The 56,281-nt window shown below is 57.7% G+C and carries 54 protein-coding genes and 2 pseudogenes (1 of these 56 running past the window's edge); 24 read left to right on the forward strand and 32 right to left on the reverse strand.

Features of this window, described 5'->3' with window-relative positions; all coding sequences use genetic code 11:
- The first annotated feature begins 668 nt into the window (after positions 1–668).
- Together QIW53_RS04720 and QIW53_RS04725 are read left to right on the forward strand one after the other, a co-directional pair.
- Positions 669–1,916, forward strand: coding sequence for a ribonucleotide-diphosphate reductase subunit beta (locus QIW53_RS04720; RefSeq protein WP_192305765.1), 1,248 nt, complete (start codon positions 669–671; stop codon positions 1,914–1,916).
- A gap of 1,335 nt (positions 1,917–3,251) precedes the next feature.
- On the forward strand, positions 3,252–4,325 hold the full coding sequence (locus QIW53_RS04725; RefSeq protein ID WP_371048511.1) for a DNA cytosine methyltransferase: 1,074 nt from the start codon (positions 3,252–3,254) through the stop codon (positions 4,323–4,325).
- 90 nt (positions 4,326–4,415) lie between these two features.
- On the opposite strand, the gene QIW53_RS04730 is transcribed toward QIW53_RS04725, so the two are convergent.
- From QIW53_RS04730 to QIW53_RS04755, 6 genes are all read right to left on the reverse strand, one after another.
- Positions 4,416–4,658 (reverse strand): hypothetical protein, encoded by a 243-nt coding sequence (locus QIW53_RS04730; protein ID WP_371048512.1) that lies wholly within the window; start codon positions 4,656–4,658, stop codon positions 4,416–4,418.
- A 424-nt stretch (positions 4,659–5,082) separates the two neighbouring features.
- Complete coding sequence (locus QIW53_RS04735) at positions 5,083–5,685, reverse strand: protein NO VEIN domain-containing protein (protein WP_371048729.1); 603 nt, start codon at positions 5,683–5,685, stop codon at positions 5,083–5,085.
- 520 nt (positions 5,686–6,205) lie between these two features.
- Positions 6,206–7,891: a nuclease-related domain-containing DEAD/DEAH box helicase gene (locus tag QIW53_RS04740; RefSeq protein WP_371048513.1), complete on the reverse strand. Its 1,686-nt coding sequence runs from the start codon at positions 7,889–7,891 to the stop codon at positions 6,206–6,208.
- Between the two features lies 1 nt (position 7,892).
- On the reverse strand, positions 7,893–9,731 hold the full coding sequence (gene drmB, locus QIW53_RS04745; protein WP_371048514.1) for a DrmB family protein: 1,839 nt from the start codon (positions 9,729–9,731) through the stop codon (positions 7,893–7,895).
- Positions 9,728–12,841: a helicase-related protein gene (locus tag QIW53_RS04750; protein ID WP_371048515.1), complete on the reverse strand. Its 3,114-nt coding sequence runs from the start codon at positions 12,839–12,841 to the stop codon at positions 9,728–9,730. Before QIW53_RS04750 ends, drmB begins: the two co-directional genes overlap by 4 nt.
- On the reverse strand, positions 12,838–14,928 hold the full coding sequence (locus QIW53_RS04755) for a UvrD-helicase domain-containing protein (RefSeq protein ID WP_371048516.1): 2,091 nt from the start codon (positions 14,926–14,928) through the stop codon (positions 12,838–12,840). The genes QIW53_RS04750 and QIW53_RS04755 overlap by 4 nt, the downstream gene beginning before the upstream one ends.
- A 1,417-nt stretch (positions 14,929–16,345) precedes the next feature.
- Here QIW53_RS04755 and QIW53_RS04760 point away from each other — a divergent pair.
- Both QIW53_RS04760 and QIW53_RS04765 read left to right on the forward strand, forming a co-directional pair.
- Entirely contained in the window at positions 16,346–16,909 is a 564-nt protein-coding gene (locus tag QIW53_RS04760) for a BRO-N domain-containing protein (protein WP_371048517.1), read from the forward strand.
- A gap of 117 nt (positions 16,910–17,026) precedes the next feature.
- The gene (locus QIW53_RS04765) at positions 17,027–17,740 is read left to right on the forward strand and encodes an HNH endonuclease (RefSeq protein WP_371048518.1); all 714 of its coding nucleotides are present in this window, start codon (positions 17,027–17,029) and stop codon (positions 17,738–17,740) included.
- 23 nt (positions 17,741–17,763) lie between these two features.
- Here QIW53_RS04765 and QIW53_RS04770 read toward each other — a convergent pair whose 3' ends face one another.
- Positions 17,764–18,129, reverse strand: a complete 366-nt coding sequence (locus QIW53_RS04770; RefSeq protein ID WP_371048519.1) for a hypothetical protein — start codon at positions 18,127–18,129, stop codon at positions 17,764–17,766.
- A 304-nt stretch (positions 18,130–18,433) separates the two neighbouring features.
- Between QIW53_RS04770 and QIW53_RS04775 the strand changes: the two genes are divergently transcribed.
- The 4 genes from QIW53_RS04775 to QIW53_RS04790 all read left to right on the forward strand — a co-directional run bounded on the left by QIW53_RS04775 (position 18,434) and on the right by QIW53_RS04790 (position 20,507).
- Positions 18,434–19,630 carry a colicin E3/pyocin S6 family cytotoxin gene (locus tag QIW53_RS04775; RefSeq protein WP_371048520.1) on the forward strand — a complete coding sequence of 399 codons (1,197 nt, stop codon included), beginning with the start codon at positions 18,434–18,436 and terminating at the stop codon, positions 19,628–19,630.
- Between the two features lie 14 nt (positions 19,631–19,644).
- A complete protein-coding gene (locus QIW53_RS04780; protein ID WP_371048521.1) occupies positions 19,645–19,884 on the forward strand; it encodes a pyocin S6 family toxin immunity protein in 240 nt (79 codons plus the stop codon).
- A gap of 56 nt (positions 19,885–19,940) precedes the next feature.
- Positions 19,941–20,204: a pyocin S6 family toxin immunity protein gene (locus tag QIW53_RS04785; RefSeq protein ID WP_371048522.1), complete on the forward strand. Its 264-nt coding sequence runs from the start codon at positions 19,941–19,943 to the stop codon at positions 20,202–20,204.
- A gap of 75 nt (positions 20,205–20,279) precedes the next feature.
- Positions 20,280–20,507 carry a hypothetical protein gene (locus QIW53_RS04790; protein ID WP_371048523.1) on the forward strand — a complete coding sequence of 76 codons (228 nt, stop codon included), beginning with the start codon at positions 20,280–20,282 and terminating at the stop codon, positions 20,505–20,507.
- A 92-nt stretch (positions 20,508–20,599) separates the two neighbouring features.
- On the opposite strand, the gene QIW53_RS04795 is transcribed toward QIW53_RS04790, so the two are convergent.
- The 7 genes from QIW53_RS04795 to QIW53_RS04825 all read right to left on the reverse strand — a co-directional run bounded on the left by QIW53_RS04795 (position 20,600) and on the right by QIW53_RS04825 (position 28,399).
- Positions 20,600–22,231 (reverse strand): acyl-CoA synthetase, encoded by a 1,632-nt coding sequence (locus QIW53_RS04795; protein ID WP_371048524.1) that lies wholly within the window; start codon positions 22,229–22,231, stop codon positions 20,600–20,602.
- Positions 22,228–23,412, reverse strand: a complete 1,185-nt coding sequence (locus QIW53_RS04800) for an acetyl-CoA acetyltransferase (RefSeq protein WP_371048525.1) — start codon at positions 23,410–23,412, stop codon at positions 22,228–22,230. The genes QIW53_RS04795 and QIW53_RS04800 overlap by 4 nt, the downstream gene beginning before the upstream one ends.
- A gap of 49 nt (positions 23,413–23,461) precedes the next feature.
- Complete coding sequence (locus QIW53_RS04805) at positions 23,462–24,802, reverse strand: aminotransferase family protein (protein WP_371048526.1); 1,341 nt, start codon at positions 24,800–24,802, stop codon at positions 23,462–23,464.
- A 140-nt stretch (positions 24,803–24,942) separates the two neighbouring features.
- Entirely contained in the window at positions 24,943–25,701 is a 759-nt protein-coding gene (locus QIW53_RS04810; protein ID WP_371048527.1) for an amino acid ABC transporter ATP-binding protein, read from the reverse strand.
- Positions 25,698–26,417, reverse strand: coding sequence for an amino acid ABC transporter permease (locus QIW53_RS04815; RefSeq protein ID WP_201193335.1), 720 nt, complete (start codon positions 26,415–26,417; stop codon positions 25,698–25,700). The genes QIW53_RS04810 and QIW53_RS04815 overlap by 4 nt, the downstream gene beginning before the upstream one ends.
- A 17-nt stretch (positions 26,418–26,434) precedes the next feature.
- Positions 26,435–27,304: a transporter substrate-binding domain-containing protein gene (locus tag QIW53_RS04820; RefSeq protein WP_371048528.1), complete on the reverse strand. Its 870-nt coding sequence runs from the start codon at positions 27,302–27,304 to the stop codon at positions 26,435–26,437.
- Positions 27,305–27,607: 303 nt separating this feature from the next.
- Positions 27,608–28,399 carry a GntR family transcriptional regulator gene (locus tag QIW53_RS04825; protein WP_371048529.1) on the reverse strand — a complete coding sequence of 264 codons (792 nt, stop codon included), beginning with the start codon at positions 28,397–28,399 and terminating at the stop codon, positions 27,608–27,610.
- A gap of 120 nt (positions 28,400–28,519) precedes the next feature.
- On the opposite strand from QIW53_RS04825, the gene QIW53_RS04830 reads away from it, so the two are divergent.
- Positions 28,520–29,497, forward strand: a complete 978-nt coding sequence (locus QIW53_RS04830) for a hypothetical protein (RefSeq protein WP_371048530.1) — start codon at positions 28,520–28,522, stop codon at positions 29,495–29,497.
- A 6-nt stretch (positions 29,498–29,503) separates the two neighbouring features.
- Here QIW53_RS04830 and QIW53_RS04835 read toward each other — a convergent pair whose 3' ends face one another.
- Entirely contained in the window at positions 29,504–30,319 is an 816-nt protein-coding gene (locus tag QIW53_RS04835) for a sulfite exporter TauE/SafE family protein (RefSeq protein WP_371048531.1), read from the reverse strand.
- A 111-nt stretch (positions 30,320–30,430) separates the two neighbouring features.
- Here QIW53_RS04835 and QIW53_RS04840 point away from each other — a divergent pair, with 111 nt between their 5' ends.
- The 3 genes and pseudogenes from QIW53_RS04840 to QIW53_RS04850 form a co-directional block, all read left to right on the forward strand.
- Positions 30,431–31,198: an AraC family transcriptional regulator gene (locus tag QIW53_RS04840; protein WP_371048532.1), complete on the forward strand. Its 768-nt coding sequence runs from the start codon at positions 30,431–30,433 to the stop codon at positions 31,196–31,198.
- Between the two features lie 92 nt (positions 31,199–31,290).
- Positions 31,291–31,605, forward strand: coding sequence for an XRE family transcriptional regulator (locus tag QIW53_RS04845; protein ID WP_371048533.1), 315 nt, complete (start codon positions 31,291–31,293; stop codon positions 31,603–31,605).
- A gap of 21 nt (positions 31,606–31,626) precedes the next feature.
- Positions 31,627–31,863 (forward strand): annotated as a pseudogene (locus tag QIW53_RS04850) (helix-turn-helix domain-containing protein); the annotation flags it as partial.
- 24 nt (positions 31,864–31,887) lie between these two features.
- On the opposite strand, the gene QIW53_RS04855 reads toward QIW53_RS04850, so the two are convergent.
- Together QIW53_RS04855 and QIW53_RS04860 are read right to left on the reverse strand one after the other, a co-directional pair.
- Positions 31,888–33,264, reverse strand: a complete 1,377-nt coding sequence (locus QIW53_RS04855; protein WP_371048534.1) for an amidase family protein — start codon at positions 33,262–33,264, stop codon at positions 31,888–31,890.
- A gap of 281 nt (positions 33,265–33,545) precedes the next feature.
- The gene (locus QIW53_RS04860; protein ID WP_371048535.1) at positions 33,546–34,586 is read right to left on the reverse strand and encodes an MBL fold metallo-hydrolase; all 1,041 of its coding nucleotides are present in this window, start codon (positions 34,584–34,586) and stop codon (positions 33,546–33,548) included.
- Positions 34,587–34,793: 207 nt separating this feature from the next.
- Here QIW53_RS04860 and QIW53_RS04865 point away from each other — a divergent pair, with 207 nt between their 5' ends.
- Positions 34,794–35,402: a TetR/AcrR family transcriptional regulator gene (locus QIW53_RS04865; RefSeq protein WP_371048536.1), complete on the forward strand. Its 609-nt coding sequence runs from the start codon at positions 34,794–34,796 to the stop codon at positions 35,400–35,402.
- A gap of 83 nt (positions 35,403–35,485) precedes the next feature.
- Here QIW53_RS04865 and QIW53_RS04870 read toward each other — a convergent pair whose 3' ends face one another.
- Together QIW53_RS04870 and QIW53_RS04875 are read right to left on the reverse strand one after the other, a co-directional pair.
- Positions 35,486–35,797: a hypothetical protein gene (locus tag QIW53_RS04870; RefSeq protein ID WP_371048537.1), complete on the reverse strand. Its 312-nt coding sequence runs from the start codon at positions 35,795–35,797 to the stop codon at positions 35,486–35,488.
- 254 nt (positions 35,798–36,051) lie between these two features.
- A complete protein-coding gene (locus tag QIW53_RS04875; protein WP_371048538.1) occupies positions 36,052–36,993 on the reverse strand; it encodes a LysR family transcriptional regulator in 942 nt (313 codons plus the stop codon).
- A gap of 15 nt (positions 36,994–37,008) precedes the next feature.
- Between QIW53_RS04875 and QIW53_RS04880 the strand changes: the two genes are divergently transcribed.
- Positions 37,009–37,716, forward strand: a complete 708-nt coding sequence (locus QIW53_RS04880) for a CTP synthase C-terminal region-related (seleno)protein (protein ID WP_371048539.1) — start codon at positions 37,009–37,011, stop codon at positions 37,714–37,716.
- Entirely contained in the window at positions 37,713–38,036 is a 324-nt protein-coding gene (locus QIW53_RS04885) for an antibiotic biosynthesis monooxygenase family protein (RefSeq protein ID WP_192305716.1), read from the forward strand. The genes QIW53_RS04880 and QIW53_RS04885 overlap by 4 nt, the downstream gene beginning before the upstream one ends.
- Before the next feature lie 34 nt (positions 38,037–38,070).
- Here QIW53_RS04885 and QIW53_RS04890 read toward each other — a convergent pair whose 3' ends face one another.
- Positions 38,071–38,397: a DUF2025 family protein gene (locus QIW53_RS04890; protein ID WP_192305714.1), complete on the reverse strand. Its 327-nt coding sequence runs from the start codon at positions 38,395–38,397 to the stop codon at positions 38,071–38,073.
- A 219-nt stretch (positions 38,398–38,616) separates the two neighbouring features.
- On the opposite strand from QIW53_RS04890, the gene QIW53_RS04895 reads away from it, so the two are divergent.
- The 3 genes from QIW53_RS04895 (at position 38,617) to QIW53_RS04905 (ending at position 41,526) form a co-directional block, all read left to right on the forward strand.
- Positions 38,617–39,744, forward strand: a complete 1,128-nt coding sequence (locus QIW53_RS04895) for a glycerophosphodiester phosphodiesterase (RefSeq protein ID WP_371048540.1) — start codon at positions 38,617–38,619, stop codon at positions 39,742–39,744.
- 193 nt (positions 39,745–39,937) lie between these two features.
- Complete coding sequence (locus QIW53_RS04900; RefSeq protein ID WP_201193365.1) at positions 39,938–40,246, forward strand: PepSY domain-containing protein; 309 nt, start codon at positions 39,938–39,940, stop codon at positions 40,244–40,246.
- 257 nt (positions 40,247–40,503) lie between these two features.
- The gene (locus QIW53_RS04905; RefSeq protein ID WP_371048541.1) at positions 40,504–41,526 is read left to right on the forward strand and encodes a transporter; all 1,023 of its coding nucleotides are present in this window, start codon (positions 40,504–40,506) and stop codon (positions 41,524–41,526) included.
- Between the two features lie 135 nt (positions 41,527–41,661).
- On the opposite strand, the gene QIW53_RS04910 is transcribed toward QIW53_RS04905, so the two are convergent.
- Positions 41,662–42,084 (reverse strand): multidrug/biocide efflux PACE transporter, encoded by a 423-nt coding sequence (locus tag QIW53_RS04910; RefSeq protein WP_371048542.1) that lies wholly within the window; start codon positions 42,082–42,084, stop codon positions 41,662–41,664.
- Between the two features lie 89 nt (positions 42,085–42,173).
- On the opposite strand from QIW53_RS04910, the gene QIW53_RS04915 reads away from it, so the two are divergent.
- Positions 42,174–43,028, forward strand: coding sequence for a LysR family transcriptional regulator (locus QIW53_RS04915; RefSeq protein WP_371048543.1), 855 nt, complete (start codon positions 42,174–42,176; stop codon positions 43,026–43,028).
- A 26-nt stretch (positions 43,029–43,054) separates the two neighbouring features.
- Here QIW53_RS04915 and QIW53_RS04920 read toward each other — a convergent pair whose 3' ends face one another.
- From QIW53_RS04920 to QIW53_RS04930, 3 genes are read right to left on the reverse strand one after another with little or no spacing between them, the layout of a single operon-like run.
- A complete protein-coding gene (locus tag QIW53_RS04920) occupies positions 43,055–44,287 on the reverse strand; it encodes an RNA polymerase sigma factor (protein ID WP_371048544.1) in 1,233 nt (410 codons plus the stop codon).
- Positions 44,284–44,652, reverse strand: coding sequence for a YciI family protein (locus QIW53_RS04925; protein ID WP_201193377.1), 369 nt, complete (start codon positions 44,650–44,652; stop codon positions 44,284–44,286). Before QIW53_RS04925 ends, QIW53_RS04920 begins: the two co-directional genes overlap by 4 nt.
- A 55-nt stretch (positions 44,653–44,707) precedes the next feature.
- On the reverse strand, positions 44,708–45,133 hold the full coding sequence (locus QIW53_RS04930; RefSeq protein WP_192305694.1) for a YybH family protein: 426 nt from the start codon (positions 45,131–45,133) through the stop codon (positions 44,708–44,710).
- A 141-nt stretch (positions 45,134–45,274) separates the two neighbouring features.
- Between QIW53_RS04930 and QIW53_RS04935 the strand changes: the two genes are divergently transcribed.
- The gene (locus QIW53_RS04935; RefSeq protein ID WP_371048545.1) at positions 45,275–45,772 is read left to right on the forward strand and encodes a GNAT family N-acetyltransferase; all 498 of its coding nucleotides are present in this window, start codon (positions 45,275–45,277) and stop codon (positions 45,770–45,772) included.
- A 111-nt stretch (positions 45,773–45,883) separates the two neighbouring features.
- On the opposite strand, the gene QIW53_RS04940 is transcribed toward QIW53_RS04935, so the two are convergent.
- The 3 genes from QIW53_RS04940 to QIW53_RS04950 all read right to left on the reverse strand — a co-directional run bounded on the left by QIW53_RS04940 (position 45,884) and on the right by QIW53_RS04950 (position 47,685).
- Positions 45,884–46,372, reverse strand: coding sequence for a GNAT family N-acetyltransferase (locus QIW53_RS04940; protein WP_371048546.1), 489 nt, complete (start codon positions 46,370–46,372; stop codon positions 45,884–45,886).
- A 97-nt stretch (positions 46,373–46,469) separates the two neighbouring features.
- On the reverse strand, positions 46,470–46,955 hold the full coding sequence (locus tag QIW53_RS04945; RefSeq protein ID WP_192305688.1) for a GyrI-like domain-containing protein: 486 nt from the start codon (positions 46,953–46,955) through the stop codon (positions 46,470–46,472).
- Positions 46,956–47,022: 67 nt separating this feature from the next.
- Positions 47,023–47,685, reverse strand: coding sequence for a LysE family translocator (locus QIW53_RS04950; RefSeq protein WP_371048547.1), 663 nt, complete (start codon positions 47,683–47,685; stop codon positions 47,023–47,025).
- A gap of 138 nt (positions 47,686–47,823) precedes the next feature.
- Between QIW53_RS04950 and alaC the strand changes: the two genes are divergently transcribed.
- Positions 47,824–49,038 carry an alanine transaminase gene (gene alaC / locus QIW53_RS04955; protein WP_192305684.1) on the forward strand — a complete coding sequence of 405 codons (1,215 nt, stop codon included), beginning with the start codon at positions 47,824–47,826 and terminating at the stop codon, positions 49,036–49,038.
- A gap of 179 nt (positions 49,039–49,217) precedes the next feature.
- On the opposite strand, the gene QIW53_RS04960 is transcribed toward alaC, so the two are convergent.
- A complete protein-coding gene (locus tag QIW53_RS04960) occupies positions 49,218–50,570 on the reverse strand; it encodes a GntP family permease (protein ID WP_371048548.1) in 1,353 nt (450 codons plus the stop codon).
- A gap of 81 nt (positions 50,571–50,651) precedes the next feature.
- Positions 50,652–51,185, reverse strand: coding sequence for a gluconokinase (locus QIW53_RS04965; RefSeq protein WP_371048549.1), 534 nt, complete (start codon positions 51,183–51,185; stop codon positions 50,652–50,654).
- Positions 51,186–51,400: 215 nt separating this feature from the next.
- Here QIW53_RS04965 and QIW53_RS04970 point away from each other — a divergent pair, with 215 nt between their 5' ends.
- From QIW53_RS04970 to QIW53_RS04980, 3 genes are all read left to right on the forward strand, one after another.
- A complete protein-coding gene (locus QIW53_RS04970; protein ID WP_371048550.1) occupies positions 51,401–52,432 on the forward strand; it encodes a LacI family DNA-binding transcriptional regulator in 1,032 nt (343 codons plus the stop codon).
- A 44-nt stretch (positions 52,433–52,476) separates the two neighbouring features.
- The gene (locus QIW53_RS04975) at positions 52,477–53,109 is read left to right on the forward strand and encodes a glutathione S-transferase family protein (protein WP_371048551.1); all 633 of its coding nucleotides are present in this window, start codon (positions 52,477–52,479) and stop codon (positions 53,107–53,109) included.
- Between the two features lie 159 nt (positions 53,110–53,268).
- Entirely contained in the window at positions 53,269–53,847 is a 579-nt protein-coding gene (locus tag QIW53_RS04980) for a hypothetical protein (RefSeq protein ID WP_371048552.1), read from the forward strand.
- Positions 53,848–53,981: 134 nt separating this feature from the next.
- Here the strand turns inward: QIW53_RS04980 and QIW53_RS04985 are convergent, their stop codons facing one another.
- From QIW53_RS04985 to QIW53_RS04995, 3 genes and pseudogenes are all read right to left on the reverse strand, one after another.
- Positions 53,982–54,521 carry a methyl-accepting chemotaxis protein gene (locus tag QIW53_RS04985; RefSeq protein ID WP_371048730.1) on the reverse strand — a complete coding sequence of 180 codons (540 nt, stop codon included), beginning with the start codon at positions 54,519–54,521 and terminating at the stop codon, positions 53,982–53,984.
- 9 nt (positions 54,522–54,530) lie between these two features.
- Positions 54,531–55,301 (reverse strand): annotated as a pseudogene (locus tag QIW53_RS04990) (PAS domain-containing protein); the annotation flags it as partial.
- A 410-nt stretch (positions 55,302–55,711) separates the two neighbouring features.
- Positions 55,712–56,281 carry the 3' portion of a LysR family transcriptional regulator gene (locus QIW53_RS04995; protein ID WP_371048553.1) on the reverse strand. Its footprint extends 303 nt past the window's final position, so 570 of the gene's 873 nt are visible here — the last part of the coding sequence; the start codon falls outside the window, past its right edge — the gene reads right to left on this strand; the stop codon is at positions 55,712–55,714.

A 56,281-nucleotide genomic window follows, 5' to 3' on the forward strand; every position in this document is an offset into this window, starting at 1 on the left:
GCTGATCACGTCGGTGCTTCCAAGCTGGCTGCCGATGGCGCTGATCACGTCGGTGCTTCCAAGCTGGCTGCCGATGGCGCTGATCACGTCGGTGCTTCCAAGCTGGCTGCCGATGGTTCGGATCACGTGGGTGCCGCTCGCCTTAGCTGATCGTCCGGCATGACTTCACAGCCCGACTTCGGTCGGGCTTAGTTGTGTCCAGGCCGGTCAAAAACCGATCCAAAACACAAGATGTAGTAAAAAACCGGTTTTTTGCCTATTTTTTGAACAAAAAAAACCGACCGGAAAAATTAATCAAAAAAAATCTGCGCCCGCCATCTGCGGCCAAAGCCCTGTAAACCCTCGCTCCGACCGAAAAACCCTCCTGCTCGAGCGCTTCGTGCGCGGATTCGCCCCACCACGGCCGCAAAAATTTCCCTATAATGCCGCCTAAACCCGGCCTGCAATATTCCCTTACAGGGAGGACTGCCAGTCTGAAGCCCACGCCGAAGTCCTCAACGATTTCTGCGCCCGTCAGTGGCTCTCGGAACCCGGTAAAAATTCATGTTTATTTGCCTGCGTGTACCGCTGCAAAAAACGCTATCAACGCGGCCAACAAGGCCGTGTGAAAAAACAGACCATCCAATTTCACACGGGCACTCTGGCCCTCACGCAGGAGACGACACGTCATGCTGAGCTGGGACGAATTCGACAAAGAAGACACGGAAGTCGTGGCAAAGAGCGCTAACGCCGGCCACCCCACCGAAGCCAATATGGACCGTCTCGACAGCGCCGGCGGTGCCGCCGCCCTGGAAGCCCGCGCCGTAACGGCCACTGACTCGCCTGCCGTGGTCCGTGCCAAGACCGCCCTGGACAACCTCGACATCGCCGAAGGCCTGGCCGAACTCGAAGGCGCCTCCGCACGCGTCGCCGTCGACGAAAAAGCCATGATCAACTGCCGCGCCGACCTCAACCAGCTCGTGCCCTTCAAGTACGACTGGGCCTGGCAGAAATACCTGGACGGCTGCGCAAACCACTGGATGCCGCAAGAAGTCAACATGACCGCCGACATCGCCCTCTGGAAAAACCCGGAAGGCCTGACCGACGACGAACGCCGCATCGTCATGCGCAACCTCGGCTTCTTCTCCACCGCCGACTCCCTGGTCGCCAACAACCTGGTGCTGGCCGTCTACCGCCTGATCACCAACCCGGAATGCCGCCAGTACATCCTGCGCCAGGCTTTCGAAGAAGCGATCCACACCCACGCCTACCAGTACTGCATCGAATCGCTGGCCATGGACGAAGGTGAAATCTTCAACATGTACCACGAGATCCCATCGGTCGCGAAAAAAGCCACCTGGGGCCTCAAGTACACCCGCTCCATCTCCGATCCGAAGTTCGAAACCGGCACCGTCGAAACCGACAAAGAACTGCTGCGCAACCTGATCGCCTACTACTGCGTCCTGGAAGGCATCTTCTTCTACTGCGGCTTCACCCAGATCCTCTCCATGGGCCGCCGCAACAAAATGACCGGCGTCGCCGAGCAGTTCCAATACATCCTGCGCGACGAATCCATGCACCTGAACTTCGGCATCGACGTGATCAACCAGATCAAAATCGAAAACCCGCACCTGTGGGATGCCGAAATGAAGGAAGAAGCCTCGCAGATGATCCTGCAAGGCACCCAACTGGAAATCGAATACGCCCGCGACACCATGCCTCGCGGCGTGCTGGGCATGAACGCGGCGATGATGGAGGACTACCTCAAGTTCATCGCCAACCGTCGCCTGTCGCAGATCGGCCTGAAAGAAGAGTACCCAGGCACCACTAACCCGTTCCCATGGATGAGCGAGATCATGGACTTGAAGAAAGAGAAGAACTTCTTTGAGACGAGGGTTATTGAGTATCAGACTGGTGGGGCTTTGAGCTGGGATTGATTCCTGGGTGCGTATTTTTTCAAGACACGCTGAATTTTTTTCACGTTACTTGAAATAATCGACATACGCCACAAAGGCTAGATGAACTGATGTGCAGAAAAGAAGGCCGCATAAGCGGCCTTCTTTGGTATGTACGGCTGTTTTTTAAAGAGCTTCCATCAGCGCCCGATCTGTTATGTACGAAAAAAAAATTATGAAAGGCTGATTACCAGTACAAGGCGTGCGCGAGCCAACTTGATTAGACAGGGGTATTTTCAGGTAATGCTGCGACTAGCATAGGAGGTCGCGATCCAAGGTAAACAATGACATTGCCGCACGTATGCTCCCCTCCGCACGCCACATTCAAAACTTTCTCTGGAGCAGGCCGACGTTCAGGCTCCCAGTCGATATCGCCGGAATGCCGCCACCTGCTTTCTCAACATGGAAGTTCCATGTCAAACCATGTTCTTACGGAATCTCCACATAAAGAGGAGTCTCCCCATCGGTCAGTACTCCTTGGAACCCTAAGGAGAAGGGCTCTCCCCCCGAGGTCGACAGCTCAAAATATGCTGCCGCTTCAGCAAAACCCTCTGCTGGCTCAAGCCACTTTAAAACAAAGAGCGCCATGTTTTTCATCCTATAAATATCGGAACAAGCTCCCTAGTGGGCTTGCTAAAAGCAACATTGGGGTGGCAGGGATGAATATCAATGGCTCTTCGCCATCCAATCTGCAGAAAAAAATTCATCTGTCGCGCTTTTTGCAATGTGCTGACACCCAAGTCACTTTCAGTGGTGCCAAAGAAAAGCACAAATTCGGGTTCATTATACGTTGAGCCGTGCAACCAGACCTTCTCTACCTCACTATTCTAGGTAACGCCCATCGATAACTGAACAGCAATTTTTTGCCCAGAAAAGACTAATTCCCAACAACATCTTCGCGAAAATAAATACCGCACTCTGCGGACGACAAATTATTTTATGTTAAACGAAGTACGCGTTTGGATTGAATACGCAAGAAATGACGGCCAATTGATTGGCCCTCGTTTATTTATACCTTCACCAAGATACAACGTGGCCCCGTCGCGGGCACCAAAAAAGCTAAAATGAGCACACTGGACACTTGTCGCGCCCACAGCCTTGGTCGAATCACCTCAGACCTCTCCTCTCTCAAAAGCTCTCCAGACGGCTTCCATTCAGGTAGAATTGACTGCAGCTAAACGTCGCGCTGTATCGAGCAATGCTTGGGCGACGCGTTAGCCAAGCACATAAGCTTTCCATAAAATCAGCTGAATTCTGCGCTTCCTCTTGGTTCACGCGCGATCGCACACTCAATAGGCGGCAAAGATGTACATAGATATGGATGTCAAAAATCCAGATGCCCAAAAAGACAGCAAGGTATCAGCACAATCCATAACTGCTGTGCGCAAGCCTACAGGCCTTCCCAAAATCATCAGTTTGTTCTGTGGAGCAGGCGGGCTCGATTGGGGCTTTCATCAAGAGGGCTTTCAGATTCCAATTGCGATTGATATATCTGCTGCTGCTATCAGCACACATAAAAAAAACTTTCCTAAAACTCGTAGCGTTGCTGCCGACTTGATAAAGCTTGAACCCGAAGGAGTGTTCGAACTGGTTACATCTCGCGTAAAGCCTAAAAGCCGTATTGGATTGATCGGCGGCCCACCCTGCCAAGGTTTTTCACGCGCCAACACGAACTCGAAAGTTGACGACCCTCGAAATCAGTTGCCACAACTATATCTGGATATAGTTAAGAGGCTCCAAGCTGATTACATCGTTGAATTTGTTGTATTTGAGAATGTTCTTGGAATTCGCGACAAAAAGCATGCATCAACCTATGAGGCATTGATTAAAGGGCTTGAATCTCTCAGTTTCTGTGTTACGGAGAAGGAACTATGCGCCTTAGATTTTGGCGTACCTCAAAATCGACGCAGGATCGTGTTATCCGCTCTACGCGCAGGTCAAGACTATGATGAAGTACGCCCGAAAAAAAGAACTGGACTAAGAACAGTACAGGAAGCTATAGGCGCACTCGCTGAGCCAACTTTTTTTGATCGAAAATTGAAGCCGGGAGATATACCTGTGCACCCCAACCACTGGACTATGAATCCAAAATCTCCGCGATTCAGTGATCCAGATGGCGAGCATCCAAATGGTCGTAGTTTTAAGCGTCTATCATGGAATGATGCAAGTCCTACAATCGCATTCGGACATCGCGAAATACACATTCATCCAAATGGAACGAGACGACTCAGCATTTATGAAGCGATGCTATTGCAAAGCTTTCCTTCGAGTTTCGTTTTAGAAGGCAATTTATCACAGCAAGTCGAACAGGTATCTAATGCAGTACCACCACTACTCGGAAAAAGTATCGCGGCCGCAGTAAAAAAATCCATAAAACCTAGAAAGAAATAAAAGCGAAGTAGAAAGACAATCTACTTCGCCTACTTCAATCAAGAGTATTCATGTAACGGTCATAGGTCTCTGGTCATGAGCGGCAAGCCATCACCGCCACTCAGGGATATCGTATTTTGCTGACTCAAGCAGCGAAGTTGTTCCACTCACCGCCTCCGTACAAAGATCTGTATCCTTGACGATGGCATAATCAAGATATTGCAGCTTAGCGGCTTGCTTAGCGACTTTAGATGCGCGCTTCGGCTCTAATGAAGGCACCACCGTTACTCCTCCTACACTCGGCGTAAAAACTCGCGGCACATCAGGACTGACGCGAAATGCTAAAGCCAACATGTCAGGCTGATCCCCATGCACGCAATACGCATATACGCTAGCCAGCTTGCCGCAAGCTCTTCCCGTTGAGCTATCAGGGGAATCTCTTCATCACCCACTAGCTTACTACTGCCAGCTAGATCCTTATGCGTAGCCATGGTTCCTTTTTATAGATCAGCTCAAGCGTGTATTGTGATCTGAGTATAGCCATCGTTCTCCTGAGTTTGCAGCCATTGACTAGTAGATCAGGCGGAAAACTTTCCCTATCATTCCGCTTGCCCCACGAGTCACCTCATTACATCGCAGTCAGCTTGGCGCATATTCATCAACCAATAGTATATTTTTAAAAGAACTCAACCGCTGACAACAGTAACTCGCAGTCGCTTTCCGTTTCCTCATTTTGCCAACGTCGTCCATAAAACAACGCCGCGACCTTTATAAAACCCTAATATGTCTTAATGCGATATCGATATTGAGTAGCCTCAAGGCGCTCCTCTGCTGGATACCATGATTCAAGGTGAGTGCTGACCTTTCCGTCTGACGCATAAAAGCCATTCGCGTCGTTGACTAGCCTAATCTCAGAAACCACTATCAGAGCACATTCTTGGGGATTGGCCCTAGCATGAACCACTTCCCCACTCGTTAGAATTATAGAAGCGCCTCCCCCAGTCGTCCCCTTAACCTCAATAAAACGCCTTTCAGCGTTCCGCACTGCACGCAGGTCATAGGGATGTGCAGCCGAAGTATCGATTACCAACCATCCGGCCTCCTCATATAGCTTACGTGCGATTCCCATCGCATGAAGCTCAACGCACTTACGCTCCTCCGGTGACAACCCTAGGCCTTGCCCCGAGTCTCCCGCGCGAGATCGAGGTGATAATTGGATATCAGTTCCTTCCAAAAGCCCCCTCACCAACTTCAAATCCAGCTCCAACATGGACAACTGAGATGCAAGACCATCACCGCAAGCAGCACACAACTTTATGGCCTGAACGGACGGTGGACTCCCGAAACGCACAAAACCTTCAAGATTTGCTGTGAAAGACATAACTGAAGCCTGCGTGGTCCCTGGCTCGAAGAATTCGGTCGTGCAACGACCGCACTTCCATTTCGGTGTTTTTGTTTTACGCTTCCTAATATCGGTTGACTTGCAAGAGGGGCAACGTCGGTGTGTTTTTATAGATGGGGCTTCAACGATTAATCCAATTCGACCAGAGCCAAGTATGTCGCCCTCTTTGCGAAGAATCGCCACATCGCCAGTCTTAATATTTTTGTAATTCGGAACAAAGCTATCGTATCGATATACTTCAGCAGTCTTATCTTGATAACCATCGATACCTTTGGAGATTCTTGTCTCATCTGATTTTTCTAGGAGGAGCCAACATTTTTGAGCCACGCTTATCCACCCTCCACCTTATCGCACGATGCACAAATTAAGAAATCTAACTCGCGAGTATCCCAACCTCAAATCTATCAGCATCGCCTCCATACTTATCGCAGGCTGAAGATCTTCACAAGAGTAACATTCAGCTCCCGCAACTCAGAGCTTGAAATTTAGCCCACATTATTCAAGGTATTATCTGCGGCGCCAATATTGCTGCAAGCACATCAGGGAAACCGCAGATATATAAGAGCACCCTTGGCCTAGACAAAGCAACATAAGCCAACTCGGGCACTTCCAGCAAATCTTGCGTAGCGAGCAGCACTACTACGCTGCGCTCCAACCCCTTAAACCGACGAATAGTATCAACTGTAATTGCGTCCTCATCAGGAGCGCTAGCATTGCAAATCAGCTCACCGGCCAATCGACCATTCGAAGTGATTCTACTGGCTATACGAGGTGATGAAGTAAGTACCGCAATGTCGCACGGTAGAATTCGCTCGGACCCTATGAGGTCCCTAATTTTAATGTCGATTGACTCTAAGGCTATAGCGAGGCTGGTTGCTGGCACGGCCTCTACTTCGACACCCACGAGGTTATTATCCAGAATTTTATGACCAGCATAATGCCGCATTGCAGCCGCGTGGATCTGACAGGTATTTCGTAAGTTACGTGTGAGTCGTATCGGAACAAGCTCTACCCCATCTGGCGGTCGACCACCACGATCGTATATTCGTTGGTTGCAATCATAGAAGACTTGGAGACGAGAACGCTCACCCGGTCGCATTAGAGACTCTAACGCTATCCACCACAGAGGCCTAAAATCTTGCCCCTCGTCGACGACAATAGCATCGAAGGCCAATTGTGGATTGGCATCGACTGCCTCCATCAGCAGTTCAGGTGCAGTCTCTTCAAAAAAAGAAGCATTATCAGTTACCTCAAAAGTAATACCAGCTCGCCCTGCCAACTGTAGGCATGCTTCGTGAAAACTAGCTGTTTCAACGTTTTTTATGCCATTCAATTTTCGTTTCAATTCAGCCGCTAGGGGCTGGTTGTAACATACCAAAAGGGTCCTGTTACCCGAATCTGCGAAGCGGCGCGCGCTTTCCAGAGCCAGTACAGTTTTACCGGTTCCCGCCCCACCCGCAATTCCTACTTTGTGCACATCTTGAATAGCTTCCAATATATGAAATTGCTGAGGAGTCAACGCCTGTAAAGCGTGTTCATCTTCTGCTAACTGGTGACCTAATGGAACTTTCAGCATAAAAGGACGGGCTAGCAAATCTTCCAGAGCAGTCAAACCGTCTCGGCCCAGAAGCTCCTCACCGTCAGATAGGGGATAGCCAGCCCTCATTCGTGCAAGTATCCAAGTTCTCAGGTCATGTAGATCTTCACATGAGCACACAATCTGTCTTGGCGCCTCTGCACTTAATCCAACCCGTGGAACGGCGCTATCAGGAAATACTATTCCGTGATGCGCGCGTATTCGGCGTGAACGCCACACTGCTGAGTTGCGAAGCTGTTGAAGGATATTGTATTTGGCGCTCCGAGCTTGTGCGACAGGATCTTTGATGCCGTGTACAAACCCATGTCTGTCCCGACTGGTCCAGTTGTTAGATGCTGGGTCATATGCAATTGCACCACCCTTAACTTCAAGCGTTAAGATTCCTAGATCAGAATGAGCAACCAGGAAATCGCATTCGCCATCCCGTTCTGCCCCAGTTGGAGTCATCCCAAGCCAAGGACGACTATAAAACACAGTGAATGGCGTGCCCAATGCATCTTTCAGAGAGTTATAAATTCTAACTTCTGCCGATCGCAAAGGATTTTCAAGAACTTCACGGGGCAAAGACTTAGGCCACATAGTTGCCATTTTATTTTTTTCTCCCAGGAAGCATGTCTGAAAAGTATCCGTGCTGAGAGGTGCCTGCTGGACCAACTAATAAGGCGCGATCAAGAAATCTGTTGAAGTACTCGCAAGATGTTTCTGGCGCTAGTACACAGGCGTGACATGCGGCGAGCAGAAAGCTGCCCGGACGCGCGAACATATCTTCAATACATAATGGGTCAGATGAGCACCATTCCATCGACGCAATAGCAGCCTCCACCGTCCTGACAATCCGTGTCGAATCCGCCTGCCGTTGGAGACCTCCCAAAGTACCATCTGCGTCAGAAGTGGCAGTGAATATCAATAGCCCAGCCATAGGGAGCTCGCCAACCGACGCATAAATCCTTTCCCGAAGGGACGCACTTGAGTATCCACACTCGAGAGTTAACTGTCGCATCAACGCATGCGCAAATGTGTGAATTAGCAAAAACCGTGGGGTGATGCACTCAGGCAACTCCGTGTCAGCACCATAACGCTCTCGCCATTCATGCTTCCACGCCAGATCCAGTACTTCCGCTCGATCTTGCACCCATTTCTGTTCTGTTTCCCACTTGACGAGGTGCTCTAAATTAAATTCGAGGAAAAATCCTTCACCCCGGACTTCAATAGCGGGCAACCACGTCAACGGTTGAAGCGAGAGCGCTGCTAAATCGCGGTTCTCGTCCCCCGGAGGGACTATTCGAGTAAAACCTTTTAAAGCACGAACCTCCCTTAAACGCACCACTTTAACAATGCTGCTAAACCACGGTATAAGGTCCATTGGAACAGCCACATTTCTAACTTCAAACTCTCTATCCACATCACCATCAGCATTTTGGCCAGAGGTTAGCTGGCGATACTCTTCCTGCTTTAGATCTGTTACTGGCTGGGCATATTGATTAATACGGTAGTCAATTTGGGCAACAAGCTGCTCTGGTGTTACGTGCAACTCCTTAAGTGCCGGAGCCAAGACGTTTTCTGCAAGCATCCGAACAAAGCTCACCCTCTGACCTGACTCCACGGTAACAATCGCGTCCCAGTAAATACCTATCACCTCCTGAAGTCGGTCGGACCACGGCGGGATACTTAAAGCTGATTCGATAACGGGAAAATATAGGTTTGATGCCCCTCGCTGAACGGCTTGGGGATGATGACTGCAATTTTGATCTGGACCTGCGAGCCATGGACGTTTGCCTGAACAGGTCGAAAACCTCTCCCAGGTTTGATTTGAGAAAATCCCATCCATTGATTTCCGCGCATTGCATTGAGGGCAGCTAAGAATCAGTCCAGCATGTCCGGGCCGCTCCGACTCCAAGTGAAGGAAGTCACTACGCCCCGCGCATCCTTCTTCGTGATTCACCCACCAGTGCCATGGAAAGTCGTCAAGGTGACCATTTGGACACGCCATAACAAATCGAACAGGTACAACGTACGTGCGCCCTGCTACACCTTTACCAGATAGACAGGAACAATATCTAAAAGCCTTCCCAGGCTCATGTCCCCATTTTTTCTGTGGAGCAATACGATTACATCTAGGACATTGCAGCCATCCTGGAAACCGCGCAGCTACCAACGAACGTTTGTCTCCATTCCCCTTCTTAGCCCTTGCGGGATCTGTTACCGGCGGCAAACGAAAACCATGGACTCCTAGTTTTCGCTGGAGTCTGGGTTCATGAATACACTGTTCGTTTCTGAGACCTGCGGGGGGAAAAGATCGATCCCACTCTTCGAGCCCAGCAGCGACTGCGGAAATCGTTGCCTGTTCGGCTCTGAAATCAATAATTGCGCCGGGGCCAAAGGTGGCTACAACTGAACTGCGGCGAAGATCTCCTAATTCATTACTCATTTACCTAGTTCCCCATCAGTACGTAGCCTCTCCGCTAGCCTGAAAGGCGTACCGGTTTCTACGCTGCGCATATTATTCATTGTCGGCCAAGCTTCGCCAGGGCTGCGACCCAACGCTTTTTCAGTGGCCGCACGCTCAGCACTCTGGAGTAACGAGTCACGTGGTTTGAATTCATGCCAGTAATTACTTGCATTGCGTGCAGACCAGTTATCAAGGCGCTCTAGCAACTCATCCTCAACTGCAGTTTCATCAGGATCTATGCGAGCAGCCCTCGCGGTGATCTTAGATATCAACGCACGGGCTGCAGTTTCTGCGTTAGCATCAAGAACCGGTTGTTCCAACATTCCTGGAACAAGATGACGGACCGCTGCAACCAGGACCGCGTGCAGAGCCCGGTCCCGTGCGCGGGATGCAAAAGGGGTTACACTAGTTGCTTCAACGTCGCGATATAGGGTCGAATGCCAAGTTCGGAATGTCTCAAAATGAGACCGGTCTCGAGCTTTTGCACTGTTTAACACCGACACAACCAATCCAGCAACATCACCGCGACCTACGCGGCTTGTGGCCTGGATATATTCGGCAATACCTTTAGGTTGGCCGTAGACAAGCATCAGACCCAAGCGGGGAATGTCTACGCCCACTGACAGCATATTCGTTGCTAGCACCGCATCTAGAGCACCTTGCTTAATCGCAGGAATAGCCAGTAGTTCCAGCATGTTCCGTACATCGTCTTGAGACCGTCGAGAAGTTAGCTCTTCGATATTCTCGCAGAGCCTTTGTTTTTCCCCCCTCAGAGCGGAAAGAGTTCTCAAACTGTCATTAACGTCGTCTTGCATGAGGACGAGAGAGCCGCCTAGCTCACGAAGTGAGTTAAAGTAAGCCACTAACGTCCAGTAGGGATCTGCTTTTTGGGGAGTATCGAAGGCCCCTTTCCCCGACTGCAATAGGGACGCAGATGCTGCTTGGAGTGTGTACTTGGCGGACCGACCTGCTGATGCGATACCCACATATCGCCGCCCTGCTGCTTTACGAGCGATTACGGCAAAACCGGAGTCTTCATGATCAATGGCAGGAGGAGGAAACTGGCAAATATTCCGTTCGAAAAGAGCAAGAACTTGGTCCGCTGCTCGCCGAATGGTAGCTGTTGAACCTATTACTTTGGGTTTCGCACCTTGGGACGACAGCATAAGATCGAAAGCAGCTTCATAGAGTCCCGTCACTGTCCCTAGAGGCCCAGAAATCAAATGGAGTTCATCTTGAATAATTAAATTTGGTACCTGACCGTTATCCAGTCCGAACAACCGATTTATCGCCGCTTTGCGGACTATCTGTGCAAACTTATCTACCGTGCCAATAAGTAACGTCGGTCGTACTTCGTATATATCTTCGTCAACCGTCCATATTGGCAATGGTAAGCCATTAGCGTGTAGCTGGCAGGAATTATTGACGCAATGAACGAGCACAGGGGCGTCACTAGAAGTCTGCGTCCATTTAAGACGTTCTCCACAAGCGGGACAAGTTTGTAGCTGTTTGGGAGAAGCTCCGCTCTCTCCCTTCAGGGATGCGTACGAGCCCTTACGCGAATTGGGCGATGCGTCTCCCCCCACCCACAGACCAATCGAAAAAGGCGTATTGCCAAGGTCAGAGGATTCACGGCGAATTTTTTCACACGCCATGATAAGCGCTGAGGCGCGTATGAATTGCTGGGTAGTAAGCAACCGTAGGGTGTAGCGCATAACGGCGGCCACTCCAGCCCCATCGTCTCCTCTAGCAAGGCGCCGATAAAAGGCTGTCAACGCAATCAGCCCTAAATATGCTTCGGTTTTCCCACCTCCCGTCGGAAACCACAAGAGGTCCATGATTTCGCGTGCGGGATGATCTGAATAAACAGCCGACTCAGCCGAAAGGAGAAGAAAACCAAGCTGAAATGGGCGCCACCGCAAAGTACCACGAGCGGATTTTTCCGTGTCCCAGCTATATTGGATGATCATCGCTCTATTGGCGAGATGGAAGGCGCGAGTCAGTATAGGATCATTTGCGATTTTTCTTGCGCCGGCCTCCATTCGGTCCGCGACTTCGTAGCATCTTCTGATATTTCTTTCAGCCGCTACTTTAAGACTTAAGGATAACCCTTTTAGCTTTTCCTCTTGCAATTGAATCCAGTTTCGATAGGAGTGTGACATGCCAACAAGTGCAGCTTCGAGCTTGTCAGGCGCAGCAGTAGCGAGCCAGGAGGCCTCGAACGTCTCACTTGTACTCGCTAAATCGAGAAAAATCTGGTGGCCGCCGGCATCCACAGCTGGAACGATCACGGAAGGCAGCCAAGTAGTGCTTACAGATGTAGCTGTGCCTTCAGCATTCTCTTCCCAGTCAGCAGCACAAGTATGGCCTGCTGCAAATTCGTGCGCAGTGCGGTAAAGCAACGCGGCAGACTCGTCGTCCGAATCTACACTCGGCCTGCGTGACGGTCTAGGAACAAGCTTTGTGCCATGTACAGGAACAACCTTCAAACTTGTTTGAAATAGTGTTGCGGATTCCGATTCATCTCTGCCCTGCTCGGGCGTTGAGCCGTTCACTAAAGTTAACGTGGTAAGCCATTTATCTCCGATGTTAAGGGCACGCATATGTAGCGCAACGCCTGGTGGAGTTCCGAACCTATTGAGCGATTGCTTGGACACCGCTGTTGTAAGTTCAAGATGATCAATTTCGATCGCAATTGCTCTGCGGCGCCACATTTTTGGACCTGTTGCACCGGGCTGCACTTCAGGCAAGTAAAGTCCGAACTCAATAAATACAGACACAACAGGCGGGCCAGAATTACAGCTCACAGCAAATGATATTCCTGCTGCTGATGGTCGTCGTAAAGACATGGCGGGTATAGCTTCAGCTTCATCAGCAGGAGTCCCTTCGTCATGAGAGTCTTCTCCCTCAATGGCCAAACCATCGTCATCATCTGGATCCTGAGCACTGTTCTGCGGCCACAGTATTCCCGTCGCGTATATATCGGAAGGGCGAGAATTGACAGACTCATCTGTTTGACGCGGGCCAACTAAGTCAGTAGCTAGGCGCGATAGCACGTGGTCTCGCGGGAAATTTTCTTCTCGATTCATTTTTTCTTCCAGAATCGTATTTTGCTGTAGGCGATGACCATCGGTGCAAGCATAAAACCACTGGTTGCCCACGGCTCATGCAAGCGAGTTGCTTCCTGATCGTCAGGCGCTAGTACGACTGTTCGAGCGCCAATCAGGCGCAAGTGATTTATTTGCGTTGATGGGTAGAGGTTTTCACTGGACTTTATAACTTTAGCTAACGACCAGAGATCGTTTCGGACGATCGGAGATAGGATCGCTAATGGCGCTTCATTATCGATAGCGATTGCATATAGATTCTTCGTTTCCTTTGAGCGAGTAGCACGTCCTACTCTGGGCATAGCTACAAGATCTAAACAGCGTTGCTGAGCCCAGGCTGCACCGGCCTGGTCAAAATGTTCAGAGCCTGTTAGACCAGAAGCCCAAATATCACCCTCCCGCCCTATCTCAGTCATTAATGCGTGTTCTGCGCATCTTGGCAAGAAACTGTACGCACGTTTGCTTTCAGATAGACTCCCAGAGGAGAGTTTGAAGCCACTACCAGTACGCAGTTCAGTTCGGGCTCTGGTAGCTCCAACAAACGCGACACGCATTTCTTCATCCGTATTGCCGTAGGCGTCGCTGCTGGGTAGCATTAGAACTACCGTTTCGGCTTCCCTCCCCTTGCTTCCATGAATAGTTCCGAGTACTGGCCCTATGGATCCGAAAGCCTGTAAACATAGTGACGATGGAGGCTGGCGGCGGCCAAGCTTTCGCCTAAGGACTCGTATATCAATTGTTTGGCCGGGCAATCCTGCAAGCTCGGAGAGTTTGACCCATGCGTCGGCCATAGTGCCGCTATCCGGAAGCACATCAACTACTCGTGCGCTCCAAAGAGCCTCAAACTCCTCTCGTTTTAGTCGAAGCTCTTTGAAATCGAAGAAGCAAGCAGCAATCCACGGTGGCAGGCAGCTAGGCATACCGCTAAGACGCAACCGATGCGGCACATCTTTTAGCTGAGCTGATGCCATTAGCGCTTCTGCACGACGCCGGAAGAGCACGAGGGAAGCAGCCGGGAGCCCAGTAATGTTGAGAGTCTGCGCTCTTAGATCTGGCTCTCCCGTTATGCGCTCGATAGCTGCTCGCACGTCTGCGCTACGCCGCGCTGGACTCTCCGCAGGCGCAAGCACCATTCCCCGGACCGTAGTGAAAATCTCTAGTAACTCAGGAGAAAAAGTGCGGTGGACTTGCGTTAACGACATGGACTCGAAGCCTGGGAGGCTACGCAGGCTCTCAAGGAGGGATGGGGTCTCTGTTACTACTTGCTTTGTATCTTCAGCGAATCCATAGATAGCTTGAGCCTCATCGGCAAAGACAGTAACTCCACAATCTGACGCAAGCTTTCGAATGAGTTCCATGACGAATGCAGCTCTAACACCGATAATATCCTGTGCTTCATCGATGATCACATGCTCCGCCCTCTCAAGATACTCCGCGGCATCTGGATCTTCAGTAATCAGTCGAATAGCGGACGCTAAGCCCTCTTCGTAGCCACCTGCAAGAGAAGCTGATTCATCAAAACCTGATCGTAAAGACCACGCATAAGCATCGAGAGTTGCGACTTTAATACCCGCCGCTTCCTTTGGATCTGAGAGATAGCTTTCTATTCGGTTGCGAATTTCAAGAACAGCGGTTTGCGTGAAACTAACTATTAAACAGTTAACCGGCTCAATTAACCTTTGTTCAATGAGTGAGGCAAACCTAGCGCAGGCAACAGCGGTTTTTCCTGTCCCTGGTCCCGCGTCGACAATCAATCTGGCACCAACAGGAGCAGAGATGACTGCGCGCTGCGAAAAATCCCAGCCGACGGCCAGAGATGGGGCTGGTTTCAGCGTGGTCAAACTGTTTGTAGGTGAGGGTGGAAGGTTTTTACGAACCTCTAGCGCACTATCACAAACCGGTGGTGACGGAGGGGGAGGAAGCCCGTCTAGGTAAACGACACCGTCATGAATAGGCCAGAGTCTTTTGTGGTAAGTGATTGCCGGTTTGCCATCAAGAAAGCGCAGCGGACGGAGGATCTGCTCAATGACTATGTTGCCACGAACCAGCGACACCAAGATGTCTGTCACGAGATGCCCCCTCGGTCTTGCCTCTCCACTATGAGCTTTTCTACCTCCCGCGTGAGAGTGCTCAGCGTTACAAATCGCCATGCTCGAACAGTGCATAAGGCTGAACACCGCTGCACCTGTTGCCAGTCTAGCTTCCTAATGATCGACAAGCCCATAAAGTGCGTTCATTCCATGTAGGTTCCAAGGCTCCAGATTATGAATACTGCCTTAAAATGAAGGCTATTTGCCAGCACCCAGATGAAGATGCTTGGATTTTAGCCTCAGTGACAGTTACTGAGAGGTCTGAATTACCCCCGGCTTGAGCGACAGTCTAGACGCTTCACGGATGTTCGACACAGATGGAAAACGTTGAGAAATCGATGAAACCAAGGACAACTGAAACATCCAAAGAAAACAATATGCCACTCTTACGCTATCATCCATTTTGACCACATCTAGTGGTCAGAGCCCGCAAAGGGGATGTTATGCGCACGGATTCAGTTCAGTTTGTGCACTGCTTTTCGGCCTGCTTACAGGATGTGTAAACCCTTACCCTCTTCCTCTCTATGAGCCATCAGAGAATGATTCTGTATTACAGCCAAAGGCGGCGGTAATCTACGGCGAAGGAGTTGTCGTAGCTGCCGCTCGAACTCAACGGGAGGTGAAGCCTGATCGCCCAGGCGGACTAGGCTCTGCTCTTGCAACTCCAAGCACCCAGCATGACTTGAAGGTCAACTTGCTAATCTACAGTGACTCTCGAGCATCAAAAAGCGAAGATATCCATGCCAACCTGAATTGCGCAGCAGGGTGGCCGGCATCTGCTGATTGCTTGAGCAGCGGTACGACTTCTCTCAATATCAACAGCACTTTGTTCACGTATTGGGATTTCTTGTCCTCCGGAATGATTGCACCGGGCGGAAGCTCCCGTCGAATTCTGAAGAGCTGATTTTCCGCCTCTTTTCCAGATAAGGTAGCGCTTTGAAGTAGAACGTCTCGCTTTCAGGGGAAATTTCACGGTTCCCGCGCTCAAGAGAGTTGGGATAAAGAACAGAAACGGTAGCCAAATCGACCAGTATTCGGCTTTTTCACGACTTCATCCTTGCGATATTTTTTCGACACACGATGGTAGCATAGAGCCATCAATTTGGAGGACGGCCTGTTTATCCGTGAGTGAAAACCTGTGGTTTCCACCCACTTAACAGCGCCAACCTGCCTACAACATTTACGGTTTCTTCCCCATTGATGCCCCCTTAAAGTACCTCTATGCTTCATTGCAGGTGCCTAAGAAACGCCCAACGTAGAAGCTATCTTCATCACACAGAATGCATGCTGGCATCCGCCCACATATGCACTGTTTGAAGAAAACGCTTGTTGGGATTTCTTAGATCCTCTACGTCGGGCTTGGCCCTCTTCAACTTCGTACGTAGAGGTAATGGATATGCCTGCCACCATCCCGCAACGCTCGGTCATCTCCGAGCCTTCCAGCTCGACCGTTTTTACTCGCCACAACCTGTCTCTTCACGCCCTACTCCTCGAAAACCAACCATGGTTCTGCGCTCGTGACATCGGTCGCCTGATGGGTGTTCACCTGAGTGATCGCATGGTCCACAAGTTGGATAAGGATCAGCATCGCGTTCTATGGATCGAGTATTACCGGCAACCCGAAAAGCAGCTGATGCTCAGTGAGTCCGGGGTGTATGCGCTGCTGGTGTATCACTACGTCCCAGGCAACCGTTTGTTGCGGGAATGGTTGACCCATCAGGTGGTCCCAGCCCTGCGCGATGCGCAGTGCTCGGATCAGTTGGACCGGCCAATGGTGAGCTTGTTGGATTGGCCGCAGATGTCGTTGAGCATGCTGCATTGGCAAGGAGAAGGATGGATTCGGCTGCGGGATATGCCTTATCTGTTGGTGGATCACACGCAACATCGGATGCCAGTGGTCAAGCCTTGGCGGCGCAGGATGATGGAGATGTTTCAGGCGTCGAAGCATTCGCTGAGCTAAGGCAACGCGACTGTAGGATCGCTCGCGAAACTCATCATTCTTTTCTGTAGGAATTTTCGTAGACAACGGTAATGGCTAATCAGTATCGTCCGAGGGTTTTCAACCCTCGGCGGCTGTATGAGCGAAAAGAAAAAGGACACTGACTGGAGCGTGATCGAGATTCGGGCCGCTGTTGACGCCTACTTGAAGATGCTCGCGCTGGAGCTCAATGGTCAGAAATTCGTGAAGGCCCAAGAGAATCTCGCTCTGCGAGAAACGACCTTGCTCACTCGTACCAAAGGCTCGGTCGAGTTTCGGATGCAGAACATCTCCACTGTCCTAATGAACATGAATCGAAAGTTCATTGAGGGTTACAAACCCGCCAGAAACGTTGGCTCGAAGGTCGAGCAGGCAATTCGCGCAGTGCTGATTGAACGGGGAGTTAAGCCCGACGACCCCAAAGCACCGACAGCCGACGAAGAAACCCTCGAACGTCGAGCGGCCGCGCTTCAAAAACAGCCAATGAATGCACCGCCCAAGGGCATCAAGAAACCGAAGCTGGCGGCCAGCTCTCGCACGGCGTTTGTACGTGATCCTGAGGTGAGAGCCTGGGTTCGGAAGGAAGCCGAGGGACATTGCGAAGGCTGTGGCGAGCCTGCTCCATTTCTGAAACTTGACCTGCCGTTTCTCGAAGTCCACCACGTCAGGCCCCTGGCCCTAAAAGGTTCGGATCAAATCAGCAACGCCGTAGCGCTTTGCCCCAACTGTCACCGGCGTTGCCATCATTCGAATGACAGTGTGGAATTTACTGAGTCACTTTATGAAAAGGTTGGGCGGTTGATCCGCGAATAGCCGCGATATCAATCTGTGTGGCTCTACCCCACCACCTCAACATAACTCGACTCCCCACCACCCTCCGCCCCCGACAACCACCCCCACACAAACGCCAGCGTCGTCCGCCCTGCCTCATCGACAGCCACGGTGCCACGGGACCAGCCGGCCAGGATTTCGCCTTCGGTGGTGATGCAGTGATAAAGCAGTTCGATGGTGTCGTCGCCGGTGATGCGGCCAACCTGGTGGCCGGTGCGGATTCGGCCGCCTTGGTAGGTGCTGATAATGGCGTCGCCTTCGACCTGGTAATGAAAGACTGTGCCTGTGCCGGAGACTCCGTGGGTGTTGCCGGCTACGGTGAATTGGCGGTTGTTGAGGCGTTCGCTGACTAGGGAAAGAGGGGTTGGCATAGGGTACGGTCCTTGGGGTAAGGGTCATCATCCAGTTGATGGAAGTTGCTCGCGTTGCGTGACGTGCCTGACCATAACTGGAACAGTCTTCAAGACCAAACTCTCTGCGATGTCAGGCGTCGTAGAGATGCTCTCACATTTGCAAGAAAGACCGGTGGCTCGCACATTGCGTAGCCATCCCGTGAAGCAGCGACAATTCCTCACGTCATCCCAGAAGCCTCCTACTGCCCCGATTTCTCCGGTTCGATAACGTCGCCCTGCTCTTCTCCAGAGCTGCCGATGGACGAACACACAGGGACAATCAGTGGCTGGCGAAACGGACATTCCCAAGGTCAGAAATCCTCCTTCCGGTGACGGCCATCACGTCACCTACCGTTTCATGACGCCCTCCGAACTCGCCGAACGCGAAACCCGGCAAAACGCCTACGAAGCCATGCTCGCCAGGCAAGACGACTACATGCGCAGACGTCAGGCCAACGAGGTCGAGCAAAAAACGGTGCATGCAGGTTGCGTCTTCGCCAAATCCTGCAAGCTGCCCGACGCGGTCATCAACTATTCCAACCCTTCGGGCCGAGTGCCTACCGACAGCCTCGCGGATTACGGTGAGATCGCCTGGCTTGGCGCTCGCGAAGCGGACGACGATGGCCTGCTGAAACTACGTACGATCAGCGGTTCCACGGTTTCGCTTGGCGTCGGGCAACTGGCACTTCGCGCGCCTGCGCTCACAGCGCCGGTCGCGGGCACCATCGCCGCCGTCGGCGCTACGACGGTGGCCGTGTTGACGGGTATGGTGGCGGTGTTCTGGTCACCCCGCCTCGGCGACAGCGCGCTCTATAACGAAGACCAACTGCGAACCCTCAAGCAGGCTCGCACCCGTATGCGCCTGCAAATCGAGCAAAAGGCGGACGGCAGTCTCAAGGGCTACGGGTTCTACACCGGCAACCACCGCGATTGGGAGATGGTTGATGTGGTGCAGGTCGCACTGCGTGACAGCCAGTACGTCGCGGATCTTGGGGAAGGCATTGAGTTGATCTGGACGCCGGCGGTCGATGGTGCCGACATCCTGGGCATTCCCAAGCTGGAGGCCGCTCCGCAGGCACCGCACATCTGGGTTTATCCGCCGACCCAACAGGCGGACAGCATGATCGTTGATCCGATCTATCCGCCTGAGTACAGGGATTTCATTCTTGTGTTTCCGGTGGGTTCATCAGTGAAGCCGGTTTACATTGTGCTGAGCGTGGGCGATCAGAAATACCATCAGGCACCCAAGGAACTGAAAGCCTTCCCTGACGCGGTAAAAGATAAATCCAAAAGCAGCGTTCAAGGTGGCGGCGCACGGCGCAAGCGTTGGAAAGATACGAAAGGTCGCATTTTCGAGTGGGACGCCCAACATGGGGCTGTTGAAATGTATGACAGACAAGGAAAGCATCTGGGCGAATTCGACCCAGAAACGGGTAAGCAAACCAAACCTGCGAAATCGGGACGAACCACGCCTAAATAAGCCGAGAGGTCTCTATGAGTCTGTGTATTACGGGCTTCCTGCCTGACGTTTTTGAAGACAGTTCATTGAAGTATGAGTTGTATGTAAATGACGAGTTCAACGAGCAGATTGTGGCACTGCTAGGGCATAAGAGCGTGGATGAAATGGCAGCAGGGGAATGGCTGTTGACTGCTGATCAGGTGGCGCAGATTTCGAGGTTGATTGGAGAGGTGATTCCGTCTGATCTGGATATTTTTATTGGAGTGGAGGGTTAGGCTCACAATGCCAGGTAGTGCGCGTTCACATTGGTCAAAGCAGTGAGGAGTGAACCATGCGCTACCTATTGATCACTGGCTTCTATCCGGATGACAAGCAGGACGATTCTCTCCAGTTCGAGCTGGACATTGAAGGTATTGAGCTCAATGAAAAGGTCGCTCAACTCATTGAATCAAAGCCCCTCGCCGAAATGGAGCCGGGCGAATTACTGCTGAGCGAGCGTCAGGTGATGGCGCTCTCCGAACTTCTAGGCGTCGGGTTTCCTGATGGCCTGGAGTACTTTGTCGGCACTTGCCTCAAGAACCCGAGCCCGTCATGAAACTCGGTCTGACCGCAACGGGAAGTACAACAAACGGGTGGAGACAACTGGAGATCAGACACAGAGGATAGAGCCTTGAAGCACAGCGTCATGGGCGTACGCGATGGAGATTATTTCGCGTCATATGAAACAACACTGCCAATTCTCAGCAACGAGCTGGCTGCGTTAATGGGCTGGAAAGATAAAAAGGATTATGTGTACGACTACAAACTGACAAAAACACAGATCCGCGAAATCGAGAAAACCTGCGCGTTATCACTCCCGCATAACCTGACTCTTTTTTTAACCAGTAGCGAGCGTTGAGGAGAGCCAGAGGAACACGACAAGCGTCCTCGCCACGGGGTGAAAATCGCGAGCAGGCTCGCTCCACAGGTGCGGGGGCGAGCCGACTCCACTCAACGCCCCACGTGCCCCACCGCCTCCTCGAGCACCACCCTGACACCCCGCCGCTCCAGCTCCGCCTTCACCAGCAACTTCGTCACCTTGCCATAACCGGACTTGGGCAGCGCGTCCCAGAAGAACACCTGCTTGGGCATTTTGTAACGGGCAATCCTCGCGGCCATCCACTCCAGCAGCTCGCCCTCACTCAACACCGCGCCTTCCTTGCGTACACAGACCGCGACGCCGATTTCCCCCCACTGCGCATCCGGCAGGCCGAGCACGGCGGCTTCGGTGATGCCTTCATGCAGGAGGATTTTTTCTTCGATTTCTCGGGGGTAGATGTTGGAGCCGCCCGAGATGTACATGTCGGAAGATCGCCCGGTCAGGTAGATGAAACCGTCCTGGTCCATGTGCCCCATGTCGCCGGTGCGGAACCAGCCATTGCGAAATGCTTTGGCGTTCGCATCGGGGTTGTTGTAGTAGCCCACGAATACCGCCGGGCCCACGACGCAGACCTCGCCCGTGACGCCAGTCGGCAGCTCATTGCCCTGCTCGTCCTGAATCGAGACCTGCATGCCGGTGCGCTCGTAGCCGCAGGTTGATGGCCGTGAGGTCGCGCTTTGATGCTCGCAGGGCGGCAGCACGGTGATGTTGCCGGTCACTTCACCCAGGCCGTAATACTGAACCAGCACGGGGCCGAGTTTTTCCAGGGCGCGTTGCTTGTCGGCTTCGTACATCGGCGCGCCGGCGTAGACGACGTGGCGCAGGCTTTGGTGATCCCGTTGGTCCACGCTGGGGTGCTCGACCATCATTTTCAGCACGGTGGGCACGGTGAAGATGTTGGTCAGCCGGTGCTTTTCGATGAGTTCGAAGGCCAGGTCGATGTCGAACCGGTCCGAGGGCAGCAGAACCGTAGTGCCGCCCCGCGCGACGATGTTCAGTTGGTGAATGCCCGCACCGTGGGACAGCGGCGCGACCACCAGCGACCCGTCGTGATGGGTGGTGCCTGGCAGGAGATCAGCCAGGTGGTTGTTGATCACGAACGCGAGCTGGCCATGGGTCAGAACGGCGGCCTTCGGCTTGCCGGTGGTGCCGGAGGTGAACAGGAACCAGCACGGCGTGTCTCGGGCGACGGCGGCATTGGGCATGGACTTGCCCAGGTGCGTGCGGATCAGGTCATTGGCAAGGGGACGCTGATCCGGCGCGGCAGGCCGGGTGCCTTCGAGCCAGATGAGGTCCATCTGTGGCGCAGCCGCGCACACGGCGGCCGCGTATTCGGGGAAATCGCTCTGACACAGGAAGATCCGGCTCTGGGCCGTGGACGCCATGTAGATGACTTCGTCAGGCGTGATGCGGAAATTGGTCGGCACCCAGATCGCCCCCAGGCGTAAGGCGGCGAACAGCGATTCGAACATTTCGCTGCTGTTTTTCGAATGCACCAGCACCTTGTCGCCCGGCCCCACGCCCCGCTCGGCGAGCCCGGCGGCCAGCGCGCTGACCCGGGCGTCGAACTGCGCCCAGGTCCAGGTGGTGTCGCCGTGGATGATCGCCGGATGATCGGGCAGGCGCCGCGCATTCTGGGTCAGCCAGTGCGCGAGGTTCATGACCCGTTCGGACACGGCCGGAATTTGAGCTGCCATCTTCATTTCGTCCGCTCCAGGATGGAGACGTAGTTGGTGACGGCCGCGCCTCCCATGTTGAAAACACCGGCCAACTGCGCGTTGGCGATCTGCATGTCGCCGGCTTCGTTCATCAGTTGCATGGCGGCCATCACGTGCATCGACACGCCTGTGGCGCCCAGTGGATGCCCCTTGGCCTTGAGACCGCCGGAGAGGTTCACCGGCAGGCGGCCCGTCCGTTGGGTGATGCCTTCGTGTATCACTGTCCATCCCTGCCCGGGTTTGGCCAGCCCCATCGCTTCGTATTGCAGCATCTCGGCAATGGTGAAGCAGTCATGGGTTTCCACCAGGTCAAGATCGTCCAGCGCAACCCCGGCGGTTTCGCGGGCGGCATCCCAGGCGTGGCGCGCGCCTTCGAACACCAATGGGTCACGGCGCGAGAGCGGCAGGTAGTCATTGACGTGGGTGCGCACACGAAAGCGGATGGCCCGGCCCAGTGCCGCCGCCGTCACTTCATCGGCCAGCACGATCGCGGCCGCACCGTCGGACACCAACGAGCAGTCGGTGCGGCGAAGCGGTCCGGCCACCAGGGGATTTTTTTCCGAGATTTCATTGCAGAACTGAACGCCCAGATCCTTGCGAATGTGGGCATAAGGGTTGTGCACGCCGTTGGCGTGGTTCTTCGCAGCGATCATCGCGAGCGCTTCGCGGTGATCGCCGTAGCGGTCGAAGTAGGCACTGGCGATCTGGCCGAAGATGCCGGCGAAGCCTTCGGGGCTTTCCTCTTCGCGGCGGTAGCAGCCGCTGAGCAGGATGCCGGGGACCACACTGGAAGGTACGGCGGTCATTTTTTCCGCGCCGATCACCAGGGCAATGCGGCCGCGACCGCTTTCGATGAAATCGGCCGCCGCGTGAATGGCGGCGGTGCCAGTGGCGCAGGCATTTTCAACCCGAACGGTCGGGGTAAAACGCAGGGCCGGTTCGCCCAGGGAGACCAAGGCACCTTCGAATCCTTGCGGGGTGAGACCGTTGTTATAGACCCCCACGCAGACCATGCCAACGTCCCCGGGGGCGACCTGGGCGTGATCGAGCGCAGCCCGCGACACGCGGGACATCAAGGACTCGACGTCCGGGTCGTCCAGCTTACCGAAAGGCGTATGAGCCCAACCCACAATGGTTGCTCGCCTAGCCATATGAAACCCTCCCATATACAAATGAAAGCCGCGACTGCTCAGCAAAACGGCGCGGCTGTTGGCCTTACGAGCACACCGAGTTCTGGAACGCGAAGACGCCCTTCTCGAACGCTGCCAGCATTTCCTCCACTTCGGCGTCGGAAATCGTCAGCGGCGGGCAGAACATCAGCCACTCGCCATACGCGGCACCGGCCGTGCGGCGTGAGAACAGCAGCAGCCCGTACTCGCGGCAGAGCAATCCGATTTTTTCGCTGGCGCGGACTTCATCGGTGAAGATTTCCTTGGTGTCCTTGTCGACGACGATTTCGACCGCCATGTGCAGGCCGATGCCCCGGATGTCGCCGATGACCCGAGTCCTGCTTTTGAGGTCCTCCAGACGCGTACGGATTCTTTCACCCAACAAGGTGGCGCGCGGCATGAGGGCTTCGTCCTCCAGCACCTGGAGCACCATGTTAGAAGCCGCGCACCCCAGCGGATTGGCCGAGTAGGTATGGCCGTGCTTGAACCCGCCACTGAGCCGGACGTCATTGACCATCGCCGAGGACGCGAGCACCGCGCCCAACGGCGCGTAGGAACCGCTGACACCCTTGGCCAGGGTGACGATGTCGGGACGGCAGTCGGGCCAATGATGGGCCGCGAGGAATCGCCCGGTGCGACCGGCGCCGCTCATGATCTCGTCGTAGATCATCAGTACGCCGTAGCGGTCGCAGATCTGGCGACAGCGGTCGTAATAGTCGACAGGTGACATCAAGGCCCCCGTCGAAACGCCCCCCACCGGCTCGATCATGAACGCCAGCACGGTCTCGGGGCCCTGGGCGATGATGGTGTCTTCGAGTTGGCGAACGCAGCGATCGATCACATCGTCGACCGATTCATGGGCCGGTCGGCGATACAGCAACGGGGCATCGATCTTTGGCATGTCGACGAACATGGGCTTGTACGCTTTGGCGTAATCGGTATCGCCGGTGATGCCGAGCAAGGCGGTGGTGGCGCCATGGTAGGACGGCACGCGACTGATGATCTTGTAGCGGCTGGCCTGCCCGCGTGCGACCGCCACCTGACGGGCGAACTTGATCGCGGCCTCGTTGGCCTCGGAACCGCCGGACACGAAAAACGCCGCTTCGAAATCCCAGCCGCTCAGGCGGGCCAGTCGCTCGGCCAATGCCTGGCTGGGGTCGTTGTCCCAACGCATGCTGTGGGCGTAGATGATCTTGTTCATCTGCTCACGCATGGCTTCCAGCACCCTGGGATGAGCATGACCGATATTGACCGAGACTGCGCCGGAAGAGCCGTCCAATAAACGACGCCCGGTATGGTCCCATATGTAAACCCCTTCACCTCTGACAACTTTGGGGAATTCGGCTGTACCGGTCGGAGTAATGAAATGTTGATATCGCAGAGCCATGACGAATCCTCTCTTGACGAATGAGTGCGCGGCCGAACTAATCGGCTGGACGAGTGTTTAAAAAATCAATGGAGCCGCTGACGTCCAAATGAGCAATAGACGGCGGACTTCTATAATTGAAGAGGTGAAACTTCTAAACTTTAAGCATTCGCCGTACGTTGCAGAAACCGCACGGTTCTTTCATTTTGTGGATGATCGAACAACTGCGCCGGCGGCCCGCGTTCAATAATGACTCCACCGTCCATGAACACCACTTCATCGGCCACTTCCCTGGCAAAGGCCATCTCGTGGGTGACCACAATCATGGTCATGCCCTGTTGGGCCAGATCGCGCATGACGTTCAGCACTTCTCCCACCAACTCGGGGTCGAGGGCGCTGGTGGGTTCGTCAAAGAGCATGGCATCGGGCTCCATCGCCAGTGCCCTCGCTATCGCCACCCGTTGCTTCTGCCCGCCGGAAATTTCATCGGGAAAGTAGTCGGCCCGATGGGCCAATCCGACCTTGGCCAGCAACTCGCGCGCCAGTGACTCCACGTCTCTGGCCCGCCGCCCCTTGACCGTCACGGGGCCTTCCATGACGTTGTGCAGGACGTTCATGTGCGGGAACAGGTTGAAGTCCTGGAACACCATCCCCAGTCGGGCGCGCACGGCGGCGACGCGCTTGGGGCTGTGGGCCTTGGCTGCGCCGGCCGTTGAATCGAAAAAGATTCGTTGACCGTCCAGCAGTATCGTCCCGGAATCCGGCTGCTCCAGGTAGTTGATGCACCTGAGCAGCGTGGACTTGCCGCTGCCGGACGGACCAATGATGACCACGACTTTCCCGGTCTCGATGGTGAGGTCGATGCCCCGCAGGACTTCGTGATCACCGTAAGCCTTGTTCAAGCTTTTGAGTTCGATCATGAGTTTTCTCCTACGGCCGAGCTTTGCGAGGCTGGCGCCGCCCGCGCGACCTTGCGCCGGTAACCGCCCTGAGTGCGTTTTTCCAGGTACCGCACCAGCAATGCACAGGGGTAGCTGACCGACAGGTAGAGCACGCCACACACGGTATAAACGGTGAAATATTCATAGTTGCGGACCGCGATGATCTGGCCGGCAAACATCAACTCCTGAAGCGTGACCACGGAGGCCAGTGCGCTGTCCTTGAACAGCGCGATCAGGTAGTTACCCAACGACGGCAGCGTCAGGCGGATGGCCTGGGGAAGAACCACTCGACGGAACGCCTGAAACTCGCTCATGCCCATGGCCGCAGCGGCTTCTCGTTGCCCCTGTGGAATACCGTTGATACCGCCTCGATACACTTCACTCAAGTAAGCAATCATGCTCATTGAAAGACCGATCACGGCAGCACTGAATGGCGCGACCTTGATGCCGATGATCGGGAATACGTAATACACGTAGATCAATTGCAGGATGACCGGCGTACCGCGCATCACTTCCACGTAGATATGCGCAAGCAGGCGTAATACGCGATAGCGGGACAGTTGAGCCAGTGCCACGGGTATGGCCAAAACTGCACTCAGGCTGAATACGATAATGGTCAACAATACCGTGAGGCCCAACCCTCTCAGGAACACGGGCCAATATTCGAGTACGACTGAAACGTTGAATAAGTTCATGTTTCACCCCTTGGGCTTTACCAGTTTTTCTCAAGCGGGTGAAGAAACAGATTGCGATTGCTCAGACCGTACTTTTTCAATATCGCAGAGACCTCCCCCGTGCCTCTCACTTCAGCCAACGCCTGGGTATACGCGGCGCGGAAAGTGCAATCATCCTTGCGCAAACCGTAGCGTGCGTAGCCATACCCGTACCTGGTGATCATTTCTTCAGGAACCGGAACGTCCTTGAGCTGCTTGATCGGCAGCGAGGGGTTGGATTTGAGCCAGTCAACGACGGTGACATCATCCTCCAGCACCGCATCCACGCGGCCGGTGGTCAGCGCACCGATTTCCTGCTCGGCGCCGGGGAACGCGATCGACTCGGCCCCGATCTTGCGCAGGTATTCGTCCGCCGCAGAGCCCACCACGGCGCCGACTTTCTTGCCTTTGAGGTCGGCGTAGGAACTGATCTGCAAATCGGAGTTTGCCGGCAGCACGATGATCGGGCCGTACCACCACGAGGGCCCGGTAAAGCTGATGGCTTTGATCCGGTCCGGGGTGACGTGGATGTTGGTGCCAATCACATCGATGCGCCTGGACATCAGGCCCGGGACAAGTTGGCCAACGGGCGTTACTTCGTATTTTATCGAGGTGATGCCCATCCATTTCAGTGCCGCTTCATTGATCTCGACATCAATGCCCTCGGCCTTGCCGGTGGAAGTGTTCAGGAAGGAGTGAGGCGGCGCGGACACGATGCCGATCGTGACGCCGTCCTTGATGTACTGGCTGAAGGAGTCGTCCCCGCATTTCTCGTAGCTTGGGGCAACCTCATAGGCCATGGCGGGCATGGCGAGGTTGGCGACGGCGGCAAAGCAAAATGCCGAGAGGATGCACTTGGAAGCTTTCATGACTAAATTCCCTACCGAACGTGATTAGTTGAAATTGTTGGAACCGTTGGGTGGCAGTTACAAAGTCGTTGCTGCGGTACTCACAGGGCTTGATAAAGGCGGCTCTGCAGTCCGCTCGAATCTTGCTGTTGCTTAAGCTACGCCCAGTGGCTCAGTCCGACCATGGCGTCAGCCTTTGGCGGGGCAGCTGCCAAGCGGGCGTGATTGGGCGCTCAAAGCTTGATACATGTCCTCCTGTACTCTTGTATACATTGGTAATCCAAAAAAATCACCACGACGGGTGATTTCGCTTTGGGCGCCTGGCTATTCGACGGTGAGGCACTCCTGAACATGCGGCAAGAGCGCTTCCTTGAATTTCACCGAGTCGTTGCTCTTGAGAATGCTCAGCAGCTTTTCGTGGTCTTCGTACACCTTGGTATTGGGAACCCTCAAACCGACTGCGATGAGGATCTTGCGCGACATCTTGTCCCAAATGTCCAATAGCGTCTTGTTGCCGCTGGCCAGATAGATGGCACGATGAAAATCCATGTCTGCCTGGGCTGCCAGGAATGCAGAGCCCTTGCGGATGGCGCCCTGCAAATTGAACAGGGCATCTTCGAAGGGTTCGAGCAAACGTGGGTCCTTGGCAATGGCCGCCATCGCCAATTCGACCGCATGGTTCTCCAGGACGACGCGCACCGAAAGCATCTGCTCCAGGGATTCACGATCCACGTCCACCAGGCACAATTCGCGGTTGGTCGTGACGACAATGCCCTGGCTTTCGAGGGTCTTGAGGGCTTCGCGCACCGGCACCCGACTGACACCAAAGGCTTCGGCCAGCTCTACCTCAATTAGCCGGGCACCCGGAGCCAGATCCCCATGAATCGCCGCGCTGACGATAGAGTCGGCGACCTGATCCCCCAGCGTGCGGGACCGCTCATTGGCTACGACCGGGAATTTGGAGAGTGCCATTTCCTGTTTACCTTTTGGCCCGATGGGCAGAGCATTGGTCTCAATGTATTTCAGTATACATATATACAGATCGACTTCAATACCGCTTGTCTTCTCTGCAATGGCGCCTTTGTGGAGGCGATGAGGTCGATGAAAAGCAGTCATGTCCCCGGATCTGTCGTGAGCAGGTCCGCTCCCGCAAATGGGCAGCGCGTGAATTCAGTGAGTGCATCCCTGCCCGCCTCCCGCTATTAATACCCATTTGCTCACGGAACCGAGACTGACATGAAATTCGACCTCGCCTACTGCCTCAGCCTCGACGACAAGTTGTCGATCTATGACGTGCGGGATCTGAATTTCGACGAGACGGTGGCGTTCGATTCCGCCAAGGAACACTTCCAGTGCCCCAACGACGCCTGTCGTTCGGCATTCGATGCGGCGAATGTGCTGACCACGTTCAATGCCAAGAACGTCAATTACGTGCGCACCCCGCACTTCAAGAACACGCCGGGCACGCGGCATGTGGCGGATTGTCCTTATGCCAGCCTCAAGGCGTCGGGGGTGGACGGTGCGGAAACGGATGACGGGCGTGAGGAGCATTTTCCGTCGGAGCTGTTGCTGACCCGGCGTCAGTATGTGCGCAGGCCGTCGAGCCCGGCGGGCGTGGCAACGGATGCCCAGGGTGCGCTGGTGCCCTCCCCCTCAGCTTCCCTTGCGCAGCCATCGGGCCGCGAGACGGCGCCGGACAAGACCAGTGTCTTTGCCCATCCGGTGGAGTGTTTCGTCTCGAACTTCGCCGACAAGGAGCTGCTCAAGCGCATGCCGTTGAAGGTGGGCGAGCACACCGCGCCGTACGCTTCGTTCTTCAAGAAGATCGAGTACCTGACGGACAACAAGGGGCTGATTTACTGGGGCCGGATCAAGCAGATCAAGGATTACACCCAGAGCTTTCGCATCGATTTCGAGCAGAAGGTGTGGTTCAAACAGGCGGACGAGGCGAAGAAGAAGCCGTATTCGGTGAACGTCTACCTCAGCAAAAAGTTGATCGAGGGTTACCGCAAGCGCAAAGCGTTTCTGCAAGAGATCAAGCATGCCATCGACAGCGAGGCCGAGTTGTATTGCTTCTTTTATGGCGTGACGCCGGCGTTGACCCAGGTGCCGAGCAAGAAAAACCCCGAGCAGACGTTCGGGGTGTTCAGCGCGAACATCGAGAACCTGGATCACTTCATTATCCGGGAGGCGCCGGGGCTGGAGGCGACATAGCAGCCTTCAGTTCAGGCCCATGCTGATCATGACCAGAACCAGCAACCCGACATACACCCGCGCATGGATCCGGTCCGGAATTCGACCAATCCAGCGTGTGGCCAATCGAATCCCCAGCATCGACCCCACGGTCAACACCGCAAACGCCAGCAGATCCACATACCCGATAAACCACGGCCCCAGATCATGCGCCCCGAATCCTGCCATCGACAGGTAGGTCAGCGTACCGGCCACCGCCACCGGCAGGCTCAGCGGGTTCGCCATCGAGGTCGCTTGATTCATGGTCAAGCCGCATCGACGCAATAACGGGACCGTCATGACGCTGCCCCCCACGCCAAGAAACGTAGCGATGACGCCGATTCCTACGCCACCGACAGATACTTCTGCTCGGCCCAATCGACGTGTGTTGCCGGTGCCAGACGGCGTGAGAAACCCGTGCCTGAACAGGCAATCCACAATGGTCAAGCCCAGGTAGGCGATGAAGGCGTACCGAATCACCTCACCGCTGACCCAGGTCGCCGCAACGGCCCCCAGTACGGCCCCCATCGCAATGAACCCGCCCAATGGCCACAGGTAATGGCGAACCAGATTGCCCGCGCGTCGATGCTTTCCGGTGGCGACCAGCGCATTGACGATCATCACGCAGGTCGAGGTGGCGACGGCGATGTGCATCGCCGATTGCCCCATCGGATCGTCGACCGCGTGATGGGCCATGAGCATGCGGTACAGCAAGGGCACCACGACGAAACCACCACCAAAGCCAAATAACACCGCAGTGACGCCAGTCATGCAGCCGAAGAGTGTCAGCAAGAGGTAGGACATCACGGGCTTCCATCGGATTGAGAGCGCTCGACGATAGAGTGAAGTGGCTTGGCCGGCCTCAGCAAATAAGCCAATAATGTTCGCGTTTACGCCAAACGTGGGAGCCGCCCGATGCGCAATGTTTCGATTGATGTGCTGGACGACACGCCCCGGCGGGTGGTCGCGATCGGTACGGATTACGCCTACGGCCAGGTGTTGCCACGTCATACACACCGCAGGGCGCAATTGTTGTACGGCGCCACCGGGGTGATGCAGGTGAGCACGCACGACGGCAATTGGGTGGTGCCGCCACAACGGGCCGTGTGGATACCACCGGGGATGGCACATGAGGTGTTGATGCTGGGGGTGAGCACGCGCAGTGTGTACATCGAGCCGGGGGTGGTGGACCTGGGCGGCCGTTGTCAGGTGATCAATGTCTCGCCGTTGATGCGGCACTTGTTGATGGAGGCCGCAGAGGTGGCGCCGGTGTACGACGAGACCGGCCGCGATGGGGCATTGATCGATCTGCTGCTGCACGAACTGGCGCGCAGTGCTCACCTGCCGTTGCACATTCCGTTGCCCGAGGAGCCGCGGCTGCTCGGGTTGTGCCAGCTGTTTCTGCAGCGGCCCGATGCTCATCAGTCGCCGCAGCAATGGGCGAGTCAAATGCACGTCAGTCTGCGCACGTTCAATCGCCTGTTTCGCCAGCAAACCGGCCTGAGCTTCAGCCAATGGCGACAGCGTGCCTGTGTAGTGCTGGCGCTTGCCCGACTGGCCGTGGGTGAGCCGGTGACGCGTATTGCGCTGGACTTCGGCTATGACAGCCCGGCGGCCTTCTCGACCATGTTCCGGCGTGTGCTGGGCCATGCACCGTACGTCTGGATGGCAGAGGCAAACTAGAAAAAACAAAAAATCAATTTGATCCGGGCCGAAAACAACTGTACAAAAACACAGTACATTTTGGATCAGCACTCTCGAGCCCGGAGCACACCATGGCCTCTTACGCGATGAAAATCACCCTGGAACGTATCGCCCTCTTCCAATTCACCCCCACCCATTGCGCCCAGGCCCGGGCGATGCTGGGTTGGAGTGTTGATGAGTTATCGCGGGAGACCGGGGTGGCAGTGGCCGAAATCGAACGGTTCGAGGCCCGGCGCGAGGTGGCGGACGCCGACCGGTTGGCGCTGGCCTATCGCTTTGAGTCCGAGGGGCTGATGTTCTTCCCGGGGTTTGCGCCGGGGCGGGTGATCGGTGGGAAAGGCGCAGTGGCAGAATCGCGAGGGCAGACGGATTTTGTGAATGGTTGAGTGAGATGAATTATTGGTTGGCTGGCGGCAAAAATTGGCGAAATCAACAAGGCTCGCCATCTGACCCAAGTTCAAGCATCCGAAATCCTCGGCCTGTCCCAACCCAAACTGTCTGAAATGCTACGCGGAAAGTTTCGCGGCATCAGCGAAGCCAAGATGATGGAATGCCTGTCGTTGCTGGGTCGGGACGTTCAAATCGTGGTCAAGTCGGCCCCCCGATCCAGAAAAGAGGGGCTGATTGAGGTGGTGTTCGCCTGACAGGTGCAGCCTGTAAAACACTGGTTATGGCTTGAACTCCGGCGCCCGCCGCGCATTGGAAACCTGTTCATAACCATACGCCAACGCCAGAAGCTGGGCCTCGCTCCAGCGCGGGCCGTAGAAGAAGATCGAGGTCGGGGCGCCCTCTTCATCGATGCCGGTGGGCACCATGACGCCGGGGTAACCGGCCAGGGGGGCGACGTTCATGGCGGGGGACGCGACGTCCGAGACGAGGGCATCGAGTTGATGCGTGACCAGCAAGCGATCGATGGCGGCGGCATTTTCACCTTGAATCATGCCCCAGAGGTGGTTGTAGGTCTGCTCGTCAAACACCACTTTGCTGGCGGCGATCAGGGTGGCTTGTCCAGGCCCTTCGGCGTTTGCGGCGTTGAACCGCAATAGATCGTTCAGGGTCTGGGCGGGAATGCCGGTTCGTGTGGCCAGGTAGCGAGGCAACTCACGTTGGATGCCCATCTGAAACGCCTCATCCAGCCGAGCCGATGACGGGTCCTTCAGGTCCACGGGAATCAAGGTCGCACCGGCGGCCTGGATGAGTTCCAGTGCCTGGGAAAACTGCGGGTCGAGCAACAGCGGCAGGCCGCTGCGATCAAACTTGGCGGGGTAGCCGATACGCTTGCCAACCAGGGTGTGGGGGCGCAGCAGTGCGGTGTAGTCCACGGCGTCCTGGCCATGGGGCTTTCTGACCGGGTCGGCGGGGTCACTGCCACGCATGGCGTTCAGGAGCAGGGCAGCCTCGCGAACGGTGCGGGCCATCGGACCAGGAGTGTCCAGTTTGTGAGTCACCGGGATGATGCCGCTGCGGCTTAACAGGCCTACGGTCGGCTTGATGCCGACCACGCCGTTGAGGGACGCCGGGCAGATGATCGAGCCGGCGGTTTCCGTTCCGACAGCCAGTGGGGCGAAGCCGGCGGCGGTGGCGGCGGCGGAACCGGAGCTGGAGCCGCACACGTCACCGCTCAACAGGTGAGGGTTTCTGGTTTGGCCACCGCGACCGCTCCAGCCACTGGGCAGGGCCGGATCGCGAAACGCCGCCCATTCACTGAGGTTGGTTTTGCCGAGAATGATCGCGCCCGCTTCCCTGAGGCGTTGCACGATAAACGCATCCTTGGCCGGCGGGTCACCCACCATGGCCAGTGAGCCCGCGCTGGTCTGCATCTGGTCGGAGGTGTCGATGTTGTCCTTGAGCAGTACCGGGATGCCATGCAACGGACCGCGCACGTAGCCCGATTTGCGTTCCCGGTCCAGGAACTCGGCGATGGCCAGCGCCTCGGGATTGAGCTCGATCACGGCATTGATCTTCGGCCCCTGTTTATCGAGGGCGGCGATCCTTCGCTGCAGGTAGAGCACGAACATTGCCGCACTCAGCTCGTTGCGTTCCATCCGCCGGGAGATTTCGTCGACGCTTAAATATTCCAGCCTTGATTCAACCGGGGGTGCGGGTGCGGGTGCGTGTGCATGAGCCGTGCTGGGGAGTGAAAAAAGAACCGTCATGACCAGACACATCAGCCGGCCGCTTTGCCTTACATCCATGAAAAAAAATCCTTTGTGATGACGGGAGGGAGAGGTCCCGTTGCATTCCCAGCCTACCGAGGCGTCCGGAAATGTCCGTCATCACTTACCGCCAGAGCTCGTATGAAAGTTCGCGCCTGTCGGTAGCCCTATCAACCAATGCTCTGCTGATACACCTGCTGCTCCACTTCATACCACCAGGCGTCGCCCCGATGTGGGTGCATCACGTTGAACGCTTGCCCCATCTGCGGCGTGGTGATCGACACATTGCGATCCCAGGCCAGGGCCAGGATCCGGTCGAACGGTTCGTACCAGGCGTGCATCGCCAGGTCGAAAGTGCCGTTGTGGATCGGCAACAGCCAGCGGCCTTTGAGGTCGATGTGGGCTTGCAGGGTTTGTTCGGGCTGCATGTGCACGTGCGGCCATTCGACGTTGTAGGCGCCGGTTTCCATCAGCGTCAGGTCGAACGGCCCGTAGTGTTGGCCGATGCGTTTGAAACCATCGAAGTAGCCGCTGTCGCCGCTGAAGAAAATCCGCGTATCACCGTCGATGATCACCCACGACGCCCACAGTGTGCTGTTGCTGTCGAACAGGCCGCGACCGGAGAAATGTTGCGAGGGGGTCGCCGCGAATCGGATGCCCGCCACTTCGGTGTCCTGCCACCAGTCCAGTTGACGCACTTTGCTGGCGTCGACGCCCCACTTGATCAGGGTGTCGCCCACGCCCAGCGGGGTGAGGAAGTAGTTGGTTTTGTCCGCCAGGTCCAGGACCGCCCGGTAGTCCAGGTGGTCGTAGTGGTCGTGGGACAGGATCACCGCTTCGATCGGCGGCAGTTCTTCCAGGCTGATCGGCGGCTGGTGAAAGCGCTTGGGACCGAGCCACTGCAACGGTGAGGCGCGTTCGGCGAACACCGGGTCGGTGATCCAGAATTTGTCCTGCAGTTTCAGCAATACGGTGGAGTGGCCGAGGCGATAGACGCTGTGATTGGGCGCGGCGATCAGCGCGTCATGGGTCAGGCGCTGCACCGGGACCGCAGCGGTCGGCCGGGTGTCGCGCGGTTTGTGGAAGATCATGTTCCACAGGATGCGCATCATCTTGCGAAAGCCTTCCCGTTGCACCGGCGCATGGTTGCGGAAAAGCCCATCGACCTGGCGAGACGCTTCAGGTGCATTAGCGGTAGTGGCATTGGCCATGAATGACTCCAGGGCATCGCACGCGGGCGATGTCTGCGATGAACGATAAATGGCCAAGGCACGCACGCATCAGCCGGAGACTCTAGTCTTGACTGAGCAGGATTAACGAAACATTACACTGCACAGTGTAGTTCTAAGGTTGCATCAAAATGCATCACAAGTAAACTACCCGGTGTAATTCATCACTTCTTCTGCCGAAGCAAACTTATGACAGCCCCACAGCGCCTGACCGACCGAAAACGCGATGCGATCATCCAGGCGGCGATCGCCGAATTCCGCGACAACGGTTTCGACATCACCAGCATGGACAAGATCGCCGCCACTGCCGACGTGTCCAAGCGCACGGTGTACAACCACTTCCCGAGCAAGGAAGCGTTGTTCGCCGAAATTCTCAACCAATTATGGGCGCGGGTGACCGCCGAACAGGAAGCGCCCTACCGCCCTGACCTGCCCCTGCGCGAGCAGATGCGCCGGCTGCTGATGGCGAAACTGCACATGCTCGGCGATGACAATTTTCTAGACCTGGCGAGCGTGGCCATCGCGGCGACCATTCATTCACCGGAACGGGCGCAGGACATGGTCGCCAGGATGGGCGAGCGCGAAGAAGGCCTGACTGTGTGGATTCGTACCGCCCAGGCCGACGGACGCCTGAAGCCGGTCGATCCGGAGTTCGCCGCGCAACAGGTCCAGGGCCTGCTCAAGTCCTTTGCGTTCTGGCCGCAGATTTCCATGGGCCAGCCCAGCCTTTCGCCCGAGCGGCAAACCGCTGTCGCGGAGTCGGCGCTGGACATGTTTCTGGCGTGCTATCAGCGCTGAAAATGTCCCTCACCGAACGGATCGAGCGCCTGATCCAGGAAATGCCCCAACACCGGGTGCGCAAAGACGCGCCCAGGTCCTGATCAACGAAGCGTGAGCTTGTCTGGCGGAACTTGCAGCAGGGCGACGGCACGCTGCTGCCAACGTCGTTTATAGCTCGGCGTCGAGGTCTCGTTGTTGCCGTCCAGCACGACCTGGATGACGCCCTTCTGGCAAATCGTGAACACCCGCTGAACGCCTACGGCCCGTCCCCCGTCCTCAATGATGACTTGCTCAAGCTCCGCCTGCGTATCGCTGCCCAGGAATTTGCCGCCACAGGTAAACGGCTGCGCCATTACTGGCCACGCCCCGGCGCAAAAAAACCATACCAAAAGCTGCCCTGTCGTTTTTTTCATGGTGATCCCTTTCCATCGTTTAAAGGTTCAGTGGAATGAATGGAGCCAAACTTAAGGTCCGTCCAGCGGGTTAACAATCGGAAAAGTCGACACTGGCCTTAGGCTAAAGCGTTCGGGTTTGAAGGGGGCTTCGGCAGGGGGAGTCGTCCTGTCAATGCACAAGGTGATCTCTCGGCTGCCATCGTCGGAACGCCGCCCGGAGCAGGCTCGCGCCACCAGGGATTGCAGCCCGCTCGAGATGAAACCGGCACACCTCAAGACAACTTCAGCGCCCGCCCCAGCTCATCAAACAACGTCACCACCGAACGCAACTCACGACAATCCGGACGCGTCAGCAACCAGAGGGCGGTGTCGCACCCCGGCAATGGTTCGCTGATGGCCTGCAGGCCATCGCCGCTCAGGAAATCCGGCAACACCGCCACGCCCAGGCCCGCGCGTACCAGTTCGGTGACCGACAGCATGCTGTTGCAGCGATACCCCGGCATCACGCCCGGCAAGGCTTGATGACGCCAGGCCACCGTCGGGTGATCGGGCAGGAAACCATCCGGCGCAATCCAGGTGAGTGCCTCCAGTTCTGCGGCATCGACCGATTGCAGGTAACCGGCGCTGGCGCAGACCCGATAGGAAACGTCAGCCAGCTGTCGGCCCACCAGATGTTCCGGTGGCGCGCAGGTCAGGCGCAGGGCGATGTCGGCATCGCGACGGGTGAGGTTGGCGAAGTCGTTGGAGGTGCTCAGTTCGAGGGTCAGCGCCGGATAGTCCGGCATGAAACGCGCCAGTGCCGGCAACAGCAAGCCCTGCAACACCGAGTCGGTGCAGGTCAGGCGCACCGTTCCGCTGATGACATCGCCGCCCTGCTCCACGCCGATACGCGCAGCTTCCAGTGCCTGTTCGGCCCGTTCCGCCTGCTCGGCCAGAGACTGCGCCAAGGTCGTCGGCAGGTAACCGGCGCGGCTTTTTTCGAACAGTTGCTGACCCAGCGCACCTTCCAGGCGACGCACGGCGCGAAACACCGTCGACACATCCACCTTCATCAGCTGCGAGGCCCGGGCCAGAGAGCCGCCGCGCACCAATGCAAGGATCAGGGCAAGGTCCGGGTAGTCCAGCCGATAGTGCGTGGCTGCATTGATCATTTGGGAAAATGCCCATATTGAGTGCGTGAACGCCAATCTATAGTGGACCTCGGGAATCAACAAGCGCAGAGGCTGCTCATGGAAAACCGCGTCATTCGCATCGCCCTGATCGGCGACTACGACCCTCAGGTCACCGCGCACCAGGCCATCCCTGTGGCTCTGGGCCTGGCCGCCGAACACAGCGGCCTGAACGTGCAAGGACAGTGGCTGGCCACCGAGTGCATTCACGTCGACACCCCACTCGAGGCCTACGACGGATTCTGGTGCGTGCCGGGCAGCCCCTATCGCAACCCGGAGGGCGCCTTGCGGGCGATCCGGTTTGCCCGCGAACGCCCACGACCTTTCCTTGGCACCTGCGGCGGTTTTCAGCACGCGGTGCTGGAGCACGCCCGCCATGTACTGGGTTGGTCGGACGCCGAGCACGGTGAACTATCGCCCGACGCTGTCAGGGCAGTGATCACGCCCCTGACCTGCTCGCTGGTGGAAGCCATCGACGACATTCAGTTGCGTGAAGGCTCATTGATCGCCCAGGCGTACGAAACATCGCAGATCCGTGAAGGCTATCGCTGCCGCTACGGGGTGAACCCGGCGTTCGAACAGGCGCTCCTCAAACATGACCTGCAGCCTGTCGGACACGATGCAGCGCAGGGGTTGCGGGCCATTGAACTCGAAGGTCATCCCTTCTTCGTCGCGACCCTGTTCCAGCCGGAGCGGGCGGCGCTGCAGGGCGTCCTGCCACCGTTGGTGCGAGCGCTGGTCGATGCCTGCGCGCAGGGGCAAGCATGATCGCCAGCACACCGCCCGCGCCCTATTACGCGGTGATCTTCACCTCGCTGCGTACGGACGGCGATCAGGGCTATGCCGAAGCCGCCGAACGGATGGTGCAATTGGCGCGCGAACAGCCGGGGTTTCTTGGGGTGGAGTCGGCCCGGGGCAACGACGGGGTGGGGATCACCGTGTCGTATTGGACCAGCGAGGCGGCGATCCTGGCGTGGAAGCATCATCCTGAGCACAGCGCGATCCGTGAGCGCGGGCGCTCGACCTGGTATGCGCGGTGTCAGACACGGGTGTGTCGGGTCGAGCGGGCGTATGAGTTCAGCCTGTAACCCGCGATGCGACCGGCACACTCACCGCAATGCCTCAGCCCTGCACCAAACGGCGCACCGCCGAAATCTCCGGCACCTGCTGGCGACTCATGTACACCCGCAACGGCTCGGTGATGTTGATCCGGTCATCGATGTGCTGGTCGAGCAACAACTGGATCAAATCGCGCTTGAGGGTCATGGCCTGTTCCGGGCCCGGTGCCCAGACGAACTCACTGGCCGGGATGATGCCGTCATCCGCCACGTCCATGCCGAAGGAGTCTTCGCTGAAGCGCACGATGTAGCGGCCGGTCTTGCGATTGAGGCCGACAAAGCCCTTGAGTTGATCGGCGGCCTGGCAGATGAGTTGGGAAGTGATGCGCATATAAACCTCACAAAAGATCGATGGTTTACACGCCTGGCAAGATGAACGGCGCTCCCTCTGCCGGGGAGACTGCCGTGGCCAAGAGTACTGCAAAGCACCGCACAGATGTGTTGAAAAAAACTGCTTTAAACACGTTTATGTCGGTCTCGCGATAGCGCGGTCGGCGCTCAGTTGTTAAAAGAGACGTCTTCGAAAACTCTCTGCGAAAGGATCTCGACCATGCCAGCCACTTTCACCAAGAGCGCCCTGTTGCTGAGCCTGATGCTCGGCCTCGGTCAGGCCCAGGCCGCTACCGAGCCAAGTCCCGCCACACTGGCGGCCCGTTCGGGCATCCCGCACCCGGCGGTGATTGCCCATCGTGGGGCCTCGTTCGATGCACCGGAATCCACCGCCGCCGCTTATAAAGTGGCGCGCGACCTGGGGGCCGATTACCTGGAACTGGACCTGCAACGCAGCAAGGACGGCGTGCTCTTTGCCCTGCACGACAACAACCTGCAACGCACCACCGACGTCGCCAGCAAATTTCCGGAACGCAAGGACAGCCCGGCCAACGCATTCACCATGGCGGAGCTGAAAACCCTGGACGCCGGCAGTTGGTTCAACACGGCTTACCCGGATCGTGCGCGCCCGTCCTTTGTCGGTCAGAAGATCCTGACCCTCGACGAGATCATCGATATCGCCCAGGAAAACCCGCTGCACAAACCCGGTCTGTACATCGAAACCAAGGAGCCGAAGCAGTTTCCCGGCATCGAACGCGACCTCAAGGACAAATTGCATGACCGTGGCTGGCTGATTCCGGCCGGCTCCAAAGGGACCAAGAGCGCCCTGGCGGTGGGTCAGGGCAGCGGCCGAGTGGTGCTGCAAACGTTCGAGAAGAGCAGCCTCGAGCTGCTGGAAAAGGAGATGCCGCAGGTGCCGAAAATCCTCCTGCTGTGGGTGGGCGAAGGCAACATCGAACCCAAGTCCACAGTGACGTTCGCCGCGTCGGGCGACAAGGACCACGCGACCTACTACGCCAGACAGGAACCGAAAAGCAAAGCCGAATTCCAGCAGTGGATCGACTATGCCAAGGCCCAGGGCGCAATCGGCACCGGGCCTTCCGCCGCATTGACCCACGGCGGCGACCAGAGCTATTCGGACCTGGTAAAACCGTGGATGAACCAGTACACCCACGATCAGGGTCTGCTGGTGCACGTCTATACCGTCGATGACGCGGTGGATTTCCAGAAGGTCATGGACGCCGGGGTCGATGGCATCTTCACCAACCGCGCCAGCGAGCTGTTGAAGTTCTACAAGCGCCCGGCGGCGGCGAGCGTAGACCAGGTGCTCAAGAACAACGGTTACTGAAACGGCAGGAGCGAGCTTGCTCGCGAAGATCGCCAACGATACCGCGCACAACCTGGTGCGCCGCGGTCTATCGGCATCCATCGCGAGCAGGCTCGCACAGGCAAAAATTTTGCGGGGCAGGGAATTTTAAGGGTGGATTAAGTTACGAACGTTAACCTGAACTCACTTAAACAGCACACCAAGGAAAGCACCCATGAAGACTTTGACTGCCCTGTTCACCGCCGCTGCACTGACCCTCACCGCTGGCCTGGCGCAAGCGTCCGATGTGCCTGTCGACCAGATCCCTCAGTTGGTCAAGGACGGCAAGATCAAGCCGCTGGAAGAGTTGAACCAGATCGTCTTGAAGCTGCACCCGGGCGCCACGATCACCGACAGCGACCTGGACCAGCACGCCAACCTCTACGAGTACGAAGTTGAGCTGCGCGACGCCAAAGGTGTTGAGTGGGACGTGGACGTGAACGCGGCCACCGGCGAAGTCCTGAAGAACAAGCAGGACAACTAAGCCCCGCCTGAATCGAAAACTGTGGGAGCGAGCCTGCTCGCGATGCGGTCTGACAGACACTTTCAAGGTGACTGACACTCCACTCGCGAGCAGGCTCGCTCCCACCTGATTTTCTGCACCCTCCGCCATCCAGCCGTTGTTCCGACCATCATTCGAGCAACACCTTAACGTCACAAAAACGTCATCCAGCCTTGCGAAGATTCGGCTCACGTGAACCTGTGAAACCCGCGACAGGCGCCTCCTTGCAGCGAGCCTTCATGAACCACAGCATCGACCAAAGCCATCGCGATCCGGACCTGTTCGGTCTGCTCTACGGCTTCAGTTTTCGTCCCGGCGAACGTGGCCGCGAGATCGATTCGGCGATGGCGCTACAGCGCCTGGAACAGCCCGAAGACAGCGACGAATTTCTCTGGCTGCACCTCAACCTTGCCCACGCGGCGTGCGAGCGCTGGATGAAAAATCATCTGGAGTTGCCCGACGAGTTTTTCGAAGCCTTGCACGAGGGTTCGCGTTCGACGCGCATCGAGCATGTCGACTCGGCGCTGCTGGCGGTGGTCAACGATGTCGTATTCAACCTCAGCAACATGGTTTCCTCGGATGTCTCGACGCTGTGGGTGTGCGTGCGCAGCCGGCTGATCATCAGCGCGCGCCTGCAACCGCTGCACTCGGTCGACAAGTTGCGTTCCTCGGTGAAGGCCGGCGAGTGCTTTCGCTCACCGCTGGAACTGCTGGTGCATCTGCTGCGCGACCAGGGCGAGGTGCTGACCCAGATCGTGCGCAAGACCAGCCAGAGCGTCGATCAGATCGAGGATGAATTGCTGTCCTCGCGCCTGTCGACCAACCGCGCGGAACTGGGCACCAACCGCCGGGTGCTGGTGCGCCTGCAACGGCTGCTCGCGCTCGAGCCGGGCTCGTTGCTGCGCCTGCTCAACCGCCCGCCGCAATGGTTGCAGAAAGAGGACGTGAAGGAGTTGCGCAAGTCCACCGAGGAGTTTGCGCTGATCATCAACGACCTCACGGCGCTGGGGGAGCGGATCAAGTTGTTGCAGGAAGAGATCGCCGCCAACCTCAACGAACAGAGCAACCGCACCCTGTTCACCCTGACGGTGGTGACGGTGCTGGCGCTGCCGATCAACATCATCGCCGGTTTCTTTGGCATGAACGTCGGCGGTGTACCGCTGGCCGGCGATCCGGAAGGATTCTGGATTCTGGTGGCGTTGGTGGTGACCTTCACCGTGATCGCCGGACGGTGGGCGTTTCGCAAGCGGCAGGATTATTGACCCTGGGGCGGACCGCCCCCCCTGTAGGAGCGAGCATGCTCGCGATGGACTCCCAGGCACCGCTGGGTGTCAGGTATCCAGCGTATACGTTGACGACCATCGCGAGCATGCTCGCTCCTACAGGGGCCGGGGCAATCAGGCATTGACCATCCGCGCCCGCATCACGTCGTAACCCCAGTGGTAAACATAGGTGTACGGAAGGAAGAACAGCAGCACGCCGATGTCCATCACGAACGCCTGCCACAGGCTGACGTTCAGCCACCAGGCAATCAGCGGCACCCCGGCCGCCACCAGCCCACCTTCGAACAGCAGCGCGTGCACCACCCGCGTCCAGGCGTTGTGCGCGATTGCATAACGGCGCAGCACGCGGTCGAACATCCCGTTGAACAGCACGTTCCAGGCCAGTGCCAACGCGGCGAGCGCCATGGTGACGGCGCCCATGTCGAGCAAGGGTTTGTCCATGATCCACGCCAGCAGCGGCGTACAGATCAGAATCGCCAACAGCTCGAAGCCGATGGCCTGGCCGATGCGTTCAAAAAGGGATTTGCGGGCATTCATGACCTGCGCTCCTGAGTGAATGTGGTTGTCATCATCCAGCCCCGCACCGATACTTCCTAACCAATAACCATCGACCAAGGCGATAGTTCATGGCCTCTCCGGAAGTGTTGCAGGCGTTCGTGCAGGCGGCGACTCAAGGCTCGTTTTCCGCCGCGGCGCGCAAGCTCGGGCGCAGTCAGTCGACCGTGAGCGCGGCGGTGGCGAGCCTGGAGATCGACCTGGATCTGGTCCTGTTCGACCGCAGCAGCCGCAAGCCGACACTCACCCCGGCCGGTCATGTGATGCTGCAGCGGGCCGAGGAGATCCTCGCGGCCACCAGCCGCCTGGAAATGGCCGCCAGCCAACTGGCCCAAGGCGTCGAGCCGAAGCTGACGGTGGCGCTGTCCGACACCTACCAGTCCGACCGTTTCGAAGCGGCGCTCAGCGCGTTCGAGCAGCGTTACCCGGACCTCGAGTTCGAATGCCTGATCGCCGAATGCGACGACCTGATCGCATTGGTGCAAAGCGGTCGCGCGCAATTGGCCTTCGCCGAGCAGCAGCAGAATTACCCACCGGACCTGGCCAGCGCAACGGTGCAGGAGCGGACGGAAATTGCGCTGTTCGTGTCGCCCAAACATCCATTGGCGGCGCTGCCAGAGGTCGATCAGGCCGTGTTGCAACAGCACCGGGAGTTGCGCCTGGCGACCATCGTCAACCCTTACGAGACCCGTGCGAAGGGCCGCGTCTGGTCGGCGCCGAGTTACCTGATGCTGCTGGAAATGGCCGAAGGCGGGTTTGGCTGGGCACCGCTGCCGCGCTGGCTGGTGGCCCGATTTGGTGCAGGAACCTTACAGGAACTGCCGGTGCGCGGCTGGCCCAAGCCGCTGTTCGTCGATGCGTTGTGGTCTCGTCTGCATCCACCGGGGCCGGCGGGGAGCTGGTTGCTGCGCAGGATGCTGGAATAGCGGTGGGGCCATCGTCGGTGAGCCCCTCACAACGCCTTGATCCGCGCCTCGATGAACCGGCGCTCCGGCGCCTGTTGCGTCAGGGCCAGCGCCCGCTCGTACGCCGCTCGCGCTTCCTCCACCCTACCCAGTTGCCGGCAGAATTCGGCCCGCGCCGAATGCGCCAGGTGGTAATCCTGCAAATCGCCGCGGGCCAGGATGTCCTCGATCAAGGTCAACCCCGCCAGCGGCCCATCTCGCCGGGAGATCGCCGCTGCGCGGTTCAACTCGATCACCGGCGAAGGCACGGCGGCCAAGAGCACGTCATACAGTCCCACGATCTGCTCCCAGTCCGTCTGCGCCGCCGTCGTCGCTTCGGCGTGCACCGCCGCGATGGCCGCCTGCAGGCAATAAGGCCCGAAACGCCCCTGGCCCAGGGCTTGCTCGGTCAAGGCGCAACCTTCGGCGATCAACCCGGCATCCCACAGCGAACGATCCTGCTCATCCAGCAGGATCAGCTCACCGGCGGGCGAGGTGCGCGCTGTGCGTCGCGACTCGTGAAGCAGCATCAATGCCAGCAGGCCCATCACCTCGGGCTCGGGCAGCAATTGCATCAGCAGGCGCCCGAGTCGGATCGCCTCGCGGGTCAGGTCTTCGCGAGTCAGTTCGTTGCCGATGGAGGCGGAGTAGCCTTCGTTGAACACCAGATAAATCACCCGCAGCACGCTGTCGAGTCGCTCGGGCAGTTCCGCCAGGGTCGGCACCTGATAGGGGATTTTCGCGTCGCGGATCTTCGCCTTGGCGCGCACGATACGCTGGGCGATGGTGGCCGGCGCGCACAGGAAGGCCCTGGCAATTTCCTCGGTGGTCAGGTCGCAGACTTCACGTAAGGTCAGCGGCACCTGGGCGTCCGCCGCCAGCGCCGGGTGGCAGCAGGTGAAGATCAGGCGCAGACGGTCGTCTTCCACATCGTCATCACTCCAGTCGGCCTGCTCCAGGGCCTCCGCCTGCGCTATCAGCAACGGTCGGGACGCGGCGAACCGGGCACGTCGACGCAGGACATCGATGGCCTTGAAACGCCCGGTGGACACCAGCCAGGCCCGTGGGTTGTCCGGTACGCCGTCACGCTGCCAACGCTCCACGGCAATGAAAAAAGCTTCGTGCAGCGCCTCTTCGGCGAGGTCGAAATCACCCAGCAGGCGAATCAGGGTCGCCAGGATTCGCCGCGATTCTTCGCGATAAACCTGTTCGACCCGCGCCTGGACGGATACGGCCGTCATCGGTGCTGCAGGCCTTCGCGCTGCGGGTTCAGTTGCCGAATCGGCCGCACCTCGACAGAGCCCACCCGGGCTGCCGGAATATGGCCGGCGACCTGCAGCGCCTCATTGAGGTCCTTGGCATCGATCAGGTAGAAACCGGCCAACTGCTCCTTGGTTTCGGCAAACGGGCCATCGGTGATCGACAGCTTGCCGTTGCGCATGCGCACCGTGGTGGCCGTCTGCACCGACTCCAGCGCTTCGGCCGCGAGCATCCGTCCGCTGCCCTGGATCGACTCGGCGTAGGCCATGCACTCAGCGTCTTCCGGGCTGTCGGGCAGCGAATGCAGCAGGCGCTCATCGCTGTAGACCAGGCATAGATACTTCATGGTGTTCTCCGGGGTTGCACGGATCAACTATGGCCGCAGATCGCGGATTTGGCGACTAAGGCTGCACATCGAACAGGGTGGCACCGCTCATCGGGTCGAACGGTGCCGACCAGTGCTCGTGGACAATCTTCCACGTCCCGCCAACCTGCCGGTAACACGCGGTGGCGCGCATCCAGCAACTCTGGGTTTCGCCCTTCTCGTTGGTACCGCCGCAGTTGGCCACCCAATGGGCGAAGGCGATGTTTGGCGCCACTTCGATGGCAATTTCGTGGAACTCGAAGACGTGCGGGCCCGGGCACATTTCCATGCACGCCAGCCAATGCTCGCGGTAGGCGGGTTTGCCCTTGAATTGCAGGGCCTTGATCGCATCGAACGAAAGGATGTCATCGGCGTACAGGGCCATGACCTTTTCCACATCCTTGGTCATGACGGCCTGGCGATAAGTGTCGATCAGGGTTTGAATTTCAGTCTGTGCGCTCATGGTGTTCTCCGTGTTTTTTGTGGTGAAGACACCCCTAGTCGTTCGACGATGAACGGGATCGACAGCTGCAACAAAAAAATTCCGAGGAAAACAAAACCGCTAGAATCGGCAGCTCATCTTTGTAGGAAAAAGGAAATTCCCGTGTCAGCCCGACTCGTGCCTTACGAAAGCCTGAATGCCACTCAACGACAACAGGTCGAGGCCATTGAAATCCATCCCGAGCAGATCAAGTTCTCCGGCGACATCCACGGCGCCTTGCATACCCTGCTGTCGAAACCCGGCCCCGGCGTGAAAGGTTTTGCCCTGCTGGCAGACGAGGTGCCGGTTGCCTTTCTGCTGCTCAAGCGCCCGCCATTGCTGCCGGCCTGGGCCAATGAGCACAGCGCCACCTTGCATGCGCTGCAGGTCGATCATCGCGCTCAAGGCAAGGGTTATGGCAAGGCCTGCCTGCAGGCGCTGCCCGACGTCGCGCGTCAGGCCTGGCCGGAGATCAAGGGCCTGGAACTGTCGGTGGACGCCGACAACGATGCCGCCATCGCCCTGTACGCCCACTATGGCTTCGTCGACAGCGGCGAGGCGTACAAGGGGCGGATCGGCTATGAGCGGCGGATGGGGATGAGTTTCCCGCAATCCTTGTAGGAGCGAGCATGCTCGCGATAGCGGTACGTCAGTCGCCATCTATGTCGCCTGACACAACGCTATCGCGAGCAAGCCCGCTCCCACAGGGATGCCCGGTGTTGGTCGATGGCGTTACAGTGTCAACACCATCTCATGCCACGCCATGCCGCCATGGTCGGAGGCCGATGGCTTGATGTAGGCAAAGCCGAACCCGGCGTACAGCGGGATGTGCCGCTCCTTGCACATCAGGTGAATCGTCGCCTTGCCCAGGCCGCGCATGCGCTCGATGAACTCGCCCATCAGGCGCTTCGCCAGGCCCTGGCCCTGGAAGTCGGGGTGCACCACCACCGACATGATCACCACGTTCGGGCCTGCCGGGTCGTGACCGATCAGCTCCTTGAACGCTTCGTCGGACATTTCCACTTCGAACGCCGCGCCGGAATTGATGAAACCCGCCACCACGCCGTCCACCTCGGCGACGATGAAACCGTCAGGCCAGGTGGCGATGCGCGTGGCGATTTTCTCCCGGGTGGCGGCTTCGTCCCCTTCGTACGCCACGGTTTCGATGGCGTAGCAGCGGTCCAGGTCGGCAGGCGTTACGGGGCGGATGACGGTGTTCATGGCAGGTCGCAGTCAGCTGGAAAAGGCCGGGGATCATAAATCAGCGTCGGCATGACATCGAGAGACAAATCCGCAAATCCGCCTCTCGATGCCCGTCTCACGCCTTGATCGGCACCCAGATCTCCAGCTTTCCGGTGTTGAGCTTCGGATTGAAATCTTCGCTGTAGCGCTCGAACTCAGGAGCATCCGCCGCCTGATGGCCGGACTGCGGCAACCAGGTTTTCCAGATGTACTGGAAGGTCTGCGGCAAGCTCTCCAGCGTGCCCTTGTGTTCGAACACGGCGTATTGCTGCGGCTGCACTTCAACCCAGCGGTAGGTGTCAGGCAGGTCATCGAGTTTGCTGATCTCGACACCGGCGATGTACTCGAAACCGCCCTTGCCATCCGGATTACAACAGATGCCGTAGGTCACGTCGCTTTTCTGCCCTGGAATCTTGCCGATGTGCGGAATGAATTTCGCCCAGAGGTCGGGAATGCCCTGGGTCGTATCCTGGGTGAAGCGTCCACCCAGCCCTGCGATCAGCTGGAAATGCCCGTGTTCGAAGCGTGGTTCGGCCAGCAATGCGCCTGATAGCTCATCCATGACACGACTCCTGATACAGAAAAGTGGGTTCGGCTGGGAGTATAGAGGCCATTCCCGATTCGCCCAGTTACAGGCTGTGCAACGCCTCGGCGGCCGCACCTGCGACAAACTCGTTATACCCGGAAAGGATCACGTACACCGCGAAATAGCAGAAGATCGCCGCCGATGTCAGGTAGGAATAGCGCAACAGCTTGTCGCCCAGCAACTTGCCGCCATGGCTCGCAGCGAAGCACAGGCCCGCCGACCACAACAGCCCGGCGCAGAGAAAACCGCCCAGGAACAACGCCGAACTGACCGGGCCGCCCCCGCCGGAACGGGCGATCAGGGTGCCGCCCACCGCCGCGAACCAGAGGATGGCGCTGGGCGACGACATGGCGAGGAAGATCCCGCGAAAGAACTCCTTGCGGTGGGAGTTGTGGCCCACTTCGGCGGTTTCGGCCAGCAGCGCCTCGTGGTGAATCGCCGAATAGATCATCTTTGCCGCGAAATAGATCAGCAGCGCCGAGCCTCCGATCCACAGGACCCAGCGCACGGTTTCGTATTGCAGCAGAACGGTCATGCCGGCCAGGGCCAGCACCGCGTAGATCAGGTCGCCGACGCAGGTCCCCAACCCCAGGGCAAAGCCTTGAAAATAGCCGCGCTGCATGGCCAGGGTGATCATCGCGATGTTGGCCACACCAATATCCAGACACAGAGAAAGGCTCAGCAGGAAGCCGCTGCTAAATTCCATCGACCGATTTCCTTCGGAAAAAAATGTTTACATTCAGGCTGGACAGTCTGTCACAGCTTTCCGTACATTGCGCCACAGGTCACCGCAGTGACCAGCGTCGCTCGGACGGTTCCGGGCGCTTACGTTATCGAGGCAACAATGGCCGAACAAGGTTCGCCGCGCCGCTTTGCGCGCATAGATCGACTCCCCCCCTACGTTTTCAATATCACCGCCGAGCTGAAGATGGCCGCACGCCGCCGTGGCGAAGACATCATCGACTTGAGCATGGGCAACCCCGACGGGGCCACCCCGCCGCACATCGTCGAGAAACTGGTCCAGGTCGCCCAGCGTGAAGACACCCACGGTTACTCCACGTCCAAGGGCATCCCGCGCCTGCGCCGGGCGATTTCCAACTGGTACAAGGAACGCTACGAGGTCGAGATCGACCCGGAAAGCGAAGCCATTGTCACCATCGGTTCCAAGGAAGGCCTGGCCCACCTGATGCTGGCCACCCTCGACCAGGGCGACACGGTGCTGGTGCCCAACCCGAGCTACCCGATCCACATCTACGGCGCGGTGATTGCCGGCGCCCAGGTGCGTTCGGTGCCGCTGGTGCCCGGCGTGGACTTCTTCGCAGAACTGGAACGGGCGATCCGCGGCTCGATCCCCAAGCCGAAGATGATGATCCTCGGCTTCCCGTCCAACCCCACCGCGCAGTGCGTGGAGCTGGACTTCTTCGAACGCGTGATCGCCCTGGCCAAGCAATACGACGTGCTGGTGGTGCATGACCTGGCGTATGCCGACATCGTCTACGACGGCTGGAAAGCCCCGTCGATCATGCAGGTGCCGGGCGCCAAGGACATCGCGGTGGAGTTTTTCACCCTGTCCAAGAGCTACAACATGGCGGGCTGGCGGATCGGTTTCATGGTCGGCAACCCGGAACTGGTCAACGCCCTGGCGCGGATCAAGAGCTACCACGACTACGGCACCTTCACCCCGCTGCAAGTCGCCGCGATTGCCGCGCTGGAAGGCGATCAGCAATGCGTGCGCGACATCGCCGAGCAATACCGGCAGCGTCGCAATGTGCTGGTCAAGGGCCTGCATGAACTGGGCTGGATGGTCGAGAACCCGAAAGCCTCGATGTATGTCTGGGCCAAGATTCCCGAGGCTTACGCCCACCTGGGCTCGCTGGAGTTCGCCAAGAAACTGCTGGCCGAGGCCAAGGTCTGCGTCTCGCCGGGCGTGGGTTTCGGCGAGTACGGCGACGACCACGTGCGTTTCGCCCTGATCGAAAACCAGGACCGGATTCGCCAGGCCGTGCGCGGGATACGCGGGATGTTTAGGGCGGATGGGTTGGTGCACAAAACCAACTGACGCCTCCTGCCCCTGTGGGAGCGGGCTTGCTCGCGAAGAGGGAGAGTCTGTCAACGAAGATGTTGTTTGACACACCGCTTTCGCGAGCAAGCCCGCTCCCACAAGGACGGTACTCAGCCTGATCGATCACCCACAAAAAAACCGCATAGCTGCGGTTTTTTTGTGCCCGGCTGAAGTGCTTAGACGAACAGCGACAACAACAGGATAAAGCCCAGACCGACCACCGACAGGATGGTTTCCATCGCGGTCCAGGTCTTGAAGGTTTCGGCCACGGTCATGTTGAAGTACTGCTTGACCAGCCAGAAACCGGCGTCGTTCACGTGGGACAGGATCAGCGACCCGGCACCGGTGGCCAGCACCATCAGTTCACGGTTGACCCCTGGAATCATCCCCACCACCGGCACCACGATGCCCGCGCCGGTAATGGTTGCCACGGTCGCCGAACCGGTCGCGATGCGGATCACCGCCGCCACCAGCCACGCCAGCAGGATCGGCGAAATCTGCGCCGCCACCGCCATGTGGCCGATCACGTCACCCACGCCGCTGGTCACCAGCATCTGCTTGAAGCCGCCACCGGCACCGATGATCAGGATGATCGCGGCGGTCGGGGCCAGGCTCGCGTCCAGCCACTTGAGCATCTGCTGCGAGCCGATGCCCTGCTTGTAGCCGAAGGTGTACAGCGACAGCAGCAACGCCAGCAGCAGGGCCGAGATCGGGTGACCGATCAGGTCCATGAAGGTGCGGAAAAAGTTGCCATCCGGCAGCACCACATCGGCGAAGGTCTTGAGCAGCATCAGGAACACTGGCGACAGCACGGTGACCAGGGTGATGCCAAAGCTCGGCAGATCGGCCGAATCCGACTCACGCGCCAGTTGATCCACCAGCTCCTGGTTCGGATGACCGGGGATGTGCTTGGCAATGAACGTACCGAAAATCGGGCCGGCAATGATGGCCGTCGGCAGTGCGACGATCAGGCCGTACAGGATGGTCTTGCCGATGTCGGCACCGAACACGCCGATGGCCAGCAACGGGCCCGGGTGCGGTGGCACCAGGCCGTGCACGGCGGACAGGCCGGCCAGCAGCGGGATCCCGATCTTGATGATCGACACGCCCGTGCGCCGGGCCACGATGAACACCAGCGGGATCAACAGCACGAAACCGATTTCGAAGAACAGCGGGATGCCCACCAGGAACGCGGCGAACATCATCGCCCACTGCACCTTTTCCTTGCCGAACGCCCGGATCAGCGTCTGCGCAATCTGATCCGCCCCGCCCGACTCGGCCATCATTTTGCCGAGCATGGTGCCCAGCGCGAGGATGATGCCGACGAAACCGAGCACCCCGCCGAAGCCGTCCTGGAACGCCTTGATGATGGTGCCGATCGGCATGCCGGAGGTCAGCCCGAGGAAGGCGGCGGCAATGATCAGGGCGATGAAGGGGTGGAACTTGAACTTGGTGATCAGGACGATGAGCCCGATCACCGTGACCACTGCATCGAGCAGCAGGAACGTCTCGTGGGACATGCCAAACATTAGGGGTGTCTCCTGGTTGTTGTTGTTATTAAAGCGGGTTATTCGAGCGCCATAAGGACAGCGCTGTCTTTTCGAGCAAAATCAAACGGCGCGTTTCAGGCCGTGCGCCTGCCACCAGGCGTGTGCCTGTTGTGCCAGTTGCTCGACGCTGTGGTTCGACGCGTCGAGGGCCAGGGTCAGTGGCTCGCCCACAGGGGATTCGAGGGTGGCGAACTGGCTGTCGATCAGGGTCGATGGCATGAAGTGACCGGGGCGATGGGAAACACGGTCCGCAGCGACTTCAGGCGTGAGTTCGAGGAACACGAAACCCAGGCCCGGCAACGCGCTGCGCAGGCGCTCGCGGTAAATGTGCTTGAGCGCCGAGCAGGTCAGCACCGGGCGCTGGCCCAGGGCATCGACGCGGCGCAATTCGGCGCACAGGGTATCGAGCCAGCCGGCACGGTCGTCGTCGTTCAGGGGGATGCCCGCGCTCATCTTTTCGATGTTGGCGGCTGGGTGAAAAGTATCGCCTTCAATGGCAGTGGCGCCGCTGAGCTCGCAGAGAGCTTCACTGACGCACGTCTTGCCGCAACCGGCAACGCCCATGATGACCAGGGCGGTGATGGGATGATTCATGTAACACCTCAGCGCGCAGACAGCGCTACCTTTGTCAGCTATGACACTCGAACAAAAGCAGAAGTTGCCGACGCCTTCTTGTCATTTTTGTGGGTTGCCGCTAATTCGGTCCCAACGCCAAAAAGCGAGGTTCAGGTCAAACTCGCTTACGCATTTGCAGCTGCTTCGGGACAGCGCTACCTTAGTGCCTTGACTTTTGTTTGGCAAGCCGCCCGATGACCTCCCCTAAAAACGATAAAAATACCCGCACCACTGGCCGTCCGACCCTCAATGAAGTCGCCCGCCTGGCCGGCGTCAGCCCGATCACCGCCTCCCGCGCCCTGCGTGGCGTCAGCACCGTGGCCACCGAACTGGTGGAAAAGGTCCAGCGAGCTGCGCTCGAACTCAACTATGTGGTCAACCCCGCCGCCCGCGCCCTGGCCTCGGCCCAGAGCCATTCGGTGGTCGTCCTGGTGCCCTCGCTGTCCAATCTGCTTTTCATCGACACCCTGGAAGCCATTCATCAGGTTTTGCGCCCCAAGGGCTTCGAAGTGCTGATCGGCAACTTCCATTACTCGCGTGATGAAGAAGAAAACCTGCTGCGCAACTACATGGCCTATCAGCCTCGCGGCTTGCTGCTGACCGGGTTCGACCGCACCGAAAGCTCGCGGCGGATGATCGAAGCCAGCAATATTCCCTGCGTCTACATGATGGAGCTGGACAGCGCGGCCGGGCTCAACTGCGTCGGTTTCTCGCAACTGGCGGCCGGCGAAACGGCGGCGCAGCACCTGCTGTCACGCGGGCGCAAGCGCCTGGCCTACATCGGCGCGCAACTGGATCAACGCACCCTGTTGCGTGGCGAAGGGTTCCGCAAGGCCTTGCAGAGTGCCGGTCGCTATGACCCGGACCTGGAAGTGCTGACCCCGCGCCCCTCCTCCGTCGGCCTGGGCGGCGAGCTGTTTCTGCAATTGATCGCCAGCCACCCGGATGTCGATGCGATCTTCTTCGGCAACGACGACCTGGCGCAAGGCGCGCTGCTCGAAGCGATGCGCTGCGGAATCAGGATTCCGGAACAAGTGGCGATCCTCGGTTTCAACGACCTGCCGATGTCGGCGCACATGGTCCCGCGCCTGAGCAGCATCAATACCCCGCGCGAGGCCATTGGCCGGCGTGCGGCGGAGCAGATGCTGACCCTGATGGCCGGCAACACCGTGGCCAGGCCGGTGCAGGACATGGGCTTCGAATTGAAGGTGCGCGAAAGCACCTGACCCGCAACAGCCGGAAGCTGTCGATCAGCAGCAGGAGTAGCGCCATGGCACACGCACTGAAAATCCTCGGCAAAGCGTCATCCATCAACGTCAGAAAAGTCCTGTGGACCTGTGATGAGCTGAATATCGCCTACGAGCGCGAAGATTGGGGCAGCGGATTTGCCTCGACCCACAGCCCCGAGTTCGTGCGCCTGAACCCCAATGCCCAGGTGCCGGTGATCATCGACGAGGCCGGGGTGCTGTGGGAATCCAACACCATCTGCCGCTACCTGGCGGGCAAGCAGCAAAATACCGATCTGCTGCCCCACGAACCGGCGGCACGGGCGCGGGTCGAGCAGTGGATGGACTGGCAGGCCACCGACCTCAACACGTCCTGGCGCTATGCCTTCACCGCCCTGGTGCGCAAGGACCCGGAATTCCAGGACGCGCAGCGAATTGCCCACGGCCTTCGCGACTGGAACCAGAAAATGGCGATCCTCGAACATCAGCTCGCGATGACCAAGGCCTACGTGGCCGGAACAAACTTCACCCTGGCCGACGTCGTCATCGGACTGTCGATCAACCGCTGGCTGATGACGCCGATGGAGCGACCCGACTTCCCTGCCATCGATGAATACTTCCAGAAGCTGGCGCAACGCCAAGGCTTCCTCAGGCATGTCTGCAACGGCCTGCCCTGAGCGGTTGGCCACTGCCGCCTGGCGGCAAAGGCTGACCGCACACGCCTGAATGTTTACCCGGCGATACAACTCAACTCATTGTAAACATTGAGTTTTATCCAATGGGCACACTATTTGCTCCTGGCACTGTACCGCAACCACCTACAAGGTCCATTCATCATGTTGGTCAGTGCACAACAAAACCTGGTTACCCCGCTGTTCCTCAAGAAACCCGGCGAAGACCCGACCGCAGAAGCGGCCGCCGGTCTACAGGGCGGTCTGCAAGCGGCGCTGATGCAGAACGTGCAGAACAATATCCAGTTGCAGAACAGCAAGGAGGCCGGCAACGTTCAGGCCGCCGTTTCCAAACTGAGCACCGAGCAGGTCAACGCCGCCAACAAGATCAGCGACAACGTTGATGAAGCGTTCGCCAAGACCCGTGTGGAACTGCAAACCACTTACGCGCCACTGCCTGCGGGCACCAAGGAGCGCATCGGCACTGCCGGCAGCGCTACCCAGGACTTCAAGGACTGGATGGCCAAGTCCCCGGAACAGCGCATCCATGATGCGATTCTGGAAGAGATGGGCCTGACCGAGGAAGACATCGCCCAGATGCCGCCGGAGAAGCAGCAGGCCGTCGCTGAAGAAATCGCCAAGCGCATGCAGGACAAGGCGGCCATCGCCAAGACTGAAGAAGCGCAAAAAACCGGCGATCCGGAAAAGGCCCCAGTGGTCGAGAAGTTCCTGGCGTCGTTGTAATCACACCGCCCCTGCAGGAGCGAGCATGCTCGCGATGGAAGCCCAGACACCGCGGGCATTCAGACAGCCCGCGTCATCGTTGACGACCATCGCGAGCATGCTCGCTCCTACAGGGTTTCGGCAGTCCGCCGTCTTCAATTCAACTGCAATGTCGAATTGAACTGGCTGATCGCATCCACCACATGCCGTGAACCCTGCTGGATTTCCAGAATCACCTCCCCCGCCTCGTTCGCCAGTTCCACGCCCAGCCCGGTTCGACTCAGACTCGATTGCATGCTCGTCACCGCACTCACGGACAGGTCGTGGTTGCGCCGCACCACATCGACGATTTCCACGGTCGCCTGACTGGTGCGAGCGGCGAGGCTGCGCACTTCATCGGCGACCACCGCGAACCCTCGTCCATGCTCCCCGGCGCGAGCCGCCTCGATGGCGGCGTTGAGCGCCAGCAGGTTGGTCTGATCGGCAATGCCACGAATGGTCTGGACGATGGTGCCGATGATGTCGGATTGTTTGCTGACCGCATCGATGCTCAGCGCGGCCTCGTTCAAGTCCCGGGAAATGTCCTGGATGATCTGCACCGTCTGCTGCACCACCTGAGAGCCTTTCTGCGCGCAGGCGTCGTTCTGTACCGAAGTGCTGTGGGCCGATTCGGCGGCGGTTTGCAGGGTGGTCATCTGCCGAGTGATGTCGCTGGCGAACTTCACCACTTTGTACAACCGCCCCTTGGTGTCGAACAACGGGTTGTAGGACGCTTCAAGAAAAATGGTACGGCCGTGTTTATCCTTGCGCTCGAAGCGGTGGGAATGAAATTCGCCGCGATTGAGCGAAGCCCAGAACGCCCTGTAGCCCGGGGATTCGGCTTCGGCACGGTGGCAAAACAAGCTGTGATGCTGACCGACGATTTCGTTGAGCGAGTAGTGCGTGGCCTGCAGGAAGTTGTCATTGGCGGTGATCACCCGACCTTCGGGGGTGAATTCGATCACCGCCATGGAACGGCCGATGGCCTCGAGCATGCTTTTGTTTTCGTGCTCCTCGTGCACCCTGTCAGAGATGTCGCTGGCCACCTTGATCACGCTCCTTACCTGGCGGTCAGGGCCGAACACCGGCATGTAACTGGCTTCGAGCCACACCTCCCTGCCGTTTTTGTCCAGACGTGGAAACGTGCCGCTGACCGGTTCGCCACGGGCCAGGTCACGCCACAAGCGGGCGTACTCTTCACTGCGGTAAAACGCCTCTTCACAGAAAATCCGGTGATGCTTGCCTCGCACTTCTTCCACGCTGTAGCCCATGGCCGCGCAGAAATTTTCGTTGGCATCGAGGACGAAACCGTCCGGCGTGAATTCAATCATCGCCATCGAACGACAGATCGCGGCCAGTTTGGCGTTGGCCTCGCTCAGCGCGCAGCTGAAGCGTTCGATTTCCAGCAGGTCAGCCTTGTGATGAAGGTTAAACATGTCATATCACCCTAAGCGCGGTTCTTTGATTGATGAAAGTTCTGCGGTCTTTCAACGTATCCACCACAACGTTCCAAGGAACAGGCACACGCGCCCCTCCACACGAGGGGCTGTTCAGGTGATCAATGATGTTGAATCGGAGAGTCCATGTGGCAACGCTCTTATCAAGACATCCGTCTCTTGATAGCCCGGGACCGGGCCAACCCTGATGTATTCACAAGCAATTCCCTTTCACGCAAAGCTCCCGGTCGCTCGGTATCGGTGCCTTGTCTCGCGCACTCTCGAGCCAGCAGCCGGACATCCATCCGTCCGACATGGTTAGTTAGGAGTCAGCATAGCCAGCCGCTTACGGCCTGCAAGGCCACTAGTCGGCCAGTATTGAGGACAAAAACGATTCAGCACGTGGGGGCTTAACGATCAGCCAGCATCGCCAGCAGTGCCTGCACCGCTGCCGAGGGTGGCTTGCCTGGGGCAATGGCGAGGGCGAATTCGCGGTCGACCCGCGGTTTGAGCGGCATCACCCGCAGGCCCTGGAGCTGGCTAGGCAGCGTCATTTCCGGCACCACCGTCACGCCGATGTTTTCCCGTACCAGCGTGAATGCGCTGCTCCATTCTCGGACCTCGACGCGAACGTCGCAGAGCTGCAAGCCGGCGTCGCTGGCCAGGCTGCGGGCGTTGGTCGAGCATCCGCCCGTGGCCAGCACAAAGGGTTGCTGCGCCAGCTCGGCGAGCGTGACGCCCTCTTCCACCGGTCGGCGCGCCAGGCTGTGGCCAGCCGGCAGGACCGCCACCCAGGCGTCACGCCCCAGACGACCGGCATTGCGCGACGGTGTGGGGTTCAACACCACACCGACGTCCACCAGGCCGGCAGCCAGCAGGCTGTCCACTTCGTCGTCGCTGACTTCGAGCGCGACCACTTGGATACCGGGATGAAGCCGGTTGAACTGACGCAGCAAAGGCGGCAGGAACGTCGCCAGCAC

Source organism: Pseudomonas fluorescens (genome assembly GCF_041354075.1).
Lineage (GTDB): Bacteria > Pseudomonadota > Gammaproteobacteria > Pseudomonadales > Pseudomonadaceae > Aquipseudomonas > Aquipseudomonas fluorescens_CE.

Excerpts from the sequence above, each read along its gene's own strand:
- QIW53_RS04930 (WP_192305694.1), bottom strand. The coding sequence starts at position 45,133 with ATGAGCGCACAGACTGAAATTCAAACCCTGATCGACACTTATCGCCAG.
- QIW53_RS04835 (WP_371048531.1), bottom strand. The coding sequence starts at position 30,319 with ATGTCCTACCTCTTGCTGACACTCTTCGGCTGCATGACTGGCGTCACT.
- QIW53_RS04910 (WP_371048542.1), bottom strand. The coding sequence starts at position 42,084 with ATGAATGCCCGCAAATCCCTTTTTGAACGCATCGGCCAGGCCATCGGC.
- QIW53_RS04845 (WP_371048533.1), top strand. The coding sequence starts at position 31,291 with ATGGCCTCTTACGCGATGAAAATCACCCTGGAACGTATCGCCCTCTTC.
- QIW53_RS04830 (WP_371048530.1), top strand. The coding sequence starts at position 28,520 with ATGAAATTCGACCTCGCCTACTGCCTCAGCCTCGACGACAAGTTGTCG.
- QIW53_RS04800 (WP_371048525.1), bottom strand. The coding sequence starts at position 23,412 with ATGGGAGGGTTTCATATGGCTAGGCGAGCAACCATTGTGGGTTGGGCT.
- QIW53_RS04785 (WP_371048522.1), top strand. The coding sequence starts at position 19,941 with ATGCGCTACCTATTGATCACTGGCTTCTATCCGGATGACAAGCAGGAC.
- QIW53_RS04895 (WP_371048540.1), top strand. The coding sequence starts at position 38,617 with ATGCCAGCCACTTTCACCAAGAGCGCCCTGTTGCTGAGCCTGATGCTC.
- QIW53_RS04945 (WP_192305688.1), bottom strand. The coding sequence starts at position 46,955 with ATGGATGAGCTATCAGGCGCATTGCTGGCCGAACCACGCTTCGAACAC.
- QIW53_RS04855 (WP_371048534.1), bottom strand. The coding sequence starts at position 33,264 with ATGGAACGCAACGAGCTGAGTGCGGCAATGTTCGTGCTCTACCTGCAG.
- QIW53_RS04740 (WP_371048513.1), bottom strand. The coding sequence starts at position 7,891 with ATGGCAACTATGTGGCCTAAGTCTTTGCCCCGTGAAGTTCTTGAAAAT.
- QIW53_RS04825 (WP_371048529.1), bottom strand. The coding sequence starts at position 28,399 with ATGACTGCTTTTCATCGACCTCATCGCCTCCACAAAGGCGCCATTGCA.
- QIW53_RS04780 (WP_371048521.1), top strand. The coding sequence starts at position 19,645 with ATGAGTCTGTGTATTACGGGCTTCCTGCCTGACGTTTTTGAAGACAGT.
- QIW53_RS04820 (WP_371048528.1), bottom strand. The coding sequence starts at position 27,304 with ATGAAAGCTTCCAAGTGCATCCTCTCGGCATTTTGCTTTGCCGCCGTC.
- QIW53_RS04980 (WP_371048552.1), top strand. The coding sequence starts at position 53,269 with ATGTTGGTCAGTGCACAACAAAACCTGGTTACCCCGCTGTTCCTCAAG.
- QIW53_RS04860 (WP_371048535.1), bottom strand. The coding sequence starts at position 34,586 with ATGGCCAATGCCACTACCGCTAATGCACCTGAAGCGTCTCGCCAGGTC.
- QIW53_RS04885 (WP_192305716.1), top strand. The coding sequence starts at position 37,713 with ATGATCGCCAGCACACCGCCCGCGCCCTATTACGCGGTGATCTTCACC.
- QIW53_RS04735 (WP_371048729.1), bottom strand. The coding sequence starts at position 5,685 with ATGTCTTTCACAGCAAATCTTGAAGGTTTTGTGCGTTTCGGGAGTCCA.
- QIW53_RS04940 (WP_371048546.1), bottom strand. The coding sequence starts at position 46,372 with ATGAACACCGTCATCCGCCCCGTAACGCCTGCCGACCTGGACCGCTGC.
- QIW53_RS04905 (WP_371048541.1), top strand. The coding sequence starts at position 40,504 with ATGAACCACAGCATCGACCAAAGCCATCGCGATCCGGACCTGTTCGGT.
- QIW53_RS04865 (WP_371048536.1), top strand. The coding sequence starts at position 34,794 with ATGACAGCCCCACAGCGCCTGACCGACCGAAAACGCGATGCGATCATC.
- QIW53_RS04880 (WP_371048539.1), top strand. The coding sequence starts at position 37,009 with ATGGAAAACCGCGTCATTCGCATCGCCCTGATCGGCGACTACGACCCT.
- QIW53_RS04960 (WP_371048548.1), bottom strand. The coding sequence starts at position 50,570 with ATGTTTGGCATGTCCCACGAGACGTTCCTGCTGCTCGATGCAGTGGTC.
- QIW53_RS04765 (WP_371048518.1), top strand. The coding sequence starts at position 17,027 with ATGAGCGAAAAGAAAAAGGACACTGACTGGAGCGTGATCGAGATTCGG.
- QIW53_RS04795 (WP_371048524.1), bottom strand. The coding sequence starts at position 22,231 with ATGAAGATGGCAGCTCAAATTCCGGCCGTGTCCGAACGGGTCATGAAC.
- QIW53_RS04720 (WP_192305765.1), top strand. The coding sequence starts at position 669 with ATGCTGAGCTGGGACGAATTCGACAAAGAAGACACGGAAGTCGTGGCA.
- QIW53_RS04810 (WP_371048527.1), bottom strand. The coding sequence starts at position 25,701 with ATGATCGAACTCAAAAGCTTGAACAAGGCTTACGGTGATCACGAAGTC.
- QIW53_RS04750 (WP_371048515.1), bottom strand. The coding sequence starts at position 12,841 with ATGAATCGAGAAGAAAATTTCCCGCGAGACCACGTGCTATCGCGCCTA.
- QIW53_RS04925 (WP_201193377.1), bottom strand. The coding sequence starts at position 44,652 with ATGAAGTATCTATGCCTGGTCTACAGCGATGAGCGCCTGCTGCATTCG.
- QIW53_RS04900 (WP_201193365.1), top strand. The coding sequence starts at position 39,938 with ATGAAGACTTTGACTGCCCTGTTCACCGCCGCTGCACTGACCCTCACC.
- QIW53_RS04770 (WP_371048519.1), bottom strand. The coding sequence starts at position 18,129 with ATGCCAACCCCTCTTTCCCTAGTCAGCGAACGCCTCAACAACCGCCAA.
- QIW53_RS04890 (WP_192305714.1), bottom strand. The coding sequence starts at position 38,397 with ATGCGCATCACTTCCCAACTCATCTGCCAGGCCGCCGATCAACTCAAG.
- QIW53_RS04815 (WP_201193335.1), bottom strand. The coding sequence starts at position 26,417 with ATGAACTTATTCAACGTTTCAGTCGTACTCGAATATTGGCCCGTGTTC.
- QIW53_RS04965 (WP_371048549.1), bottom strand. The coding sequence starts at position 51,185 with ATGAATCATCCCATCACCGCCCTGGTCATCATGGGCGTTGCCGGTTGC.
- QIW53_RS04950 (WP_371048547.1), bottom strand. The coding sequence starts at position 47,685 with ATGGAATTTAGCAGCGGCTTCCTGCTGAGCCTTTCTCTGTGTCTGGAT.
- QIW53_RS04840 (WP_371048532.1), top strand. The coding sequence starts at position 30,431 with ATGCGCAATGTTTCGATTGATGTGCTGGACGACACGCCCCGGCGGGTG.
- drmB (WP_371048514.1), bottom strand. The coding sequence starts at position 9,731 with ATGAGTAATGAATTAGGAGATCTTCGCCGCAGTTCAGTTGTAGCCACC.
- alaC (WP_192305684.1), top strand. The coding sequence starts at position 47,824 with ATGGCCGAACAAGGTTCGCCGCGCCGCTTTGCGCGCATAGATCGACTC.
- QIW53_RS04725 (WP_371048511.1), top strand. The coding sequence starts at position 3,252 with ATGGATGTCAAAAATCCAGATGCCCAAAAAGACAGCAAGGTATCAGCA.
- QIW53_RS04730 (WP_371048512.1), bottom strand. The coding sequence starts at position 4,658 with ATGTTGGCTTTAGCATTTCGCGTCAGTCCTGATGTGCCGCGAGTTTTT.
- QIW53_RS04975 (WP_371048551.1), top strand. The coding sequence starts at position 52,477 with ATGGCACACGCACTGAAAATCCTCGGCAAAGCGTCATCCATCAACGTC.
- QIW53_RS04970 (WP_371048550.1), top strand. The coding sequence starts at position 51,401 with ATGACCTCCCCTAAAAACGATAAAAATACCCGCACCACTGGCCGTCCG.
- QIW53_RS04920 (WP_371048544.1), bottom strand. The coding sequence starts at position 44,287 with ATGACGGCCGTATCCGTCCAGGCGCGGGTCGAACAGGTTTATCGCGAA.
- QIW53_RS04805 (WP_371048526.1), bottom strand. The coding sequence starts at position 24,802 with ATGGCTCTGCGATATCAACATTTCATTACTCCGACCGGTACAGCCGAA.
- QIW53_RS04760 (WP_371048517.1), top strand. The coding sequence starts at position 16,346 with ATGCCTGCCACCATCCCGCAACGCTCGGTCATCTCCGAGCCTTCCAGC.
- QIW53_RS04985 (WP_371048730.1), bottom strand. The coding sequence starts at position 54,521 with ATGACCACCCTGCAAACCGCCGCCGAATCGGCCCACAGCACTTCGGTA.
- QIW53_RS04915 (WP_371048543.1), top strand. The coding sequence starts at position 42,174 with ATGGCCTCTCCGGAAGTGTTGCAGGCGTTCGTGCAGGCGGCGACTCAA.
- QIW53_RS04870 (WP_371048537.1), bottom strand. The coding sequence starts at position 35,797 with ATGAAAAAAACGACAGGGCAGCTTTTGGTATGGTTTTTTTGCGCCGGG.